The sequence below is a fragment of the Pseudomonas sp. MYb118 genome (assembly GCF_040947875.1).
Lineage (GTDB): Bacteria > Pseudomonadota > Gammaproteobacteria > Pseudomonadales > Pseudomonadaceae > Aquipseudomonas.
This window is the reverse complement of record NZ_JBFRXN010000001.1, coordinates 455,912-511,257: the sequence shown is the minus strand read 5'-3', so window position 1 is coordinate 511,257 and position 55,346 is coordinate 455,912. Positions and strand designations below refer to the sequence as shown.

58 protein-coding genes, 5 tRNA genes and 1 pseudogene (2 of these 64 running past the window's edge) are annotated in these 55,346 nt (G+C 60.8%); 14 read left to right on the top strand and 50 right to left on the bottom strand.

Annotated elements, in window-relative coordinates; translation table 11 throughout:
- A protein-coding gene (locus ABVN20_RS02430) for a hypothetical protein (protein ID WP_368553782.1) crosses the window boundary here: on the top strand, positions 1–249 show its 3' portion. The gene continues 165 nt to the left of window position 1, outside the view; 249 of the gene's 414 nt are visible here — the last part of the coding sequence; its start codon lies beyond the left edge, outside the window; it ends in the stop codon at positions 247–249.
- Between the two features lie 27 nt (positions 250–276).
- Here ABVN20_RS02430 and ABVN20_RS02425 read toward each other — a convergent pair whose 3' ends face one another.
- Positions 277–1,149: a hypothetical protein gene (locus tag ABVN20_RS02425; protein ID WP_368553780.1), complete on the bottom strand. Its 873-nt coding sequence runs from the start codon at positions 1,147–1,149 to the stop codon at positions 277–279.
- A gap of 102 nt (positions 1,150–1,251) precedes the next feature.
- Here ABVN20_RS02425 and ABVN20_RS02420 point away from each other — a divergent pair, with 102 nt between their 5' ends.
- Positions 1,252–1,593 (top strand): DUF4406 domain-containing protein, encoded by a 342-nt coding sequence (locus tag ABVN20_RS02420; RefSeq protein ID WP_368553778.1) that lies wholly within the window; start codon positions 1,252–1,254, stop codon positions 1,591–1,593.
- On the opposite strand, the gene ABVN20_RS02415 is transcribed toward ABVN20_RS02420, so the two are convergent.
- Complete coding sequence (locus tag ABVN20_RS02415) at positions 1,547–1,987, bottom strand: hypothetical protein (protein ID WP_368553776.1); 441 nt, start codon at positions 1,985–1,987, stop codon at positions 1,547–1,549. The genes ABVN20_RS02420 and ABVN20_RS02415 overlap by 47 nt on opposite strands.
- Before the next feature lie 190 nt (positions 1,988–2,177).
- Entirely contained in the window at positions 2,178–2,684 is a 507-nt protein-coding gene (locus tag ABVN20_RS02410) for a hypothetical protein (RefSeq protein WP_368553775.1), read from the bottom strand.
- Positions 2,685–2,806: 122 nt separating this feature from the next.
- Here ABVN20_RS02410 and ABVN20_RS02405 point away from each other — a divergent pair, with 122 nt between their 5' ends.
- From ABVN20_RS02405 to ABVN20_RS02395, 3 genes and pseudogenes are all read left to right on the top strand, one after another.
- Positions 2,807–3,091 carry a hypothetical protein gene (locus ABVN20_RS02405; protein WP_368553773.1) on the top strand — a complete coding sequence of 95 codons (285 nt, stop codon included), beginning with the start codon at positions 2,807–2,809 and terminating at the stop codon, positions 3,089–3,091.
- A 36-nt stretch (positions 3,092–3,127) separates the two neighbouring features.
- A complete protein-coding gene (locus ABVN20_RS02400; protein WP_368553771.1) occupies positions 3,128–3,340 on the top strand; it encodes a hypothetical protein in 213 nt (70 codons plus the stop codon).
- Positions 3,340–4,451, top strand: a pseudogene (locus ABVN20_RS02395) (tyrosine-type recombinase/integrase). The gene ABVN20_RS02400 and the pseudogene ABVN20_RS02395 overlap by 1 nt, the downstream one beginning before the upstream one ends.
- Positions 4,452–4,540: 89 nt before the next feature.
- On the opposite strand, the gene ABVN20_RS02390 reads toward ABVN20_RS02395, so the two are convergent.
- The 9 genes from ABVN20_RS02390 to thrS form a co-directional block, all read right to left on the bottom strand.
- A tRNA-Pro gene (locus tag ABVN20_RS02390) sits at positions 4,541–4,617 on the bottom strand.
- A gap of 88 nt (positions 4,618–4,705) precedes the next feature.
- The gene (locus ABVN20_RS02385) at positions 4,706–5,062 is read right to left on the bottom strand and encodes a MerR family transcriptional regulator (RefSeq protein ID WP_003179985.1); all 357 of its coding nucleotides are present in this window, start codon (positions 5,060–5,062) and stop codon (positions 4,706–4,708) included.
- A complete protein-coding gene (ihfA, locus tag ABVN20_RS02380; RefSeq protein ID WP_002553164.1) occupies positions 5,043–5,345 on the bottom strand; it encodes an integration host factor subunit alpha in 303 nt (100 codons plus the stop codon). The genes ABVN20_RS02385 and ihfA overlap by 20 nt, the downstream gene beginning before the upstream one ends.
- A 3-nt stretch (positions 5,346–5,348) precedes the next feature.
- Positions 5,349–7,730, bottom strand: coding sequence for a phenylalanine--tRNA ligase subunit beta (pheT, locus tag ABVN20_RS02375; RefSeq protein ID WP_368553769.1), 2,382 nt, complete (start codon positions 7,728–7,730; stop codon positions 5,349–5,351).
- A gap of 26 nt (positions 7,731–7,756) precedes the next feature.
- Complete coding sequence (gene pheS / locus ABVN20_RS02370; RefSeq protein ID WP_368553768.1) at positions 7,757–8,773, bottom strand: phenylalanine--tRNA ligase subunit alpha; 1,017 nt, start codon at positions 8,771–8,773, stop codon at positions 7,757–7,759.
- A 109-nt stretch (positions 8,774–8,882) separates the two neighbouring features.
- Complete coding sequence (gene rplT, locus ABVN20_RS02365) at positions 8,883–9,239, bottom strand: 50S ribosomal protein L20 (protein ID WP_007905879.1); 357 nt, start codon at positions 9,237–9,239, stop codon at positions 8,883–8,885.
- A 28-nt stretch (positions 9,240–9,267) separates the two neighbouring features.
- Positions 9,268–9,462, bottom strand: coding sequence for a 50S ribosomal protein L35 (rpmI, locus tag ABVN20_RS02360; RefSeq protein WP_002553160.1), 195 nt, complete (start codon positions 9,460–9,462; stop codon positions 9,268–9,270).
- 60 nt (positions 9,463–9,522) lie between these two features.
- Positions 9,523–10,074 carry a translation initiation factor IF-3 gene (gene infC / locus ABVN20_RS02355; RefSeq protein WP_368554550.1) on the bottom strand — a complete coding sequence of 184 codons (552 nt, stop codon included), beginning with the start codon at positions 10,072–10,074 and terminating at the stop codon, positions 9,523–9,525.
- Positions 10,074–11,996: a threonine--tRNA ligase gene (gene thrS / locus ABVN20_RS02350; RefSeq protein WP_368553765.1), complete on the bottom strand. Its 1,923-nt coding sequence runs from the start codon at positions 11,994–11,996 to the stop codon at positions 10,074–10,076. Before thrS ends, infC begins: the two co-directional genes overlap by 1 nt.
- Positions 11,997–12,369: 373 nt before the next feature.
- On the opposite strand from thrS, the gene ABVN20_RS02345 reads away from it, so the two are divergent.
- Both ABVN20_RS02345 and ABVN20_RS02340 read left to right on the top strand, forming a co-directional pair.
- Complete coding sequence (locus tag ABVN20_RS02345; RefSeq protein ID WP_368553763.1) at positions 12,370–12,672, top strand: hypothetical protein; 303 nt, start codon at positions 12,370–12,372, stop codon at positions 12,670–12,672.
- A gap of 291 nt (positions 12,673–12,963) precedes the next feature.
- A complete protein-coding gene (locus ABVN20_RS02340) occupies positions 12,964–13,176 on the top strand; it encodes a cold-shock protein (protein WP_003179963.1) in 213 nt (70 codons plus the stop codon).
- Between the two features lie 72 nt (positions 13,177–13,248).
- On the opposite strand, the gene ABVN20_RS02335 is transcribed toward ABVN20_RS02340, so the two are convergent.
- Positions 13,249–13,569 (bottom strand): I78 family peptidase inhibitor, encoded by a 321-nt coding sequence (locus ABVN20_RS02335; RefSeq protein WP_368553761.1) that lies wholly within the window; start codon positions 13,567–13,569, stop codon positions 13,249–13,251.
- Between the two features lie 162 nt (positions 13,570–13,731).
- Positions 13,732–14,037, bottom strand: a complete 306-nt coding sequence (locus tag ABVN20_RS02330) for a hypothetical protein (protein WP_368553759.1) — start codon at positions 14,035–14,037, stop codon at positions 13,732–13,734.
- Between the two features lie 131 nt (positions 14,038–14,168).
- Here ABVN20_RS02330 and ABVN20_RS02325 point away from each other — a divergent pair, with 131 nt between their 5' ends.
- The gene (locus ABVN20_RS02325; RefSeq protein ID WP_368553757.1) at positions 14,169–14,381 is read left to right on the top strand and encodes a hypothetical protein; all 213 of its coding nucleotides are present in this window, start codon (positions 14,169–14,171) and stop codon (positions 14,379–14,381) included.
- A gap of 33 nt (positions 14,382–14,414) precedes the next feature.
- On the opposite strand, the gene ABVN20_RS02320 is transcribed toward ABVN20_RS02325, so the two are convergent.
- From ABVN20_RS02320 to ABVN20_RS02285, 8 genes are all read right to left on the bottom strand, one after another.
- Complete coding sequence (locus tag ABVN20_RS02320) at positions 14,415–15,443, bottom strand: nucleoside hydrolase (RefSeq protein ID WP_368553755.1); 1,029 nt, start codon at positions 15,441–15,443, stop codon at positions 14,415–14,417.
- A 38-nt stretch (positions 15,444–15,481) separates the two neighbouring features.
- Positions 15,482–15,886 (bottom strand): D-ribose pyranase, encoded by a 405-nt coding sequence (gene rbsD, locus ABVN20_RS02315; RefSeq protein WP_368553754.1) that lies wholly within the window; start codon positions 15,884–15,886, stop codon positions 15,482–15,484.
- A complete protein-coding gene (rbsK, locus tag ABVN20_RS02310) occupies positions 15,883–16,800 on the bottom strand; it encodes a ribokinase (RefSeq protein ID WP_368553753.1) in 918 nt (305 codons plus the stop codon). Before rbsK ends, rbsD begins: the two co-directional genes overlap by 4 nt.
- Positions 16,801–16,818: 18 nt before the next feature.
- A complete protein-coding gene (locus ABVN20_RS02305; protein ID WP_368553751.1) occupies positions 16,819–17,838 on the bottom strand; it encodes a LacI family DNA-binding transcriptional regulator in 1,020 nt (339 codons plus the stop codon).
- 3 nt (positions 17,839–17,841) lie between these two features.
- Positions 17,842–18,819: an ABC transporter permease gene (locus ABVN20_RS02300; RefSeq protein ID WP_368553749.1), complete on the bottom strand. Its 978-nt coding sequence runs from the start codon at positions 18,817–18,819 to the stop codon at positions 17,842–17,844.
- The gene (locus ABVN20_RS02295; protein ID WP_368553748.1) at positions 18,816–20,369 is read right to left on the bottom strand and encodes a sugar ABC transporter ATP-binding protein; all 1,554 of its coding nucleotides are present in this window, start codon (positions 20,367–20,369) and stop codon (positions 18,816–18,818) included. Before ABVN20_RS02295 ends, ABVN20_RS02300 begins: the two co-directional genes overlap by 4 nt.
- 55 nt (positions 20,370–20,424) lie before the next feature.
- Positions 20,425–21,381, bottom strand: a complete 957-nt coding sequence (locus tag ABVN20_RS02290) for a sugar ABC transporter substrate-binding protein (RefSeq protein ID WP_368553746.1) — start codon at positions 21,379–21,381, stop codon at positions 20,425–20,427.
- 297 nt (positions 21,382–21,678) lie between these two features.
- Positions 21,679–22,134 carry a hypothetical protein gene (locus tag ABVN20_RS02285; protein WP_368553744.1) on the bottom strand — a complete coding sequence of 152 codons (456 nt, stop codon included), beginning with the start codon at positions 22,132–22,134 and terminating at the stop codon, positions 21,679–21,681.
- A 153-nt stretch (positions 22,135–22,287) separates the two neighbouring features.
- Between ABVN20_RS02285 and ABVN20_RS02280 the strand changes: the two genes are divergently transcribed.
- Together ABVN20_RS02280 and ABVN20_RS02275 are read left to right on the top strand one after the other, a co-directional pair.
- Positions 22,288–22,578 (top strand): DUF1654 domain-containing protein, encoded by a 291-nt coding sequence (locus ABVN20_RS02280; protein ID WP_368553743.1) that lies wholly within the window; start codon positions 22,288–22,290, stop codon positions 22,576–22,578.
- 4 nt (positions 22,579–22,582) lie between these two features.
- Positions 22,583–23,272, top strand: a complete 690-nt coding sequence (locus ABVN20_RS02275; protein ID WP_368553741.1) for an endonuclease — start codon at positions 22,583–22,585, stop codon at positions 23,270–23,272.
- 84 nt (positions 23,273–23,356) lie between these two features.
- Here ABVN20_RS02275 and ABVN20_RS02270 read toward each other — a convergent pair whose 3' ends face one another.
- Positions 23,357–23,722: an SPOR domain-containing protein gene (locus ABVN20_RS02270; protein WP_368553739.1), complete on the bottom strand. Its 366-nt coding sequence runs from the start codon at positions 23,720–23,722 to the stop codon at positions 23,357–23,359.
- Positions 23,723–23,972: 250 nt separating this feature from the next.
- Here ABVN20_RS02270 and csrA point away from each other — a divergent pair, with 250 nt between their 5' ends.
- Positions 23,973–24,164, top strand: a complete 192-nt coding sequence (gene csrA / locus ABVN20_RS02265; RefSeq protein ID WP_008028241.1) for a carbon storage regulator CsrA — start codon at positions 23,973–23,975, stop codon at positions 24,162–24,164.
- Between the two features lie 99 nt (positions 24,165–24,263).
- On the opposite strand, the gene ABVN20_RS02260 is transcribed toward csrA, so the two are convergent.
- Positions 24,264–24,719, bottom strand: coding sequence for a DUF2214 family protein (locus tag ABVN20_RS02260; RefSeq protein WP_368553737.1), 456 nt, complete (start codon positions 24,717–24,719; stop codon positions 24,264–24,266).
- A 171-nt stretch (positions 24,720–24,890) separates the two neighbouring features.
- Here ABVN20_RS02260 and ABVN20_RS02255 point away from each other — a divergent pair, with 171 nt between their 5' ends.
- Together ABVN20_RS02255 and ABVN20_RS02250 are read left to right on the top strand one after the other, a co-directional pair.
- The gene (locus ABVN20_RS02255; RefSeq protein ID WP_368553735.1) at positions 24,891–25,175 is read left to right on the top strand and encodes a hypothetical protein; all 285 of its coding nucleotides are present in this window, start codon (positions 24,891–24,893) and stop codon (positions 25,173–25,175) included.
- Positions 25,176–25,380: 205 nt separating this feature from the next.
- The gene (locus ABVN20_RS02250; RefSeq protein WP_368553734.1) at positions 25,381–25,734 is read left to right on the top strand and encodes a hypothetical protein; all 354 of its coding nucleotides are present in this window, start codon (positions 25,381–25,383) and stop codon (positions 25,732–25,734) included.
- A gap of 197 nt (positions 25,735–25,931) precedes the next feature.
- On the opposite strand, the gene ABVN20_RS02245 is transcribed toward ABVN20_RS02250, so the two are convergent.
- Positions 25,932–26,008 (bottom strand) — tRNA-Val (locus tag ABVN20_RS02245).
- A gap of 183 nt (positions 26,009–26,191) precedes the next feature.
- Between ABVN20_RS02245 and ABVN20_RS02240 the strand changes: the two genes are divergently transcribed.
- Positions 26,192–27,475, top strand: coding sequence for an NAD(P)/FAD-dependent oxidoreductase (locus ABVN20_RS02240; RefSeq protein ID WP_368553732.1), 1,284 nt, complete (start codon positions 26,192–26,194; stop codon positions 27,473–27,475).
- 142 nt (positions 27,476–27,617) lie between these two features.
- On the opposite strand, the gene ABVN20_RS02235 is transcribed toward ABVN20_RS02240, so the two are convergent.
- From ABVN20_RS02235 to leuD, 25 genes are all read right to left on the bottom strand, one after another.
- Positions 27,618–28,589 carry an XdhC family protein gene (locus ABVN20_RS02235; protein WP_368553730.1) on the bottom strand — a complete coding sequence of 324 codons (972 nt, stop codon included), beginning with the start codon at positions 28,587–28,589 and terminating at the stop codon, positions 27,618–27,620.
- A 1-nt stretch (position 28,590) separates the two neighbouring features.
- Positions 28,591–29,826, bottom strand: a complete 1,236-nt coding sequence (locus tag ABVN20_RS02230; protein ID WP_368553729.1) for a cytochrome c — start codon at positions 29,824–29,826, stop codon at positions 28,591–28,593.
- Positions 29,827–29,828: 2 nt separating this feature from the next.
- Entirely contained in the window at positions 29,829–30,368 is a 540-nt protein-coding gene (locus ABVN20_RS02225) for a (2Fe-2S)-binding protein (RefSeq protein WP_368553728.1), read from the bottom strand.
- Positions 30,361–33,192 (bottom strand): xanthine dehydrogenase family protein molybdopterin-binding subunit, encoded by a 2,832-nt coding sequence (locus ABVN20_RS02220; protein ID WP_368553726.1) that lies wholly within the window; start codon positions 33,190–33,192, stop codon positions 30,361–30,363. Before ABVN20_RS02220 ends, ABVN20_RS02225 begins: the two co-directional genes overlap by 8 nt.
- Positions 33,193–33,522: 330 nt before the next feature.
- Entirely contained in the window at positions 33,523–35,940 is a 2,418-nt protein-coding gene (locus ABVN20_RS02215) for a TonB-dependent siderophore receptor (protein WP_368553724.1), read from the bottom strand.
- 66 nt (positions 35,941–36,006) lie between these two features.
- The gene (locus ABVN20_RS02210) at positions 36,007–36,951 is read right to left on the bottom strand and encodes a FecR domain-containing protein (protein ID WP_368553722.1); all 945 of its coding nucleotides are present in this window, start codon (positions 36,949–36,951) and stop codon (positions 36,007–36,009) included.
- On the bottom strand, positions 36,948–37,457 hold the full coding sequence (locus ABVN20_RS02205) for a sigma-70 family RNA polymerase sigma factor (protein ID WP_368553721.1): 510 nt from the start codon (positions 37,455–37,457) through the stop codon (positions 36,948–36,950). Before ABVN20_RS02205 ends, ABVN20_RS02210 begins: the two co-directional genes overlap by 4 nt.
- A gap of 249 nt (positions 37,458–37,706) precedes the next feature.
- Positions 37,707–37,783 (bottom strand) — tRNA-Asp (locus ABVN20_RS02200).
- Positions 37,784–37,875: 92 nt separating this feature from the next.
- Positions 37,876–37,952, bottom strand: a tRNA-Asp gene (locus tag ABVN20_RS02195).
- Between the two features lie 53 nt (positions 37,953–38,005).
- A tRNA-Val gene (locus ABVN20_RS02190) sits at positions 38,006–38,081 on the bottom strand.
- A gap of 268 nt (positions 38,082–38,349) precedes the next feature.
- Positions 38,350–39,126 carry an SDR family oxidoreductase gene (locus ABVN20_RS02185; protein WP_368553719.1) on the bottom strand — a complete coding sequence of 259 codons (777 nt, stop codon included), beginning with the start codon at positions 39,124–39,126 and terminating at the stop codon, positions 38,350–38,352.
- Complete coding sequence (locus ABVN20_RS02180) at positions 39,123–40,334, bottom strand: O-succinylhomoserine sulfhydrylase (RefSeq protein WP_368553717.1); 1,212 nt, start codon at positions 40,332–40,334, stop codon at positions 39,123–39,125. Before ABVN20_RS02180 ends, ABVN20_RS02185 begins: the two co-directional genes overlap by 4 nt.
- Positions 40,335–40,397: 63 nt before the next feature.
- Complete coding sequence (purF, locus tag ABVN20_RS02175) at positions 40,398–41,903, bottom strand: amidophosphoribosyltransferase (RefSeq protein WP_368553716.1); 1,506 nt, start codon at positions 41,901–41,903, stop codon at positions 40,398–40,400.
- Positions 41,904–41,944: 41 nt separating this feature from the next.
- A complete protein-coding gene (locus ABVN20_RS02170) occupies positions 41,945–42,505 on the bottom strand; it encodes a CvpA family protein (RefSeq protein WP_017337640.1) in 561 nt (186 codons plus the stop codon).
- Between the two features lie 99 nt (positions 42,506–42,604).
- On the bottom strand, positions 42,605–43,297 hold the full coding sequence (locus ABVN20_RS02165) for an SPOR domain-containing protein (RefSeq protein ID WP_368553714.1): 693 nt from the start codon (positions 43,295–43,297) through the stop codon (positions 42,605–42,607).
- A complete protein-coding gene (gene folC, locus ABVN20_RS02160; RefSeq protein WP_368553713.1) occupies positions 43,281–44,588 on the bottom strand; it encodes a bifunctional tetrahydrofolate synthase/dihydrofolate synthase in 1,308 nt (435 codons plus the stop codon). The genes ABVN20_RS02165 and folC overlap by 17 nt, the downstream gene beginning before the upstream one ends.
- Positions 44,585–45,505, bottom strand: a complete 921-nt coding sequence (gene accD / locus ABVN20_RS02155; RefSeq protein ID WP_368553711.1) for an acetyl-CoA carboxylase, carboxyltransferase subunit beta — start codon at positions 45,503–45,505, stop codon at positions 44,585–44,587. The genes folC and accD overlap by 4 nt, the downstream gene beginning before the upstream one ends.
- Before the next feature lie 220 nt (positions 45,506–45,725).
- Entirely contained in the window at positions 45,726–46,349 is a 624-nt protein-coding gene (locus tag ABVN20_RS02150; protein ID WP_368553709.1) for a phosphoribosylanthranilate isomerase, read from the bottom strand.
- 63 nt (positions 46,350–46,412) lie between these two features.
- Positions 46,413–47,237, bottom strand: coding sequence for a tRNA pseudouridine(38-40) synthase TruA (truA, locus tag ABVN20_RS02145; RefSeq protein ID WP_368554549.1), 825 nt, complete (start codon positions 47,235–47,237; stop codon positions 46,413–46,415).
- A 308-nt stretch (positions 47,238–47,545) separates the two neighbouring features.
- Complete coding sequence (locus tag ABVN20_RS02140; RefSeq protein ID WP_368553707.1) at positions 47,546–50,278, bottom strand: FimV/HubP family polar landmark protein; 2,733 nt, start codon at positions 50,276–50,278, stop codon at positions 47,546–47,548.
- 207 nt (positions 50,279–50,485) lie between these two features.
- Positions 50,486–51,496, bottom strand: coding sequence for an aspartate-semialdehyde dehydrogenase (locus tag ABVN20_RS02135; RefSeq protein ID WP_368553705.1), 1,011 nt, complete (start codon positions 51,494–51,496; stop codon positions 50,486–50,488).
- 236 nt (positions 51,497–51,732) lie between these two features.
- A complete protein-coding gene (asd, locus tag ABVN20_RS02130) occupies positions 51,733–52,845 on the bottom strand; it encodes an aspartate-semialdehyde dehydrogenase (protein ID WP_368553704.1) in 1,113 nt (370 codons plus the stop codon).
- Positions 52,846–52,914: 69 nt separating this feature from the next.
- A complete protein-coding gene (gene leuB / locus ABVN20_RS02125; RefSeq protein WP_368553702.1) occupies positions 52,915–53,997 on the bottom strand; it encodes a 3-isopropylmalate dehydrogenase in 1,083 nt (360 codons plus the stop codon).
- Between the two features lie 51 nt (positions 53,998–54,048).
- On the bottom strand, positions 54,049–54,816 hold the full coding sequence (locus ABVN20_RS02120) for a class I SAM-dependent methyltransferase (RefSeq protein ID WP_368553700.1): 768 nt from the start codon (positions 54,814–54,816) through the stop codon (positions 54,049–54,051).
- 134 nt (positions 54,817–54,950) lie between these two features.
- A protein-coding gene (leuD, locus tag ABVN20_RS02115) for a 3-isopropylmalate dehydratase small subunit (protein ID WP_368553699.1) crosses the window boundary here: on the bottom strand, positions 54,951–55,346 show its 3' portion. 249 nt of this gene lie beyond the right edge of the window; only the last 396 of its 645 coding nucleotides appear in the window; its start codon lies beyond the right edge, outside the window; the stop codon is at positions 54,951–54,953.

Sequence of the window (55,346 nt, the reverse complement as noted above, 5' to 3'; positions counted from 1 at the left end):
GTTGAGGTGCAGATTGCCAAGATCATGGCCGGCAAAAAGTGCGTGCGCCTGTCGCCGATGTTCGACGCCCCCCAGTACGCCCAGCAGTTCATGGAGATGGCCAGGGCCAGCATCGTCTGTCGTGACCTGAAGATCAGGACAAAGGCCGTCATGGTCGACGCCAAGAAAAAGCCGATCCTGAACGCCAAGACCGGAGCGCCCAAGGTTGGGTTTGCTGATTGGACGCCTGAAAAGTCATTCGCCGCATGACTGGCTTAGAGATTCCAGTGCCTCCACCTACGCGTGCACAGTATTAACTGGGTAGCCATTCTTGGGAGTTACTGAAACATCCCACGAACCACGGGTATTAATGAGATCGAAGGCAACCACAAACCTCCTCATCTTAAATTGCTCCAAACCATTTAGGTATCGAATGACGATTGTCGCGGAAGAGATAACGTTATAGTCACTGAAATTCACTCTGACAACAGTCTTATTAAGAGTTGCAAGCACGTCGATCTTGTGCAGCACGGATCCATTAAACGCAACCTCAACACAGGTAATCGTGTGCCCGCCATTAGCTATAACAATATCGAAATCGATCCCTTGATTGCCCTGCCCTGTATACCTGCCAGACAAAGAAAACTTAGGCTCTAGTGAGGAGGCCAATCTTTCATGCTCTAAATCGGTATTCGCTTTTTGCAAGGCGAACTGCTCTCTTGAAACCCCGAGAGACTCCTTCTGCTGATCAACTGAAGAACGCAACTCCCCTGCCTGAAGCAACAGCGCAGCCGTTCCCTGGCGAAGCTCTATTCCCTGCTGAAAGAATCCCAACACTAGCCAGAGAATAGCTACCGGACCAAAGGCGCCAGCCAGAAAATCGCCAACTGCATTAAGCTCCATGCACCGAAGAGTTTGAATCCGATCACCAACTAGCCACCAAGCAAAAAATGCATAAAGGACAGTCAACAAAATCCCTGTTATTGCAAGCACCCTTCCCATAAAACACCTTTTCTTTAGAGTTGCTTCTGAGTCTACCGCGATGAAGCCTTTAGGTATCCCCATGCCCACAGAAAACATCCGCACCATCGTCACCGAATCGCTGATTGGGATGATCGCCACCGTGACGCAGCTGGTTTCTCCCGCGCACGAGCCGCCACCGCCGTTCATCCAAGGCCCGATTGACCGCGCGGTAGACCGGATCAAGGCCGTGGTTGTCCCGGGCGTGACCCTCCACGCCGCCGCGCCCACCGCCTGTACCTCGCCGGCCCCATGACCGGCTTCGAGGATTTCAACTTCCCCGCCTTCAACAAGATGGCCGCCGACCTGCGCGCCCGGGGCTACCTGATCGAGAACCCCGCAGAGCATGGCGTGGTCGCCAGCGCCGAGTGGGCCGACTACGTGGCCTACGACCTCACCCGCCTGGGCCTGTGCGGCCAGGTCGCGGTGCTGCCCGGCTGGGAAAACTCCAAAGGCGCCCGGCTCGAAGTTCATATCGCCCGTGAGCTCGGCATGCCGGTAGTGAATGCCCATGATCTGGTATCGACGGAGCTGAAACTGGGGAGTGCTACGCAAAATCAATCTCAGGGAAGCGTTTTACCCAGCCTTCTATGACTGGGCGTAGCGCCCCAGAGATAGCGAGACTTTCCAACTTCACCGTCTCACACAAGCGCAATAGCTCAAACCGGTGCTCATCTGATGCGGGGCCCGGCCACGGAAACTCATCAACCAACCTATGGACTACCCGGTGCCGGTCTTCAACAAGTTGAGTCACACGGTCTTCAACACTCTCTATTTCGACCGATCCAGAAATCTGTTTTAGGAGGGCCATGGTGGGCTGCTTGAAAGCCTTCGCGGCTTCTACCGTTTTGATGTCGGTGAAATTGGTAACGTTCGCCTGCATCACTGCGAATCTGACCGTTACGACAAAAAACCTTTCAAATAACTGGGAGCTGACTACAGCCTCTCCTATCGCCCTGTAAAGAGCTTCATCTGACAAGTCTTCCATTTGGTCTCCACATGCTCGAATCGTTCATGGGTCAAAACCACGACGCATAAGATTTAGGAACACTACTACTAACTCCCTCCCCTTTCAAAGTCAGCCGCTACAGCGGCAAGGACGAGTGCGCCAAAAAGCGATCATTCAAAAATTAAAGAGCCGTCGATAGATGCTTGTCGTGCGGGAAAAATGAGATAAATTAGTCTGTTTTCCTCTCCGCACAACTATCTGCGGCTAAGTGCTCAAACCAAATAGAATGTTTATCAGACGGGGTCTTTAGAAAAATCTTTAAGGAAATAGCTTCAACTAACAGATTCAGAAATACGGTGAACAACATAAGCCAGAAGACCCAAGAACCACCCAAATCAAAAATCCAGATCACAGCGATAATCGTATACATATTTAATGCATTTCCAGCCCCATGCTTTAGATACCAGTCCGTCGGCGTTCCCCATAAATAGCGTTTATCTGGCATATCCCTCGCAATCAGAGTGGCAAACAAGGCTGTGAAAACCATAGGAAAAATAAATGTTGGAGACGAGATAGCTACCGCCAAAATGATCAACTTAGAAACGTCGATAGATAAAAATTTCTCAGGCTCATATTTATAAAAAATCAAAAATCCGGGAGCGACAAACGAAAAAAAGAAAATCGCTAAATTCGCTGATAATGAGACATTTAACTTTTTTAGATCACCGATTTCCATCTGGTAAACCCTCCTTTTTAAAAGTAATCAAGCCTAGCAAAGCTCGGAGCGAAATAGAACCAACACTGCTATCCCCTACCCCACACAAGAGCCTACCGGTGTACGGCGGGCGAGGAATCATCATGCCCGAAAAACCAGTTACTCCTGGCCCTTGGGGTGTCCATCGCCGGATGAAGGATTGCGTAACCTTCAACGGTAGGCACGGCGAGGAAAACCTGTTCCTCCAAAACGTCGACGGCTACTTCGCCTGCCAGAGCCACGCCGATGCGCGGCTGATTTCCGCGGCGCCTGAACTACTTGCTGCGGCCATTGAGGCGTTGGCGGTGATCAACCGTATCAAGCCGGCAGGCAACGGGAACGGCACCCAGGTAAGGCTGGCAGAAGCCATCGCCAAAGCCACCCAGTAATCACCTTCTGCCGCCACGCGCAGCATGGAGCATCACATGAAAAAAGAGCTGATCAAGATCAGTGAGTTCCAGCGCCGACGCTGGGGCGAGAACGGCACGCCGCAGTGCCCCCAGGCGATCCGCAACCACATCCGCAACGGCCAGGTGCCGGGCGAGCAGATCGGGAAACTCTGGTACGTTGACTGGACGGCGTTCAGCAAGTCGGAAGGCAACGACCTGGTGGCAATGGTGTTGAAAGGAGCTGCATGATGGTCCCACGGCCGCGCAACAAGGCGAACAAGAATCTCCCGCAGAACCTGTACTTCGATTCGTGGCGTTCGAGCTATCGCTACCGGCGGCCCACCGACGGTAAGTGGTTTCCGTTCGGCACCGACCGCATCAAGGCCATCGACGCGGCGAAGCAGTTGAACCTGGAGTTCATGCGCGGGGCCGACCTGATCAGCGCCGTGCTGGGCAACGCGACAGAGTCTTTTGCGGCTTTCCTCGACACGTACGAATGGATGTCCTCCCGCCGCGGGAGCTTGCCAAGGGCATCCTTGGCCTCTACGCCGTCCACTTCCCGCGCTTTCGAAAGCAGTTCGAAGGCCAGGCCGTGGACCAGATCACCAACCGCATGATTGCGGAAATGCTGGACGCGCTCACCCCGCGCACCGCCAACCATTGCCGGGCCCTGCTGATCGACATCTTCAACCACGCGGCAGCCAAAGGCCTCTGCCCGGACAACCCGGCAGCCAGCACCATCAACCGGATCGAGAAGAAACAGCGCAAGCGACACACCGTCGAGGGCCTGAAGTCCATCCGCGAGAAGGCGCCAGCCTGGCTGCAGAACGCAATCGACCTGGCACTGATCACCGCGCAGCGCCGCACCGACATCCTCAACATGCGTTTCGACGGGGTTCGGGAAGGGTTTCTGTATGTGGTGCAGCAGAAGACGGCCAAGGCCACGGACGCTGCCTGGATCAGGTTCAAAGTGACCGATGAGCTCCAGGCTGTGATCAGCCGGTGCCGGAATGACATCGTTTCCCCGTACCTGGTCCACCGCCGGCCTGATCGCAAGAAGCAGAAGCAGGCGCAGACGAAGGATCACTGGACACAGGTCGAAGAGCGATATTTGACTCGTGCCTTCAAAGAGGCGCGGGAGGCGGCGGGTTGTTACAAAGGATGGAAGGAAGAGGAAATGCCGGGCTTCCACGAAGTGCGAGCGCTGTCGCTGCACCTGTACCAGAAAGCCGGAAAGGATGGGCAGAAGATCGCCGGCCACGCCAGCGAGAGCATGACGAAAAACTACCAGCGAGACCACGCAGAAATCGTCTGGTCCGAGGCAATTCCGGACCTGAATATCAGCGAAATCACCGGATAGTTTTGCGCCAGTTTTGCGCGGGTTTTCCGCAGGCACAAAAAAGCCGATCTAACTGATCGGCTTAACTGTCTGATTTAACTCAGGAATAATGGTCGGGACGGAGTGATTCGAACACTCGACCCCTAGCACCCCATGCTAGTGCGCTACCGGACTGCGCTACGCCCCGACTAGGCGTGAAACTTGTTCTTCACCTCGAAGAACGCTCAAGAATGTATCGCAAGCGTTTGAAAAATGGAAGTATTCAAACCAATTTTTTATTTCTTGAGGACCACCAGCACGTCTTCCAACTCGGCAATCATCTGCCGGATCATCTGTTTGTACTGGGTGGTGTCATCTTTGGCTTCGTCGCCGGACAGGCGCAGGCGTGCGCCGCCGATGGTGAAGCCCTGATCGTAAAGAAGCGCGCGGATCTGCCGGATCATCAGCACGTCCTGGCGCTGATAATATCGGCGGTTTCCGCGTCGTTTGACGGGGTTGAGTTGAGGAAACTCCTGCTCCCAATAGCGCAGCACGTGCGGTTTTACGGCGCACAGCTCGCTGACTTCACCAATGGTGAAGTAGCGTTTGCCTGGGATGACGGGTAGCTCGTCGTTATGACTTGGTTCCAGCATAAGCCTCAACTCGGGCCTTCAACTTCTGCCCTGGACGAAAGGTGACCACACGGCGAGCCGTGATCGGGATTTCTTCACCCGTTTTCGGATTGCGGCCAGGCCGCTGGCGTTTGTCCCGAAGGTCGAAATTGCCGAAACCGGACAATTTGACTTGTTCGTTGTCTTCGAGCGCGTGCCTGATTTCTTCGAAAAACAGTTCGACCAATTCCTTGGCTTCACGTTTGTTCAGGCCCAGCTCTTCATACAGACGTTCCGCCATCTCAGCTTTCGTCAAAGCCCCCATACGTCACTTCCTTAACGTGGCGTTCAACCTTTGTTCGAGCGAGGTGAGGATGTTTTGCGTTGCGGTATTCACCTCATCGTCATTAAGAGTGCGCGATGGATGCTGCCAGGTCAAGCCAACTGCAAGGCTTTTTCTATGCGGATCAATACCTTTACCCTGATACACGTCAAATAGCCTGAGGTCCGTCAGCCATTCGCCTGCATTTTCACGGATTACGTCCAGTACGGCACTGGCCGCAACACCGGTATCCGCCAGCAGCGCCAGGTCACGACGCACTTCAGGAAAGCGCGACAACTCCTGGAATTTAGGCATTTTACCCAGTGCCACTTCTGCCAGAACCAGCTCGAAGACGAACACCGGACGATCAAGCCCCAGGGCTTTCGACAGTTCAGGGTGAATCGCACCGACAAAACCGACCAGGCGACCTTCACGCTCGATGCGCGCGGTCTGGCCCGGATGCAACGCGGGGTGCTTGCCCGGCACGAAGGTGAACGAATCCAGCGCCCCGGCAAAACCCAGTACCGCTTCTACATCGGCCTTGACGTCGAAGAAGTCCACGACATCGCGACCTTGTGCCCAGCCTTCCGGCAAGCGGCTGCCGCACACTACACCGGCCAGCATCGGCTCTTGTTTCAAGCCTTCCAGTTGCCCAACAAAACGCAGGCCGCTTTCGAACAGGCGCACGCGGTCCTGTTGACGGTTCAGGTTGTGCTGAAGCGCCTTGACCAGGCCCGGCCACAGGGACGAGCGCATGGCCGCCATGTCGTTGGAAATCGGGTTGGCCAGCAACAGCGGCTCTACGCCCGGATTAAACAACTCGAATTGTTTCGGATCAATGAAGCTGTAGGTGATCGCTTCCTGATAACCGCGAGCCACCAGCAGGCGACGCAGTTCAGGCAGGTCGCTACGCGCTTCAGCCTTGGCTTGCGGGGCCAGGCGGGCTTGCGGGTAACGAACCGGCAGGCGGTTGTAGCCGTAGAGGCGTGCCAGCTCTTCGATCAGGTCGACTTCCAGGCTGATGTCGAAGCGATGGCTTGGCACGTCCACGCGCCACTGCCCTGCCCCTTCAGCGGTGACGGTCAGGCCCAGGCCGCCGAGCAGGCTTTCGACTTCGGCCGAAGCCATTTCCATGCCGAGCATCTGGGTGATGCGCTGGGCACGCAGGGTGACCGGTGCGATCGACGGCAGGTGCTGTTCGCTGACGGTCTCGATGATCGGACCCGCTTCGCCGCCAGTGATCTCCAGCAGCAGGCCGGTGGCGCGCTCCATGGCTTCACGGGCCAGTTTCCAGTCCACGCCACGCTCGTAACGGTGCGAGGCATCGGTGTGCAGGCCGTAGGAACGGGCCTTGCCAGCCACGGCGATCTGATCGAAGAACGCACTTTCCAGGAAGATGTCGCGGGTGGTCGCGGTGTTGACGCCGCTGTGCTCGCCACCCATGACGCCGGCGATGGCCAGGGCGCGGGAGTGGTCGGCAATCACCAGCGTATCGCTACGCAGGCTGACTTCCTGGCCGTCGAGCAGGACCAGTTTCTCGCCTTTTTCGGCCATGCGTACGCGGATGCCGCCATTGATTTCGGCGAGATCGAACGCGTGCAGCGGCTGGCCCAGTTCGAGCATCACGTAGTTGGTGATGTCGACGGCGGCGTCGATGCTGCGCACGTCGGCGCGACGCAGGCGCTCGACCATCCACAGCGGCGTTGGCTTGGACAGATCGACATTACGGATGACGCGCCCCAAGTAACGCGGGCAAGCGGCAGGCGCGAGCACTTCAACCGAACGCACCTCGTCGTGGGCAGCCGGAACGCTGGCTACCACAGGACGGCTGACCTTGGCCCCGTACAAAGCGCCCACTTCACGGGCCAGACCGGCCAGGGACAGGCAGTCGCCACGGTTCGGGGTCAGGTCGACCTCGATGCTGGCGTCGTCCAGGTTCAGGTACTCACGAATGTCCTGGCCCACCGGTGCATCGACCGGCAGTTCCATCAGGCCATCGTTGCCCTCACCGACCTGCAGCTCGGCCTGGGAGCACAGCATGCCGTTGGACTCGACGCCGCGCAGCTTGGCTTTCTTGATCTTGAAGTCGCCCGGCAGCTCGGCACCGATCATGGCGAACGGAATCTTCAGGCCCGGGCGCACGTTTGGTGCACCGCAGACAACCTGGAACGTCTCGGCGCCATTGCTGACCTGGCAGACACGCAATTTGTCGGCGTCAGGGTGCTGCTCGGTGCTCAGCACCTCGCCCACGACCACGCCACTGAATTCACCGGCGGCCGGGGTCACGCTGTCGACCTCCAGACCTGCCATCGACAGACGAGCCACCAGCTCGTCGCGACTTACCTGCGGGCTAACCCAGCCGCGCAGCCATTGTTCACTGAATTTCATCCTGCTCTCCTAAGAATTCGTTACGACTAGCGAAATTGCGCGAGGAACCGCAAGTCGTTGTCGAAGAACAGACGCAAGTCGTTCACGCCGTAACGCAGCATGGCCAGACGCTCGACGCCCATGCCGAAGGCAAAACCGGAAAACTCTTCCGGGTCGATGCCGGACATGCGCAGCACGTTCGGGTGAACCATGCCGCAGCCCATGACTTCCAGCCAGCCGGTCTGCTTGCAGACACGGCAGCCTTTGCCACTGCACATCACGCATTCCATGTCGACTTCAGCCGATGGCTCGGTGAACGGGAAATACGAAGGACGGAAACGCACGGCCAGTTCTTTTTCGAAGAACACGCGCAGGAACTCTTCGATGGTGCCCTTGAGGTCGGCGAAGTTGATATCACGGTCAACCAGCAGGCCTTCGACCTGGTGGAACATCGGCGAGTGGGTGATATCGGAGTCGCTGCGATACACGCGGCCTGGGCAGACGATGCGGATCGGCGGCTGTTTCGATTCCATGGTGCGCACCTGTACCGGCGAGGTGTGGGTACGCAGCAACATGTTGGCATTGAAATAGAAGGTGTCATGCATCGACCGGGCCGGGTGGTGGCCTGGGATGTTGAGCGCTTCGAAGTTGTGGTAATCGTCTTCCACCTCGGGACCTTCGGCGATGCCGTAGCCGATGTGGGTGAAGAATTGTTCGATACGTTCCAGAGTGCGAGTCACCGGATGCAGGCCACCCGAGGTCTGGCCACGGCCAGGCAGGGTCACATCAATGGACTCGGCGGACAGTTTGGCGGCCAGCTCGGCCTCTTCAAACTGTGCCTTGCGGGCATTGAGAACCTCTGTAACACGCTCCTTGGCCACGTTGATCAGGGCGCCGACCTGCGGACGCTCCTCTGGCGGCAGATTGCCCAGGGTCTTCATCACCTGAGTCAATTCACCCTTCTTGCCAAGGTAGTGAACCCGGATTTGCTCCAGGGCATTGATGTCTTCCGCGCTTTGCACAGCCTCTAGAGCTTGCGAGACGAGCGCATCCAGGTTTTCCATGTACAGACTCCAGATACAAAATAGGGGAAGAGCTTGAAGGCTCTTCCCCTATTTATGACGTTTAACACCTGGCCCCACAGAGGTGAGGCCGGGTGACTGTCGGGGGTACTTAAGCCAAGGTGGCTTTAGCTTTCTCGACAATCGCAGCAAACGCCGCTTTTTCGTTCACTGCCAGATCAGCCAGAACCTTACGGTCGATCTCGATGGACGCTTTTTTCAGGCCGGCGATGAAACGGCTGTAGGACAGACCGTTGATACGAGCACCAGCGTTGATACGAGCGATCCACAGAGCGCGGAACTGACGTTTTTTCTGACGACGGTCACGGTAGGCGTATTGGCCTGCCTTGATTACCGCTTGCTTGGCAACGCGGAATACGCGGGAGCGTGCGCCATAGTAGCCTTTAGCAAGTTTCAGAATTTTTTTGTGACGTTTACGGGCAATGACGCCACGCTTTACACGAGCCATGAGTTACTTCCTCTATTCTTGACTAAAATTAACGAAGGCGCAGCATGCGCTCGACTTTTGCCACGTCAGACGGATGCAGCAAGCTGCTACCGCGCAGTTGACGCTTACGCTTGGTCGACATTTTGGTCAGGATGTGGCTCTTGAAAGCGTGTTTGTGCTTGATGCCGTTAGCAGTTTTCAGAAACCGCTTGGCAGCACCACTTTTGGTTTTCATTTTTGGCATGTTCGGATACTCCGCATTCAGTTGATAAACATAATCAGAAGGCCTGCCGTGCCCTGTTGATTATTTCTTCTTTTTCGGGGCGATGACCATGATCAGCTGGCGTCCTTCCATCTTCGGATGCTGTTCGACCGAACCGTACTCGAGCAAGTCAGCTTCAACTCGCTTGAGGAGTTCCATCCCCAGCTCCTGGTGGGCCATCTCACGGCCGCGGAATCGCAAGGATACCTTGGCCCTGTCCCCGTCACTCAGGAAACGTACCAGGTTGCGTAGTTTTACCTGGTAATCCCCTTCCTCCGTCCCTGGACGAAACTTGATTTCTTTAACCTGAATCTGCTTCTGGTTCTTCTTCGCCGCTGCAACCTGCTTCTTCTTTTCGAAGATCGACTTGCCGTAGTCCATCACCCGGCAAACAGGCGGGACTGCGTCAGCGGAAATTTCTACCAGATCAAGCTTGGCTTCATCAGCAATACGAAGCGCTTCATCAATCGAGACGATGCCAATCTGCTCGCCGTCAGCGCCAATTAACCGAACCTCGCGTGCCGAGATATTCTCGTTGATCGGGGCTTTCGGTGCAGTTCGTTTATCTTGTCTCATATCACGCTTAATAATAATTACTCCGAATCTTGGCGACCACGCCGGGAAACCGCTTGTGCGAGAAACTCGGAGAACTGGGCGACGGGCATCGAGCCCAGGTCAGCGCCTTCACGAGTGCGCACAGCGACAGTCTGCGTCTCGACTTCCTTATCTCCAATAACCAGGAGGTATGGAACCTTGAGCAAGGTATGCTCGCGGATTTTAAAGCCGATTTTTTCATTTCTCAAGTCAGACTTGGCACGAAACCCGCTTTCGTTGAGAGTTTTTTCCACTTGGGCGACGAAATCTGCTTGTTTATCAGTGATGTTCATCACCACAGCCTGAGTCGGCGCCAGCCACGCAGGGAATGCCCCTTCGTAGTGCTCGATCAGAATTCCGACGAAACGCTCGAACGAGCCGAGGATCGCACGGTGCAGCATCACTGGATGCTTGCGGCTGTTGTCTTCGGAGACGAATTCGGCGCCCAGACGGACAGGCAGGTTAAAATCGAGCTGCAGGGTACCACACTGCCAGACACGGCCAAGGCAATCTTTCAGCGAGAATTCAATCTTCGGTCCGTAGAAGGCACCCTCTCCTGGCTGCAGATCGTACGGCAGGCCCGCACTGTCTAGCGCTGCGGCCAGTGCCGCTTCGGCGCGATCCCAAAGCTCGTCGGAACCGACGCGTTTTTCCGGACGAGTGGACAGCTTCATCTCGATGTCCTTGAAGCCGAAATCGGCGTAGACATCCATGGTCAGCTTGATGAACGCAGCGGATTCGGCCTGCATCTGCTCTTCGGTGCAGAAGATGTGGGCGTCGTCCTGGGTGAACGCACGCACACGCATGATGCCGTGCAGCGCACCCGATGGCTCGTTACGGTGGCAGGCACCGAACTCGGCCAGGCGCAGCGGCAGCTCGCGGTAGCTCTTCAGGCCCTGGTTGAACACTTGCACGTGGCAAGGGCAGTTCATTGGCTTGATGGCGTAGTCGCGGCTTTCCGACTCGGTGGTGAACATGTTGTCGGCGTAGTTCGCCCAGTGCCCGGATTTCTCCCACAGGCTGCGGTCGACGACCTGCGGAGTCTTGATCTCCAGGTAACCGTTTTCACGCTGAACCTTGCGCATGTACTGCTCGAGCACCTGGTACAGGGTCCAGCCGTTCGGGTGCCAGAACACCATGCCCGGCGCTTCTTCCTGGGTGTGGAACAGGCCCAGGCGCTTGCCGATCTTGCGGTGATCGCGCTTTTCAGCTTCTTCGATGCGCTGGATGTAGGCAGCCAGCTGCTTCTTGTCCGCCCACGCGGTGCCATAGACGCGCTGCAATTGCTCGTTCTTGGCATCGCCACGCCAGTAGGCGCCGGACAGCTTGGTCAGCTTGAAGGATTTGAGGAAACGGGTGTTCGGCACGTGCGGACCGCGGCACATGTCGACGTATTCTTCGTGATAGTACAGGCCCATGGCCTGTTCGTTCGGCATGTCCTCGACCAGGCGCAGCTTGTAGTCTTCGCCGCGGGCCTTGAACACTTCGATCACTTCGGCGCGCGGAGTGACTTTCTTGATCACGTCGTAATCTTTTTCGATCAGCTGCTGCATGCGGTGTTCAATGGCGGCCATGTCGTCCGGGGTGAAAGGACGTTCGAAGGCGATGTCGTAATAGAAGCCTTCGTCGATGACCGGCCCGATGACCATCTTGGCAGTCGGGTACAGCTGCTTGACCGCATGGCCAACCAGGTGCGCGCAAGAGTGGCGAATGATCTCCAGCCCCTCTTCATCCTTTGGCGTGATGATTTGCAGTGTGGCATCGCTGTCGATGATGTCGCTGGCGTCAACCAGCTTGCCATTGACCTTGCCGGCCAGGGTGGCCTTGGCCAGGCCTGCACCGATGGATGCGGCGACCTCGGCTACGGAAACCGGGTGGTCGAATGAACGTTGACTGCCGTCGGGAAGAGTAATAGTTGGCATGGCGCCTCCTCTCCTAGTGGTGACCCCTACCAAAGGTCACGTGGGTTGGGATGAGCCAGTACAAGATCCAGTCCAGGCCATTCAATGACGAACGCCTGCCTTACAGCGGCAGGAGCCTTGCGGCCAACCGGAAAACCGAACCAGAGTGACTGGGATTCAAATCAGGGTTATTCGGACATCTGCCGCCGCCGGGACTGAAGGTCGCTCGTGACTTGCAAATATCCAAGCGAGGCATGCTAGCACAGATGAACGGTCGTGGCGGCGCCAAGGTTTTGCATCGAGGCAAATCGGCCATTTTGTGCCAGAGTGCTGAACTAGAAAGCCCTTTCACCCCTCAGATAAAAAGACATTGACCCACAAGGAGCATCTCAGCATGCGTCTGAATCGTTTGTTCGCCGTCGCCGCCCCTCTCGTTCTCCTGCTGCCGCTGACTGCCCACGCGGAATGGCCCAAGGGTGAACGCGAGAAGTACATGGCTCAGTGCACCCAGGCGGCCAGCCAGCAGATCGGCGCCGCAGCCGCCAAAGCGCATTGCGCATGTGGCGCCGATGCGATCAAGTCATACCCCGCCGCTGACCTTCAGGCCCTGATGGACAACAAGGCCAGCGAAGCATTGCAGCAAAAGGCACTGAGCCAAATCGCCTCATGCAAGGCCGATAACAAGGCCAAGAAGTAACGCCAAAAAGGCGCAATGAGGGGTCCGATCACCGTTGAACCCCCGCGAAAAGCGCCTTTTTCAACAATTTATGCAGGTTTTACAGCTTTTTTTATCGTCTTTACTTTCGCCTGAAAGCCTTTTAAATCGGGGCTTCCAGACGCATCGAGCAACAAAGAGCGTGTGCGTACGGGGCAAACAGTGCCTGCGGGGGGCTCCCAAATCGAACATTTCGACTATGATACCCCGGTGTGCCCAGTTGGCCTGAGCAACACAGTACTACTGAAAATATATGTTTCTTGGAGATACACCATGTCTAATCGCCAAACCGGCACCGTTAAATGGTTCAACGATGAAAAAGGCTTCGGCTTCATCACTCCTCAAGGTGGCGGTGACGACCTGTTCGTACACTTCAAAGCTATCGAAAGCGACGGTTTCAAAAGCCTGAAAGAAGGCCAAACCGTATCCTTCGTGGCTGAGAAAGGCCAAAAGGGTATGCAAGCTGCACAAGTTCGCCCAGAGTAATTTCCCGGCGCACTAAAAAAACCCCGTCCATGTGACGGGGTTTTTTATGGGTGATGCAAAAGCCTGACGCTATCAGCCGCAGTTGACGCGGGTGATCATCAGGTTCGCATCGGTGTTCAGGTTCAGGCGATCGGAACGGTATTCCAGCGTTACCATGTCGTCAGGCTTGAGGATTCGGGCATTTTGCGCACCGGCACGAACACGCGCCTGCTCCAGCAGCTCGGGCGAAGCCTTTTTGCCAAGGGCGAATTCGGCAGCCTTCGCTTCACAACGACTGTGACCGGAGTCCGTCGTTGCAACAGGGTCTGCGGCCGAGTCGGTGGATGTATTACTGCAACCTGCCAGCAGGCTAGCGGCCAGCAAAGTACCCAATGACGCGAGCTTCCAAGGCATGAAGCCTCCTTTTCCAATAGTTGAGCTTAAATCGTGCGACCGCCAATTTGGCGTTTGGTTTCCCGAGGCAGTGCTAGCACCTTGCCCTGGATCCGGGCTGGCGAGTTTGCCTGACCCTCTCCCGTCGTTCATCCCGCAATCGTGACTGAATATGAACGACACTCAGTAAACATCAATGTAGTCGTAGGGTGGCTTGGGCCAGTTGTCTTTCAGCGCATTGAAAATCTGCATGACCCAGACCTCGTCACTGGCGGCCACCCGGCCTACGTAGCCAGACCCCTTGGCCCAGGTTTCCAGGCGAAACAGCAGGTCGTCTATGTCGGTACCGCCCACGACGCCCGATGAGATATAGGCAATGCCGCCCTTGGTCACCCGCAATTGCGTGTGCACATCATCACTGGCACTGGCCAGCAGTTGGCGCACAGCCTCGATGGTCAGGCCGTCAGGAGCGTTCAAGTCGATCTGCACAGCACGTTCCTTGAAGAATCATCAATGCCCCAGTGTCGCACAGCCCTGCCCTCATGCCTAAGTCGGAGTGTCAAACCCGCGGCAAAATGATTAACTCACAGGCAGACTTCATCCCACTTCAGAGCGCCATCATGACCACCGTAAGCATCGACGCCGATATCAAGGCCAAATGGCCACAGGGCCATAGCTCCTACAGCCCGGGCAGCCCGGAGGAACTGGCAATCATCAGCGTCGATCTGTTGGTCAAGGAGCTGGGAACCGAAGCCGCGCAATCCTTCTTCGCACAGGTATTCGAGAAATACCCCGCCGACTACACAGGGGCCGAGGACAACGCCAGGGAGTGAACCCGCAGGCCGGCACCTGCGGGTGTGAGGTTTTTACTTCAGGCGTGCCAGGCGCTCGGTCAGCAGGTCGAAGAACCCCTGGGCGTCGCCACTCTCGACCCAGAAAGCGTTCTTCGGCGCTTTCAGGCCGTCATACCAGTCGACGATGGTCTGGCCGAATGTCGGCCCTTCTCGACTATCAATCACCACATTGACCGAGCGGCCACTGAACAGCTGCGGCTTGAGCAGGTAGGCAATGACGGTGGCGTCATGCACCGGGCCGCCAGGCAGCCCGTAATGCTCCATGTCGCCCTTGATGTACTCATTGAGGATATCGCCCACCAGCTTGCTGGCATTGTTGTTCAAGGCCGCAATCTGCTTCAGGCGCGCTTCACTGGTCAGGACCTTGTGCGTCACGTCCAGTGGCAGGTAGGTCAGCTTGACGCCGCTTTTGAGCACGACCTCGGCGGCCTGCGGATCGGCGAACAGGTTGAATTCGGCCACGGGGGTAATGTTGCCGCCGTTGAAGTGCGCACCACCCATGATCACCACTTCCTTGATGCCCTGGACGATCTCGGGCTCCTGCATCAACGCCAGCGCCAGGTTGGTCTGCGGCCCCAGCATGGCGATGGTGATGCTATGGGGTTTCGCGGTTTTCAGCGTGTCGATCAGGTAAGTGACTGCATTACCTTCGGCCAGGCCCTTTTTCGGTTCATGCACGGTGACGCCAGACATGCCTTCCTTGCCATGAATGTTGTCGGCATAAATCGGCGTGCGCATCAGCGGCTTCGATGCACCGGCGTACACCGGCACCTCCTCGCGCCCCGCCCACTCTCGCGCCAGCCGCGCGTTGCGCGAGGTCTTGTCCAGGCGCACGTTGCCAGCCACGGTGGTCAAGGCACGGATGTTCAGCTCCTGCGGTGATGCCAGGGCGAAAAGCAGGGCGACCACATCGTCGGCGCCCGGATCGGTGTCGATGATCAGGTCGATCTTTTGCGCCGCCTGGGCGCTCGTTGCGGTCATCAGGGACACAAGCAGCAGACTCCCGATCAGGTGGTGCAGTTTCTGGGCATAGCGGTACATGGCGCACTCCTTGTGCAAGGGGGAAACGGTCAATCAATTCAAAAGGTGACACCGGCAGCCAGGACGATGTTGCAATACGGCTGGCATTCGCCGGTGCGCACGATCGCCCTCGCCTGCCGACTGAGGATCTTGAACTGCTCATGGTCGACCAACTGGCGCTGACCCAAAGCACCTTCGGCATGCAGTTTGTCCAGGGCGACCAGCGCCGTCGGCTGTTTATCCAGGATTTCGCTGGCCAGCACGTGACGCTCGACCTGCATTTCGCTGAGGACGACGTTCAATGTGCTGATGAAATCCGGAATGCCCTGGGTCAGGGCCAGGTCGATCAACTCGACGCCTGGCGGAACCGGCAGGCCGGCATCGCCGATCACGACCAGGTCGCCATGCCCCAGGGAGGCGATCAGTCGCGACAAGGCGACGTTGAGCAGAGGTGTTTTCTTCATGGTGCGGTAAAGGCCTGTACATCGGATAAATCGGGAATCGAGGGCTGCGCGCCCGCGCGGGTGACCGACAGTGCAGCGGCAACCTGGCCAAAGCGGATGGCTTCGCTTTCACTTTTGCCCGCGGCCAGTGCCGCGGCGAAACCACCGACGAAGGTGTCCCCCGCCGCCGTGGTATCCACCGCTTTCACCTTCGGCGCTGCGCAGTGTTCGAAGGATTGGCCATTGGCAAACAGCGAACCTTGCGCGCCCAAGGTAACGATGACCTTGCCCGCGCCCATGGCGATCAGGCGCGTGGCTGCGGCTTCGGCGGTCGCCAGCGAATCCACGGGCAGCCCGGTCAGGGCCGACGCTTCGCTCTCGTTGGGGATGAGGTAGTCGATGGCGGCATACCAATCGGCGGGCAGCGGACGACTGGCGGGGGCCGGGTTGAGGATCACGGTCTTGCCCAGCTCCCGGCCACGCTTGAGCGCATGCCCCACGGTGGCATCCGGCACCTCCAACTGACAGATGATCACATCCGCCGCCTGCAACACGGCATCGAACCGATCAATCGACGCCGGCGTCAGTGCACCATTGGCACCGGCCACGATGACGATCGCGTTCTGGCTGTCGTCATCGACCACAATCAGCGCCACCCCACTGGAGCCGTCGACCGTGCTGACCGCCTGACAGTCGATACCGTCGGCCAGCAATGCCCCACGCAATGCTTCACCGTAGGCATCGCTGCCGACGCAACCGACCATCGAGACCTGCGCGCCCAACCGCGCCGCGGCAACGGCCTGGTTGGCGCCCTTGCCGCCCGATACCGTGGTGAACGACTCACCGATCAGCGTCTCGCCACCACGGGGCAGGCGCGGAGCGCGGGTCACCAGATCCATGTTCAGGCTGCCTATCACCACTACTTTTGCTGACATACATCGCTACTCGCTGATTCAACGCAATTGCGCGAACAGACCGGCCAGGGGCGCAGTCGATTCACGCAGGACAATACTGGGCGTCACGATCCGCTGATCGATGGCCGTATCCGGCTTGGCGATCCTGCGCAGCAGTACGCCCGCGGCCATTTCCCCCAGTTGCAGGATCGACTGCCCCACGGTGGTCAGCGCCGGATAGACGTAGCGACTCATCTGGATATCGTCGAAGCCGATCACCGACAGCTCGCTCGGCACACGAATGTTGCGCTCGGCGGCCGCCCGCAGCACACCGATGCCGATCATGTCGTTACCGGCGAAAATCGCGCTGGGTGGGTTCTTTTCCAGCAGGATGGCAGCGGCGCTGTAACCTCCCGTGCTGGTGAAATCGCTGCCCAGCATGCGCTCGGGCGATGCGCCGACGCCGGCTTCCTGCAAGGCGCGGCAATACCCCGCCAGACGCATCTGCGCGACACTGGTATCGGCAGGCCCGCCAATCATGGCGATGTCCCGATGCCCCAGTTCCAGAAGGTGCCGGGTCGCCAGGTAGGCGCCGTATTCATGGTCGATGCGCACCAGGTCGGCATTCACGCCTTGCAGCCCCCGGTCGACAATGACCATCGGCGTACGCACTCCTGCCAACCCTTCCGCCAGCCCGGCGTCACCACCGGCCGAGGCCACGATCAGCCCATCAATGCGTTTTTCCAGCAACACTCGCAGGTAGCTGCGCTGCTTGTCCGGGTCGTCATCGGAGTTGCACAGGATCACGCAATAACCATTGCGCTCGCAGTGATCTTCGATGCCGCGCGCCAGCTCGGCGAAATACGGGTTGAGGCTGTTGGGCACCAGCAGGCCGATGGTCGCCGTGGTCTTGGCTTTCAACGAGCGCGCGACCGCGCTGGGCACGTAGTCGAGGCTTTTGATCGCCGCCTCGACCTTGACCCGCACTTCTTCACTGACCGGGCGGGTCTTGTTCACCACATGGGAGACCGTGGTGTAGGAAATCCCCGCGAGTGCGGCCACATCTTTGATGGTTGCCATGATTCAGCTCCGCCGGCTTGCGCGCTGACTGCGATAGGTGTCCAGCACCACCGCCACCACGATGACCGCGCCGGTGATGATGCGCTTGGTCGGCTCGGTCGCACCGATCTGCGCCAGGCCGGCCGCCAGAACCGAGATGATCAGGACGCCGAAAAAGGTACTGATCACCGAACCGCGCCCGCCCATCAGGCTGGTGCCACCGATGACCACCGCGGCAATCACCTGCAGCTCCAGGCCGGAGCCGGCATTCGGGTCGGCTGCTTCCAGGCGCGAAATCTGGAACAGCGCCGCGATACCGGCCAGCAACCCCATCAGACTGAACACCAGGATCTTGTAGGGCTTGGGGTTGATCCCCGCCAGACGCACCGCTTCTTCGTTGGTACCGATACCGATCAGGTAACGCCCGAACACCGTACGCGTCAATACAGCCTGGGCCACGAAAATAATCAGCAGAGCAATGATGAACGACGGCGAAATGCCGAAGGCGATCGGATTGGACAGCCAGGCAAAGGCATCACCGATATAGGCGGTGCGCGAACCGGTCATCTGATACGCCACGCCCCGGGCCATTTCCAGCACACCGAGGGACACGATAAAGGACGGAATTCGCCAGGCCACGGTGATCGAGCCGGTGATGGTGCCAGCCAGTGCCGCAGCCGCCATGCCCAGCAGCGCGGCGGGCAACACGCTCCAGCCCCAGCCGAGAATCGCCACGCTGACCGTGGACGCCGCGAGCGCCAGCACCGAGCCCACCGACAGGTCGATGCCGCCGATGATCAGCACGAAGGTCATGCCGACCGCCAGCACCATCAGATCGGGAATCTGGTTGGCCAGGGTGCTGAAGGTGTCGTAGGACAGAAAGTGGCTGCTCAGGATCGAGAACAGGACAATCATCGCCAGCAAGGCACCGGCCAGGCCCAGGTAAGTGCCGAGGCCGTAGAAGTTGCCGCTACGTTTACCGGCAGGCGTTGCAGTTTTCATGGGAGATCCCTAGGCGCTGCCTCATTAAGCAACGCATCACGTTTTTGGTAGCCGGCAAAAGCGGCGGCAAGCAAGTCATCCTGGGTCCAGCTGTCGCGCTCGAATGTCTCGATCAGGCGACCCGCCGACAGCACGCCAATGCGGTCGCAGATCAGCATCAATTCGCGCAGGTCGCTGGACACCACCACCAGCGCCTTGCCCTGACGGGTCAACTCACCGAGCAGTGCATAAATATCGAATTTGGCACCGACGTCGATCCCGCGCGTGGGCTCGTCGAACAGCAGCACCGCACAATCACGCTCCAGCCAGCGGCCGATCACCACTTTCTGCTGGTTGCCACCGGACAGCTCGGAGACCAGTTGCGTCGGGCTGGAACTGCGAATGCGCATGGCGTCGATCTGACGCTGGGCCAGGGACAGTTCATCAACGTTGTTGACGACCCCGGCACTGGAAATTTCCTTCATGTTGCCCAGGGCGATGTTGGCGCTGATCGACTGGGTCAGCAGCAAGCCTTCCCCTTTGCGGTCTTCGGTAATCAAGGCGATCCCGTGCGCGACGGCATCCGCTGGCGAGCGAATATTCGCCACCTGCGCCGGCGAACCCAGCGCCACGGTGCCGCTGTCCGCCACATCGGCGCCGAAAATCAGCCGCAACAGCTCCGTGCGCCCTGCCCCGATCAGCCCGGAAATGCCGAAAATCTCGCCGGCACGCACTTCGAAGGACACGTCACGAACCTTGTCGGTATGGGTCAGGCCCTTGACCGTCAGCGCCGGCGTGCCGATTTTGCGGGGCCCCATGTCGATGTGTTCGCCCAGCTCACGACCCACCATCAGGGTCACCAACTGTTCGCTGTTGTAATTGGCCATCGGCTCGACGCACACCAGGTTGCCGTCACGCAGCACCGCAATGCGCTGGGCCACCCGGGCCAGTTCTTCGAGGCGATGGGAGATGTAGATGATCGACACCCCGCGAGCTTGCAGGCGGGTGATCTGCTCGAAGAGCATTTCCACTTCGCGAGCCGTCAGCATGGCGGTCGGCTCGTCGAGGATCAGTACGTGGCAATCGCCAATCAGGTTGCGGGCGATCTCGACCATTTGCTGGTGACCGATGCCCAGTTCGCCGACCAGGGTGTCCGGGTCGATGGCATCGAGCCCGACCTGGGCCATGGCCTCGATCGCCGCCTTGCGCAGTTGCTTGCGGCTGATCCAGCCCGCGTTACTGGGCAGATTGTCGAGAAACAGGTTTTCCGCGACAGACAGGGTCGGCAGCAGATTGAGTTCCTGCATGACCATGCGGATGCCCAGCTCTTCCGCCTGGGTGCGGCTGCCGGGGCGGTAATCCTGCCCCTGGAATTGCATCTGGCCGGTGGTCGGCGTGACCAGGCCACCGATGATCTTCGACAGCGTGCTTTTGCCGGCACCGTTCTCGCCGGTCAACGCCAGCACTTCCCCACGCATCAGCGTCAGGTCGATACCGGTGAGGACAGGTTGCGCATACGTCTTGCCGATACCGCTGACCGAGAGGACAGCGTTCGGAGCGGAAACTGACATAAGAATCTCCATGCGCTCGCCCGGACGGGCGAGCACCGTTGTGTCGCCAGAAGAACTACTTGGTCACCAGCTCGACTGGAGTTTCAATGACGCCATTGGCGCCGCTGTCGAGCTTCTCGCCCTTGATGATCTTCAGCGCCGTCTCGATGCCGAACACGGCTTGCTTGGCGGCGTACTGGTCGGCGGTGGCGAGGACGCGGCCATCCTTGAGCATCGGCTTGATCGCATTGATGTTGTCGTAGCCGACCACTTGCACCTTGCCCGCCTTGCCGGCGGCGCGCACCGCCGACACCGCACCGACCGCCATGCTGTCGTTGCCGGCCAGCAGGGCCTTGATGTTCGGGTATTCGCTGAGCATGGACGAGGCAACCTGGTTGCCCTTGTTGATTTCCCAGTCACCGGATTGCAGCGACACGACCTTGATCTGCGCCGCTTCCATCGCATCCTTGAAGCCTGCGGTGCGGGCCTGGGCGTTGGTGGTGGTGGACACGCCTTCGATGATGCCGACTTCGTCACCGGCCTTGAGCTGCTTGGCCAGGTATTCGCCCACCAGGCGCGCACCCTTGCGGTTGTCCGGGCCTACGAACGGTACGCTGATGTTTTTGCTCTTGAGCACCGCGGGATCGAGTTGGTTGTCGATGTTGACCACGGTGATGCCCGCGTCCACCGCTTTCTTGATCACCGGCACCATGGCTTTCGAATCAGCCGGGGCGATGACCAGCGCATTGACCTTGGAGACGATCATTTGCTCGACGATGCGAATCTGGTTGGCGGTGTCGGTTTCGTCCTTGATGCCGTTGGAGATCAGGTCGAAGTCTGCGGAGTGGTCTTTCTGGTAGGCCTTGGCGCCGTCTTCCATGGTCAGGAAGAATTCGTTGGCCAGGGATTTCATGACCAGCGCGACTTTAGGTTTTTCAGGGGTTTCGGCAAAAGCCGAGGAGACAGGCAGCGCGGCGGATGCGGCAGCCAGCATAGCGACAGCGAGAAGACGTCCAGCAAATGGCAGCTTCATGGATTCACTCCGATCTTATGATTATTCTGAGCAACGCTTGCGCTAGAGTAAGCACAGCACCCTTCAAAAATAAGACCTTCGGGGCCACGCAAACGTTTGCGAAGACCGAACTATGCGAATCCTGCGTTCATTTGTCAACGACCGCAGAGCTACTGGGTATTACTGAAGCATTCGTTTACGTTGGCTACTTCCCAAACCAGATTGGCGGTGACCGTTGATGTCGGCAATCTACGTATGCGAATCCTGCGGTCATTTGCCAACGACCGCAGAGCTACCTGGCATTACTGAAGCATTCATTTACGCCGTAGTGCTGACAATGTTCCCTGTGCTGGAACCCTTGGCCATTTCCCGGACCAGATTGGCGGTGACCTGAGCCAGCGCGGCGCTGGTGTCGGCAATCTGCCCCTGGATCGCCATGACGGCCGCCTCTTTCGCTTCCGGGGTCGCGTAAGACGCTGCCTCGGCAGCTGCCAACTGCTCCTGTTGTTCGCGCAATTGTTGTTGCAGTTCGCGCATGCGCTTGAGCAACGTCTTCACCGCCACGCTCTGACCGCTGTCGCTGGCGCTTTCCGACTTGGTCTCGGTCATGGGACCGCCACCGGTGCGAACCTGGGTGCCGTCACCCTCTTCCTCAGTACCCAACGCCAGCCCAGCCGCCCCGGAGGTCGATTCGCTCAACGCGTCGACTGTCGCCGTGGATTTGCCGCCGATGGTGATTGCACTCGGATTGGGGAAGCCAATCGAAATGGACATGCTGACTCCTGAAAAAAAATCCTTTGAAGAGCATCGACCTCACTACGGATTTCTTTAGCGACGCTCATGGGCCGATAAAAACTTCCTTCTTCCTACACCAAACGGAAAAAACAGCTGTCAGAGGATTTTCTTGAATTTTAAGCAGTTGCGAAAATGCTTACGGTTAAATACTGTATGCACGTACAGCTTAATAAGGATAATTCCGTGGCCGACACCTCCGCTTCTCCCGACGCCTATCAACGCATGGGCATGCGCGTTCAGAAAATCATCAACTCCCCCACCGCCCAGAAAGCCAAGGCAGCCCTGATCTTTCGCCTGCCCGACGAACCCGTGGATGAATGGGAGCAGTTGCTCGAAGAAATCGACGAGAACGACAACGTCACCCTCGCCTACCGCGACGATGGCGGCGTGCAGATTTTCTGGGTTGTGCCGAAGGAAGACTGAGTCGATGAGTGTTCGCTGGTTTGTTTTGCTGTTGGTTTTTTTCGCGGTGGGTGCTCAGGCGGATGCCCCGCGCACCTTCAGCGAAGCCAAGAAAGTCGCCTGGAAGCTGTATGCCCCGCAATCCACCGAGTTCTACTGCGGGTGCAAATACACCGGTAACAAAGTGAATCTCTCGGCCTGCGGTTACGTACCGCGCAAAAATGCCAAGCGCGCGGCGCGCATCGAATGGGAGCACATCGTCCCGGCCTGGCAGATTGGCCACCAACGCCAGTGCTGGCAGGAAGGCGGGCGCAAGAACTGCACGCGATACGACCCCACGTATCAAAAGGCCGAAGCCGATTTGCATAACCTGGTGCCAAGCATCGGCGAGGTGAACGGCGACCGCAGCAATTTCAGTTTTGGCTGGCTGCCGGAGCAATCGGGCCAATATGGCTCATGCCTGACTCAAGTCGATTTCAAGGCGAAGAAGGTCATGCCGCGCCCCTCCATTCGCGGGATGATCGCCCGAACCTACTTCTACATGAGCAAGCAATACGGCCTGCGCCTGTCCAAACAGGATCGGCAGCTGTACGAGGCCTGGAACAAAACCTACCCGGTGCAGGCCTGGGAGCGGCAACGCAACCAGAGCGTGGCGTGTGTCATGGGACGCGGCAACGAATTCGTCGGGCCGGTGGACATGAAGGCCTGCGGTTAAACACGACCGAAAAAACAAAGGCCTCGGGTTGAACGCCCGTGGCCTTTTTGTTTATCACTGCGATTGACCGCTACAGGTCAACGTTCACTGCGCCGCCGGGCGCTCGATCACCAGCAACTCGATGTTCTGTTTTTTCGCACGAGTCAGCGCCGCGCGCACTTCTTCCTGCTTCGCCTCGGCCTCGGCTTTCGAGTTGTAGGGGCCCATCAGAATGCGCGTCTTGCCGTTCTCCTTGATCACGTTGGCAATGAAACTGTGCTCGATCAACCAGCCACTGAGGTCGCTGACCGCCTGGGTTATCTCCCCCCGGACCTCCAGATCCCATTGAGGAACCGACGCCGCTGCCGGCGCAACAGTCGCTGACGGCTGCGGTTTTGGCGCGTCAACGCGCTTGCCTTCGCCACATCCCGCCATTGCCAGTACTGCGATTACCAGGGCCACTTTGCGCACAACGCTTACCTCTGAATACTGAAAGCGAGGATTTTAACACCGCTGAATACTTGCGCAGGCCTGCAAATTGGGCTGAAAACAGCGAGAATGATGGATGCGGCCTCTGTATAGTTACGCCTTGGGAATTAATGCAGCATCTGCGCGTCAGAAAGAGGCACCCAAACCGTGAGACTTCGCACTAATCTATACATACCACCGACCTCTGCACTGTCCGAATCAGGTGCCCCACGTAGCAATCAAGGAGAAGACCATGCTGATACTCACCCGCAAAGTCGGTGAAAGCATAAACATTGGCGATGACATTACGATCACCATTCTGGGCGTAAGCGGCCAGCAAGTCAGAATCGGCATCAACGCCCCGAAAGACGTTGCAGTGCACCGCGAAGAGATTTATCAGCGCATTCAAGCCGGCCTGACCGCGCCGGACAAACCACAGTCCTGAATCCTGCTGCAGTCAGTAGCCAGCCCGTTACCCATCACGACGGCTGGCTAAAGATTCGCTACTTGTCCCCCTCCCCGCCAGAAGCTTGCCGCGCGCCTACTAACCAAACATGACGCCACGCGCCATGCCCGTCGCCGCAATCACCATCAACAACATCAGCAAACCTTCGATATGGCTGATCCGTGCGAACAACGTCGCGCGCGCGGTATCGACAGCCGCGCCACGACCCAGGGCAATCCGCCACTTGATCAGGCTCACCATTGGCGCAAGTTCAAGCAGCAGAATCAGCACAAAAAATGTCATTTTGAGATGGAACAGCGGCTGCTGCAGGTAATAGTCCGTACCTTTTTCGTAGCCGCCGAAAGCCCGCATCCCGCCAGTCACCAGGAGAATGAGGGCGCAAATCCCCCAGACGTTGTCGGCAATCAACACACTGCGAACCTCGCCCACGCCCTTGGCCAGGCGGCGCAAATTCGTGCCCCGCGTCAGCACCGCCCAGAACCCCAGGCCAAACGCCAACAAGTGAAGTGCCGCAAGCAGCCAGTGAGTCAGCATCGAGTAACTCCCGTCAGGACGATCATGATTAAACCTGTCAGTAGTAGCTCATCGTTCACGGCCTTGCATCCATGCGACACCAAAACGATTTTCACTGGAATCCGCCCGCCTCTTCACTCGCCACAAATGATAATATTTCTCAAGACGAGATGAGGTAAGGACGCGGGGTCAATGAGGGAACGTTACGAGATCCACTTTGTGGCAGATGGTTTCAAGCAGGCCATCATCGTCGAACGATCCGGCATGAGCGACCTTGAAGCCTGGAAAGCCGCCCTGCTTCACCACGGGGAATGCGCAGGCACGACCTTCAACATTCGACGGGTCCTGGAAGCCATTGACAGGGCCAAGGACCTGGGCATAGAAAAAGTGCGCTGGAACAAGGCCAGCCACACCATCGCCTGGAGTGAGCGGGCGAAACTGGCGCGCAGTCTCGTGGGACTTAAGGTGGTGGAGTAGCACGTCTTCCCGCACCAGAGGTAATGACAGAATCGAAGGCGCCCTGAAGACACCGGACAAAACGAAGATTTCATCAAATTGGCGCTCGCGGTGCTGAACGCGCCAAATGACCGAATATCGCCTGGCGGCTAAATTTTTATCAGGATGGCGGAAAGTGACCTAGGCTCCTTCTCGCAACGCCCATCAGATCCAGGGACGGTGAATAATGAAGGCTCTCTTTATTATCACGACGGCGCTTTTTTGCCTTTCGTGCAATGCGGATGAAGTAGCAATCGCGTACCCGAGCGACCCTCAGGCGGGTTACTCGATCGTCTCGGTTGAAGGAGTGTGGCCTCGCCGAATCTCTGTCCTGAAAATTGCGAGAGAAGAATTCACCACCTACGTCAAAAGGGAGTTTGACTGCTTGAACTCTAGAGTTCGCTACCTTGGATCAAGCAACAATCCTGAGCTTTTCAGCCAAAATCAGGAGGATAAATATTCCTCCCCTGCCAACATCACTCTCCTCACCTCGATCCTTTTCTCTAAAACCTGCAAAGGATTTGTTGCGGCCTCCAGATGACGGTCGCGACCTCTGACGACACTCGACAATCCTTGCAAGACCGAGACTGGGTGGCTGTGAACAGATTCGTATGAGCCATGAGATAGCGGTGCTCGTTTGCCCAGGAATTTCCCGAAGCTTGCCCAAACCCAAGACAACAAAAAAGGGCTCACCTTTCGGTGAGCCCTTTCAGACCGCCCAGCAGAGCGGATTTTGTTTGGTAGGCGCGATTGGACTCGAACCAACGACCCCCACCATGTCAAGGTGGTGCTCTAACCAACTGAGCTACGTGCCTGCTGTGAGGCGGCATTCTACGGAATTCCGGAGGGGTGTCAACACCTTTTTTCGCGCTAACCCTATGAATATGCAAAATTTTTAATTTCGCGGCTGCAAAGAAGCTTTTGCGGTGGCTGGCGGTGGATTTTCAACTCGGGTAGGATCGCCGTGTACGTTAAATTTATTAAACAGAGGCTGCAGGATGGCGAACACCCCTTACCCAGAGTCCTATTACGCCGCATCGGCCAACGCGGCGCCTGCGCGCCCGGCTTTGCAGGGTGAAGTCGAGACTGATGTCTGTGTGATCGGCGCCGGTTACACCGGGCTGTCCTCTGCCCTGTTCCTATTGGAGAGTGGTTTCAAGGTCACGGTACTGGAAGCGGCCAAGGTCGGCTTTGGTGCCTCGGGCCGCAATGGTGGCCAGATCGTTAACAGCTACAGTCGCGACATTGATGTGATCGAGCGCTCGGTGGGTCCCAAGCAGGCGCAGTTGCTGGGGCAGATGGCGTTCGAGGGTGGGCGGATCATTCGTGAGCGGGTGGCCAAATACGACATTCAATGCGATTTGAAGGACGGCGGTGTGTTTGCCGCGATGACCGCCAAGCAGATGGGCCATCTGGAGTCGCAGAAACGCCTGTGGGAGCGTTTCGGCCATACGCAGCTCGAGCTGATGGATCAGGCCCGCATTCGTGAGGTGGTGAATTGCGAGCAGTATGTGGGCGGCATGCTCGACATGAGTGGCGGCCACATCCATCCGTTGAACCTGGCTTTGGGTGAAGCGGTGGCTGTCGAGTCTCTGGGCGGTACGATCTATGAGCAATCGCCGGCCGTGCGTATCGAGCGCGGCGCCAATCCGGTGGTGCACACGCCACAGGGCAAGGTGCGGGCCAAATTCATTATCATTGCGGGTAACGCCTATCTGGGCAACCTGGTGCCGGAGCTGGCGGCCAAGTCGATGCCTTGCGGCACCCAGGTGATCACTACCGAGCCGTTGAGCGACGAGCTGGCGAACAGCTTGTTGCCCCAGGACTACTGCGTCGAGGACTGCAACTACCTGCTCGACTACTACCGGTTGAGCGGCGACAAGCGCCTGATTTTCGGGGGTGGCGTGGTGTATGGCGCGCGGGATCCGGCGAACATCGAGGCGATCATCCGGCCGAAGATGCTCAAGGCGTTTCCGCAGCTCAAGGATGTGAAGATCGACTACGCCTGGACGGGTAATTTCCTGCTGACCTTGTCGCGTCTGCCACAGGTGGGGCGACTGAGTGACAACATCTATTACTCCCAGGGCTGCAGCGGCCACGGCGTGACCTACACGCACCTGGCGGGCAAGGTGCTGGCCGAAGCGCTGCGCGGGCAGGCTGAGCGTTTCGATGCGTTTGCCGACCTGCCGCACTATCCGTTCCCGGGCGGGCAATTGCTGCGCACGCCGTTTGCGGCGTTGGGGGCGTGGTATTACGGGTTGCGGGATAAATTCGGCTATTAACCAACCCCGCCCCCTGTAGGAGCGAGCTTGCTCGCGATGGAGGAACAGACGACGCGGGCATTCAGGCAGCGAGCGTTATCGTTGACGCCCATCGCGAGCAGGCTCGCTCCCACAGGGATCACACCGTACCGCCCCACAGGAATCAGAGGCGATCGCGTGGGATACCGCTGCGTATCCGCAGAATATCGGCCAGCACCGCTAGGGCGATTTCTGCCGGGGTCTTGCTGCCCAGGTTCAAGCCGATCGGCGCGTGGATGCGCGCCAGTTCGGTTTCTCCCAGCCCGCCGATCCGGCGCAAGCGTTCGAAGCGTTTCTGCGAGGTTTGCAGCGAGCCCATGACGCCGATGTAAAACGCTTCGGTGCGCACCGCTTCCATCATCGCCAGGTCGTCGATTTTCGGATCATGCGTCAGCGCGACCACCGCCGTGTCGCGATGGCAGCCGCCGTCGGCGATGAACACCGATGGCAACTGGCGGCGAATCTCGACACTGTCCAGCACCACGCCTTCAAGCACTTCATCGCGCGGGTCACACAGGATCACCTCGAAGCCCAGCCCCACGGCGAACTCCGCACAGGCCTGCGCCACGCTGGAATACCCCGCCAGCAACAAACGCTGGGCAGCGCCGATGCGCAAGCGCACGCGGTCGATTTCCCGCTCGACACGCACGCCCTGCTCGCGATCATCGAACAGGCTGCGGGCACCGCTGGCCAGGTCGACCTCGCGGATCAACCGGCGTCGGCCCAACAGCGCCGACTCCAGTTCACGCAGGTGCGCCTGCACTTCGCAATCGGGTTCCAGCTTCTCGACGAGCACGTCCAACACGCCGCCACAGGGCAGGCTGACCCGCGAGCGCGGGTCGTCACCTTCGCCATAGCGCACGACACTGACCGCCTGCTCGAAGGCGCCTTCGGCCACGCGTTCGAGGAAGTCCTCTTCGACGCAGCCGCCCGACAACGAACCGATCCACTGCCCGGCGGCGTTCACCGCCAGCAACGAGCCCGGCGCGCGTGGCGCCGAACCGTAGGTGGCGAGCACCGTGCACAGCCACAGGCGCTGGCCGGCCGCCGACCACGCCAGCGCCCGGCGTACCACTTGCAGATCCAGATGCTGCATGTCAGTTGGCCTTGTGCTCGAGCGGTGGCGCGTCGGCGCGCAGCTTCTGCACATCGCTCACGGCCAGGTCAGTCGTCTGCCCGCCCCAACTCTGGCGCAGGTAGTTGAGCAGATCGGTGAGCTGCTCGTGGCTGAGCTTTTCCGCGAACCCAGGCATCGGCTGCATGTGTTCGAAACCGGAAAACTTCTGCTCACCGATACCGTCGTCGATCACCCGCACCAGGTTGCGCGCATCGTCCAGGCGCAGCGTGGTGTTGCCACGCATGGCCACGGCGATGTGCGGCTTGCCCTCGCCCTCGGGCGCATGGCAACCGGCGCAGACGTTCAAATATTCCTGACGGCCGCGCTGGGCGCTTGCACCGAGCTTGTCCAGCGGCACATCGGTGAGCACTTTGGCCGCCGGTGCCGGGTCACCCAACAGGAAGGTGGCCATGGCCGCCAGATCCGTATCGCTGAGGCCCTGGGTGCTGTTGTGGAACACCGGGAACATCTCGTTGAACATCGTGCCCTGGGCACTCATACCGTGCTTGAGGAACGTGCTCAGGTCCTGATGATTCCAGCCACGCGCCGCCAGGTCAGTGGCCAGCAGGCTCGGCGCCAGGTAGCCGTTGAGTACGCCGCCGGTCAGGCGCTTGTCCTGCTGCATGGCACCGGGCAAGCCCCGCGGGGTGTGGCATTCGCCGCAGTGACCGAGCACGTCGACCATGTACTGGCCGCGCTTGAAGGCTTCGCTCTTGCCTTCGACCGGCGACAGCTTCACGTCCTTGCCGTACATCAGGTTCCAGGCGATCAGGCCCGGGCGCACGTTGAACGGAAAGCTCAGGCTGGTGACCGGCGCAGCACGCTCGATCGGCTCGATGGTTTTCAGGTAGGCGTGGATCGCGTCCGAATCTTCCCGAGGCATCAGGTGATACGAGGTGTAGGGCATCGCCGGATACAGGTTCGCCCCGTCACGCCGCTTGCCTTCGGTGACCGCGGCGAAGAACTCATCATCGCTGTACAGGCCGATGCCGTGTTCCTTGCTCGGGGTGATGTTGGTGCCGTAGATCGTGCCGAACGGCGAAACAATCGGCAAGCCGCCGGCATACGGCGCGCCACCGGGCGCGGTATGGCAGGCCATGCAGTCCGCAGCGCGGGCCAGGTACTCGCCGCGCTTGACCTGATCGTCCGCCTGCGCCAGCAACACAGGCGCAGCCAGGCCGACCGCCAGTGCCAGGCGGGTCAGTAAATGCTTCATGCTTAGCCCTCCTTGACCAGGCCGAGATCGGTCAACACGTTGCGCGTGGCGTTGTAGTAACGCACGTAGCCGGTGCAACGGCAGATGTGATGGCCGAGGCTGTCCTCGATGACCTTTTCCAGCTGGCTCTTGACCGTCGGCTGGCGCTGCAGTTTTTCCACCAGCACAGTGGCGGCGTTGACGAAACCTGGCGCGCAGTAGCTGCACTGGAAGGCGAATTCGTCGACGAAACGTTGCTGGATCGGGTTCAGTTCGGTGACCTTGCCCTGCTCGTCGCGGCTGGCGTGGCCTTCGATGGTGCGTACCTTCTTGCCTTCGAAGTAATGCGCGCCGGTGATGCAGGTACGCACTTCCTCGCTGGTACCGTCGGGGTTGTCGACGATCACCACACAGGCGTGGCAGATGCCCTGGCCGCAGCCCAGACGCGAGCCGGTGAGGTTCTTGTACTCGTGCAGGTAGTCGATCATCGGCAGGTCATCAGGGATGTCCACCGGGCCGACGGATTGACCGTTGAGGGTCAGTTGAAGCGGACGGTTAGCCATTGAGGGCCTCCTTGATGCGCGCAGAAGTGATAGGCAGGTCGCGGACACGTTTGCCGATGGCATGGGCCACGGCGTTACCGATGGCGCCGACCACCGGGATCATCACCACCTCGGCAATGCCCTTGGACGGGTCGCTCGGCGACAGCGGCGGGAGAATTTCCGACGTCTGTTTCCACACCGCGACGTGGCGCGCCATGGGCAGGCGATAACGGTTGAAGTTCCAGTCACCCTCCCCCGGCCCACCTTCGTACAGCGGCATTTCCTCCATCAGCGCGTGGCCGATACCCATGGCCGTGCCGCCTTCGATCTGGCCCTTGACCAGTTCCGGCACCAGCACCCGACCGCACTCGACCCACGAGTGATGGTTGAGCACTTCGACTTCTGCCGAGCCTTTGTTCACCTTCAGTTCCACCAGGGTCGCGACCGGGCTGTAGTAGGTCACGGCCGCGTTGTTCAGTTGCGTGTCCGGGTAATGCACGTTCTGGCGGTCGAGCAGATGGAAACCGGCGCTGTTCATCTGCGCCTTCTTCGCCGCCGGCGCACCGTCACCGTATTTGACCGCCATGCCGTCGAGCGGCAGACGCTCGCGCACGCCGTCGATGCTGAATTCGGCCTCGGCCCAGCTCCAGCGGTTGAAACCGTGCACCGTGGCAGCGGTCACCAGCCCGCGCTCGTGGGCGCGCTTGGCCAGCACCGCGAACGGCAAGGGCTCCATGCCGTTGGCGGTGAGTTTGCCGTCAACCCAATGGGCGTCTTCGCGGCGCACCACATAAGGGTTGGCCTGGCCGCCGTAAGGGCCTTGCCGCCAGATCTCCAGCGCCGCCGGCCACAAGCCGTGGTTGAACAGCACGCGCGCCGCTTCACGGGTGGCGTGGCTGAAGTAGTAGGCCGAGTTGGTCGCCGACGAGGCCGACGCGAGCTTGCCGACCCAACGCGGATTGCGCAGGAAGCCATCCTGCTCGGCCTGGCTCATGATGTACGGATTGCCGCCGGTGATCAGCTGCATTTCCTGCCATTCGGTCTCGCCGGTCTTCACCTCGTGCGCCGGGCTGCCGAGGAAATCGGCGACCACCATGGCCTGCGAAGTGGACATGCCGGTGCCGATCTCGATGCCGATGTGGCGCAGGCTGATGCGACCTTCGGCGGTGAATTCGATGCTGGCCATCGGCGCTTCGGAACCGGTGCCGAAGTCTTTCTGGCAGATGGCAAAACCGACGCCGTACCAGTTGTCCGGGTCGGCGGCTTCGCGGCGTTGCTTGATCGCGTCGCGGTTTTTCCAGACTTCGTGGGCGGCGGCCTTGTCGAGGATTTCGTGCAGGCGCAAGGCCCCTGCCGGCACCGCGCCCTGGGTGTTCTTCATGCCCGAGCGCAGGACGTTCTTGCGCCGCAGCTCGATGGCGTCGATGCCGAGGCGGCCGGCGATTTCATCGACCATCATCTCGGTGGACGCCATGCTCTGCAGAGTGCCGTAGCCACGCATCGACCCGGCTTCGACCGCGCGGGAATGGTAGGCGGTGACCTGCAGGTCGTTCTGCGGCATGTAGTAGATCGACTGCGCCGCCGTGGCGCCGACCGCCGCCACCGATGGGCTGTAGTTGATGCGTCCGCCGCCGTCGACGCTCATCTCGGCGCGGAAAATCTTGAAGCTGTGGTCGTTCTTGTCCACCGCCAGTTGATAGCGGATGTCGAACGGATGGCGCTTGATGCCGCTCTGGAACTGCTCGTAGCGGTCGTTGGCCAAACGCACCGGCACACCGGCGCCGTACAGCGCAGCGAGGGCTGCGTAGTAGACGAAAATGTTGTGGTCCTTGGAACCGTAACCCACGGTGTAGCCGGGGTGCATGTTCAGGTGGGCCAGGCCGAAACGCGACGGCGCGATCATCTTCGCGGTCTCGGTGGCGGTTTCCAGCGGGCACTGGGTGGCGACGACGAAATGCAGGGTCTTGGTGGCCGGGTCATACCAGCCGTTGCCGTTGTCCGGCTCCATCGCGGCCGGCTCGATCGACGGGGTCTTGTAGCGCTCGTCGAACACCAGCCAGTTGTCTGGCGGCGTGTCGATCTGCTGCTTCATGCGCTCGGCGTAGAACAGCCCGCGCTCGGTCAGGTTGCCGTGCAGGTTGGGCTGGGAATTCCACACCGGGCGGCGGTTGCGCAGCATCGGGAACAGGATCGAATCCTTGAGGCTGGCGAATTCGTCTTCGTCCGCCGACGTCGCCCCGCCCACGCGCACATAGCGGAAGCTGCCGTACGGATCACCTTCGTAGAACGGCACCTGGGCGCCGTAACGGATGGCCTTGTCGTTGAACTTGAGCTGGGCCTTGGCCTGGCGGAAACGCTCGAAATCATTCCAGATCAGGATCGCCACCGGATGACCGATGAACATCGGCACTTTGCCGGCCGGCAACAACGGGTCGGGAGCGTGTTCTTCCGGGAAGACGATACCGTCCTTGACCAGGTCCTCGGCGGTGACGATGCGGTCCGGTTGCAGCTCGGCGCCCAGCCAAGACAGGTCGTAACCGTCATAGATGCGGTCGGCCTTGATGGTTTTGAGCAACATGGCGTGGCCCTGCTGCTGCGGCCAGCCCGGCATGTCCTTGGCGCGGATGTCGCGGGCGAACACCTTGCTGCCGCAGACCTTGGACAACGCATCGTTACGGGCGCGCGCCTTGCCGTTGTTGCCAAGCCATTGCTCGGACGGCACGGTCACGCTGTTTTCCATCAGGGCCGCCAGCGCTTTGCTGCTGAGCGGTGTAAGCGTCACGCTCACGCCCGCCACCAGCCCGCCCTGAAGGAACGAGCGCCGGGAAATATCACGGTTGGACATGGATCATCCTCTGGGCGGTATTGGGTCCGCCCTTTTGGTTATGTTCTGGAAATCTCGAGTCGTGCAGGAGCCCTCCTGACGAAGCAGAGGGCCGATAGACAGTGCAAAGCTGACCGAAAGGTTAACTTTATAGGCTTATGCACTTTTAGAGAACAGCTTGAGCGAAAAAATCTGACCAAAGAATCAGAAATTTGCTGGAGAGGATGTTTTCAGGAGAGTGGTGAAGTTGAGGGCGCCATCGCGGGCAGGCCCGCTCCCACAGGAACGGCCTGCCCCCCCTGTAGGAGCGAGCTTGCTCGCGATGACGCCAGCTCAAACGATACAAATCAATCAGAAATCCACAGTAGCCGACAGCAAATAAGTCCGCGGCGTCGACAGGGTCAACCCCGGCTCGCTGTCATCCGAAGCCCCGGCCGAACTCCAATAGCGCTTGTCCGCAACGTTCTCGATGTTGGCCCGCAGGGTGATGTTCTTGTCCTCGACCTTGAACGCATAACGCGCGCCCACGTCGAAGCGCTCCCAGGCGTCGATTTCCTTGTCGTTGGACTGGTCCAGGTACTGCGAGCTGGAGTAGATGCCACGACTGGTCAGCGTCAGGCCTTCGACCGTCGGCACGTCCCACTCGGCGCCCAGGTTGACGTTGTACTTGGGCGTCGCCGGCGCGCGGTTGCCGTCGAAGGTGCCGTTGGTGGTGTTAGTCAGCTCACTGTCGATGTACATCACGCCGCCGAGCAGACGGAAGCCCTTGAGCGGCTCACCGAACACACTCAACTCCACCCCATCGTTCTGGCGCTTGCCGTTGGGGCCGAAGACCCGGGTGGTGGCATTGGTCTCGTAGGCCGGCTGCTTGATGCGGAACACCGCCGCGGTCACCGCGAACGGGCCGGCGTCATACTTGGCACCGACCTCGACCTGGCGGCTGATGAACGGCGGGAAGATCTGGTCTTCGTTGATCGAAGTCGACGGCGCGATCTTGCCCTGGCTCAGGCCTTCCATGTAGTTGGCGTATAGCGACAGCTTGTCGGTGGCCTTGAACAGGATGCCGCCCGACGGCGAAACCTTTTCCTCATCGTAGGCGGTGTCGCCTTTGACATCATCGGACCAGTCGTCGACCTTCACCCGCTGCCAGCGCGCACCGAGTGTCAGCAGCAGGCGGTCATCGAAAAACCCCAGGGTGTCGGACAAGGCCACGCCGCTGAAGCGGTTCTCGGTGTAGACCTTCGAGTCGATGCGGGTCGGGCGCCCGGGCGTGGGAATGGTCACCGGGTTGTAGAGGTTGCTGTTGCCCGACGCATAACGGGCGCCGCCGTTTTCGAAATCCATGTAGAAATAGCTGGCCGCCAGGTTCACCTCGTGGCTCACGGAACCGGTGCGGAACCAGTTGCGCACCCCGGCAGTGGCCGTGCGGACGTTTTCGTCACGGGTAAAGTCCCTCGGCTGCACACTGAAGTCGCCGCGGTTGTTGGTCACCGAAACGGCGTGCCGCAGGAAGTCATGGTTACTTTTGCGCGCCCCCACGGCGCCATAGAGCATGACCGAATCGCTGACATCGAACTCGCCGGTCACCGTGCCGAAGGTGTCGTTGGTGCTGGCCTTGCTCCAGGGCTGCGCGTAGTTGTGACGCACGTCGCTGGCCCGCGGCACCTGCGCATTGGCGCCGACCTGCACGCGCTCCTGCGGCGCATCGGTATCACGCTCGGTGCGGCCGATGTCCGTCGCCAGGCGCAGGCGCTCACCGCGAAAATCCAGGCCCAGCACGGCCATCTCGCGATCGACGTTCTGGTGATCCCACTCGGTGTCGCCGGACTGCTTCACGCCGTTGAAGCGCAGGCCGAACTTGTTGTCTTCGCCAAAGCGCCGCCCCACATCGACCGCACCACCGACCTGGCTGTCGGAGGCATAGTTGCCGGTGAACGAGGTGATCGGCTTGTCGGTGGCGCGCTTGGGCTCGACGTTGATCCCGCCACCGACCGCGCCACGGGGCGAAATGCCGTTGATCAGTTGGGTCGGGCCTTTGATGATATCGACGCGATCGGCCATTTCCATGTCGATCGAGTACGTCGGCAGCACGCCGTAGAGGCCGTTGTAGGCGACATCGCTGTTGAACAGGCTGAAACCGCGAATGGTGAACTGCTCGTAACGACCACCGGCCGGATTGGTGGCACGCACCGACGGATCGCTGGAGATCAGCTCGCCCAGGGTGCGCGCCTGGTTATTCTTGACCACTTCGCTGGTGTAGGTGGTCATGCTGAAGGGCGTTTCCATGAAGTCTTTCGAGCCCAGCAGCCCTTGCGCCCCTCGACGCGCTACCTGGCCACCGCTGAACACTTCGCCCGCCGCACCACCGGTAGCGCCGAGAATCGAAGTCGGCGCCAGTTGCAGGCTGCCGCCTTCCGGCACGGGCGTGAGGATGTAGGCCTGCTCGCCGACCGGTTGCAGTTGCAAGCCGGACCCTTGCAGCAGCCGGGCAAAGCCCTCCTCCACGGCGAACTCGCCGGACAGGCCGGCGCTGTTGCGCCCGCTGACCAGCGCCGGGTCCACCGACAGGTTGACGCCTGCCAGGCCGGCGAAGCGGGTCAGCGCGTCACTCAGGTTGCCGGCTGGCACCTGGTAATGGCGACGGGCGCCGTCCTCGGCCCAGCTAGGGCTCACGAGCAGCGGGCTGGCGCTAAGGCCCAGGACCAGGCTCAGGTGCAACAACGGGCGCAGACGGGTGGAAACCGGGCGCGGAACAAACACTGCAGGCATCGCAATCGCTCTCTTGATCATTCACATGCCTTGAATGACAAGCGAGTCCAAAAAAGGGGACAGGCTTTACACACTATTTTTGCGCGGCAGCAACGTGACCCAGTAGCGGGTCCGCGAATGCACCTCCAGCGGCAGGCTGGCGGCGAGCAATGCAAGGACACGATCGGTGTCGTCGAGCAGGAAGCTGCCGGTGACCCGCAGGTTTTCCAGCTCCGGCTCCCAGCGCAGGATGCCGGGGCGGTACAGGCCGAGTTCGCGCAAAAAATCCCCCAGCGGCTGGTTATTGGCCAGCAACACGCCTTCGCGCCAGCCCGGCGCAAGCGCATCGAATGGCACGATCGCCCCGGCCCCCGCCGCACCCAGGTTGACCTGCTGACCGGCGCGCAAGGCCAGCGCCGCCCCTTGCAGCGGTTGTAACTGCACGGCGCCGTGGTACATCGAGACCCGACAGCCGCGTGAATCCTGACGCACACAGACCTCGCTCTGGCTGACGATGACGTTGCCGAATCGGGTCTGGACGGTCATGGGCAGCGAACCCGGCACCTTCAGCGACATTTCGCCCTCGATCAGCTTCACGCGGCGAGCCTGAACATCGACATCGACGGCGCTGGCGGTGTTGAGCTGCAAGGTACTGCCATCGGCCAATTGGACCTTGCTGCGCTCGCCCGTGGCGGTATGCAGGTCGGCACGCCAGACGTCCAGCGGCAACTGGCGACTGATCAGCCAGGCGGCCGGCACCAATGCCACGGCGCCCAGGGCCCGTTTGAGCACCACCCGGCGCCCGGGATCGGGGCGATCCAGGCTGCTCATCGCCAGTGCAGGCGGCAAGTCGGCGAAACGCTGGCGCAGGGCCTGGGCCTTTTGCCAGGCCTGTTCGTGAGTGGCATGGGCATCGCGCCATCGTTGCAGGTTCACCCGATCCTGTTCATTGGCCCCGCCCGACTCCAGCAACGCCAGCCATTGCGCGGCCGCCCGCACGGCCTGACGCGGATCGACTGCCTGGCTGTTCACAGGTCCACCAGCAGGCAATGCTCATAGGCTTGCGCCATGTAGCGCTTGATGGTGCGCTCGGAGACCTGCAAGCGCTCGGCGATCTGCTGATAGCTCAGGCCTTCGAGCTGGCTCCACAGGAATGCCCGGCGCACCGGTCTCGGCAAGCCGTCAAGCAACTCGTCCAGCGCTTGCAGGGTTTCCAGCAGCAGCCAGCGCTGCTCGGGGGATGGCGCGCAGTCTTCGGGCAGCGTCGCGAGCGCGGCCAGGTAGGCCTGCTCCAGGCTACGGCGCTGGTAGAAATTGCTCAACAGGCGTTTGCCCACCGTCAGCAGGTAGGCGCGGGGCTCTTGCAGGTCGGCGATCCGCTGGGAGCTGGCGAGCACCCGCAGGAAGGTATCCTGGCTCAGGTCCGCCGCATCGCAGCCGTTACCCAGGCGTCGTCTCAGCCAACCTTCCAGCCAGCCGCGATGATCGCGGTACAGGTCGTGAAGGGTTTGCTCCTGCGGCATCGCTGCATCACTCATCTGAAGAAGCCCTGGGGTTTCGTAAATGAGAGTGATTCTAATTAATGTCGATGCGATCAACCAAGCCCTTTATGCAGCGAATACGCACAAAGGGGCGGACGTCAGCGGGAAGCGGCATAAAAAGCCAAATTTCAGACACAAAAAACCCCGGTCTTTCGACCAGGGTCTTTGCTATCGAATCCGAAGTAAACGCTGAAGAATCAGCGGCCTTCGTAGCTTCAAGGCGTTCAGTGGTCCTTGAGGCAGATATGGCGCAGCGGACGGGACTCGAACCCGCGACCCCCGGCGTGACAGGCCGGTATTCTAACCGACTGAACTACCGCTGCGTATCGCTGTGGACTTGCGTCCATCAAACTCGTTTGATTGAAAGCTTCGGTACTTTTCAATCGCGAACCGGATAAATCCGATTCGTAAAATATGGCGCAGCGGACGGGACTCGAACCCGCGACCCCCGGCGTGACAGGCCGGTATTCTAACCGACTGAACTACCGCTGCGCGTCGGTGGAGGCTTTTCAGCTTCCATCTTGCTTTCGCAAGACTCTCGGGAGTGGTGGGTGATGACGGGATCGAACCGCCGACATTCTGCTTGTAAGGCAGACGCTCTCCCAGCTGAGCTAATCACCCGTTTGCATCTCCGAGGCCGCGAAATTTACGCAGGTGGCGAACCTAAGTCAATAGCAGGATTGAAGTTTTTCTGAAAAAGACAAAATCGTTTCATTCCGGCCAGAGCAATTCTCTTCAGGGCCCTATCGCGAGCAGGCTCGCTCCCACACTACAAAGCAATGCGCCCCCCCTGTGGGAGCGAGCCTGCTCGCGATGACGGTGGTCCTGGCGACAAACGCCATCGCGGGCAAGCCCGCTCCTACAGGGGTCGGCGCCTCGATAAAGGAATTTACTCGCTGTAGATCATCTTCTTGCTCATCCCGCCATCCACCACGAACTCCTGCCCCGTGACGAACCCGGCGTTCTTCGACAGCAGCCAGGCCACCATCGACGCCACATCTTCCACCGTCCCTACCCTGCCCGCCGGATGCTGCGCATGGTCAGCTTCCGTCAACGGCTCGGCCCGTCGCACCGCCGCATCACGCGCGTCGATCCAGCCAGGGCTGACGGCATTGACGCGGATCTCCGGGCCCAGGCTGATGGCCAGCGCGTGGGTCAGGGCCAACAGGCCACCCTTGCTCGCCACGTAGGCTTCGGTGTCGGGCTCCGACTGCCGCGCACGGGTCGAGGCGAGGTTGACGATCGCACCGCTGTGGGCGCGCAGGTACGGTGCACAGTGTTTGGCCAACAGCATCGGCCCGCTCAGGTTCACCGCCAGCACCCGATTCCAGTAGGCCAGGTCCAGGCTTTCCAGGGTGATGTTGTGCGGGTCGGCCACCGCCGCGTTGCACACCAGCGCATCCAGGCGACCGAATTGCCCGAGCACTTCGGCAACGCCCAACGCCACCTGCGACTCATTGGAAACGTCCATGGCGATGAACCAGGCATTGTCGCCCAGCACCTTCGCCACTTTCGTCCCGCGATCGCGGTCCAGGTCCGTCAACACCACCTGCCAGCCTTCGCTGATCAGCCAGGCGGCAATCCCCAGGCCAATGCCGCGGGCAGCACCGGTAACCAGTGCCACGCGCCCCTTGGAAGCCGTGGTCAACGAGGGCAACTCGATCACAAGGCCGCCAGCCCGCGGGCCAGGTCGGCTTGCAGGTCGGCCACGTCTTCCAGGCCGACCGCAATACGGATCAGGCTGTCACGGATACCCGCCGCTTCACGTTCCTGTGGCGCCAGACGGCCATGGGAGGTGGTGCTCGGGTGAGTGATGGTGGTCTTGCTGTCACCAAGGTTGGCGGTGATCGAAATCAACCGGGTGGCGTCGATGAAGCGCCAGGCGCCCTCTTTGCCGCCCTTGACCTCGAAACTCACCACGGCGCCGAAGCCTTTCTGCTGACGTCGGGCCAGTTCGTGCTGCGGATGGCTTTTCAGACCCGCGTAATGGACTTTCTCGATGCCGTCCTGCTGTTCCAGCCACTCGGCCAGCTCCTGGGCATTGGCGCAATGCGCCTTCATACGCAGGCCCAGGGTTTCCAGACCCTTGAGGAAGATCCAGGCATTGAACGGGCTCAGCGACGGGCCGGCGGTGCGCAGGAAACCCACCACTTCCTTCATCTGCTCGCTACGACCGGCCACGACGCCGCCCATGCAACGACCCTGGCCGTCGATGAACTTGGTCGCCGAGTGCACGACGATGTCGGCGCCCAGCTTCAGCGGCTGCTGCAAGGCTGGCGTGCAGAAGCAGTTGTCGACCACCAGCATGGCGCCTTTGGCGTGGGCGACTTTCGCCAGCTCGGCGATATCCACCAGCTCCGCCAACGGGTTGGACGGCGATTCGACGAACAGCAATTTGGTGTTGGCCTTGATCGCCGCATCCCAGCCGGACAGGTCCGCCAGGGGCACGTAGTCGACTTCGATGCCAAAACGCTTGAAGTACTTCTCGAACAGGCTGATGGTCGAGCCGAACACGCTGCGCGACACCAGGACATGGTCGCCCGCGCTGCACAGGCTCATCACCACCGCCATGATTGCCGCCATGCCGGTGGACGTGGCCACGGCCTGCTCGGCGCTTTCCAGTGCGGCAATACGCTCTTCGAACGCGCGCACGGTCGGGTTGGTGTAACGCGAGTAAACGTTGCCCGGCACTTCCCCGGCAAACCGTGCAGCCGCATCGGCGGCGGTACGGAACACATAGCTGGACGTGAAGAACATCGGATCACCGTGTTCGCCTTCCGGCGTGCGGTGCTGACCGGCACGTACTGCCAGGGTATCGAACGCTACGCCTTCGAGGTCGCTGTCCAGCCGACCGGCATCCCATTCCTGACTCATGCTGTCACTCCTTGCCTTGTTCTTTGGTAGATACAAAACCGGCCCCTCAGGGCCGGTGCAAACTCAGTTGTTGTACAGGTCGATGATCGCGCTGACCGCCTGGGTCTTGACCTTGGAGGCATCGTTACGGGCCTGCTCGATCTTGTCCAGGTAAGCCTCGTCGACGTCGCCGGTGACGTACTGGCCGTCGAACACCGCGCAATCGAACTTGTCGATCTTGATCTTGCCGCCACCGACCGCTTCGATCAAGTCAGGCAGATCCTGATAGATCAGCCAGTCAGCGCCGATCAGGTCGGCCACGTCCTGGGTCGAACGGTTGTGAGCGATCAGCTCATGGGCGCTCGGCATGTCGATGCCGTAGACGTTCGGGAAGCGCACAGCCGGGGCCGCGGAGCAGAAGTAGACGTTTTTCGCACCGGCTTCACGGGCCATCTGGATGATCTGCTTGCAGGTGGTGCCGCGCACGATGGAGTCGTCCACCAGCATCACGTTCTTGCCACGGAATTCCAGCTCGATGGCGTTGAGCTTCTGGCGTACGGATTTTTTCCGCGCGGCCTGGCCCGGCATGATGAAGGTCCGGCCGATGTAGCGGTTCTTCACGAAGCCTTCGCGGAACTTCACGCCCAGGTGGTTGGCCAGCTCCAGCGCTGCGGTACGGCTGGTATCCGGGATCGGGATGACCACGTCGATGTCGTGCTCCGGACGCTCACGCAGGATCTTCTCGGCGAGCTTCTCGCCCATGCGCAGACGGGCCTTGTACACCGACACGCCGTCGATGATCGAGTCCGGACGCGCCAGGTAGACGTGTTCGAAGATGCACGGGGTCAGGGACGGGTTGGTCGCGCACTGGCGGGTGTGCAGCTTGCCGTCTTCAGTGATGTAGACCGCTTCGCCCGGAGCCAGGTCGCGGATCAGGGTGAAGCCGAGCACGTCCAGGGACACGCTTTCGGAGGCGATCATGTACTCGACGCCTTCATCGGTATGACGCTGGCCGAAGACGATCGGGCGAATGCCGTGCGGGTCGCGGAAACCGACGATACCGTAGCCGGTGATCATCGCCACGACGGCATAACCACCGACGCAACGGTTGTGCACGTCGGTCACGGCGGCGAACACGTCTTCTTCAGTCGGTTGCAACTTGCCACGCTGGGCCAGTTCGTGGGCAAACACGTTGAGCAGCACTTCCGAGTCGGAACTGGTGTTGACGTGACGCAGGTCAGATTCGTAGATCTCCTTGGCCAACTGTTCAACGTTGGTCAGGTTACCGTTGTGCGCCAGGGTGATGCCGTAAGGCGAGTTGACGTAGAACGGCTGAGCTTCGGCCGAGGTCGAGCTGCCTGCGGTCGGGTAACGCACATGGCCAATACCCATGTGGCCCACCAGACGCTGCATGTGACGCTGCTGGAACACGTCACGCACCAGGCCGTTGTCCTTGCGCAGGAATAACCGGCCGTCATGGCTGGTCACGATACCGGCAGCGTCCTGGCCGCGGTGCTGGAGCACGGTTAGCGCGTCATACAGCGCCTGATTGACGTTCGACTTACCGACGATACCGACGATGCCACACATGCGAAGCAACCCCTACTTTATGGAACTGGATTGAACACAACTCACTGAGGCGTTTTGGCCGTCGGCAAGAGGTGCTCCTTGAACGGTATTTCAGCGGGTACGCTGATACCGCTGGCAAGCCACTGACTGCTCCACCCGAGAATCAGGTTCTTGGACCAGTCTGCAACCAATAGAAATTTCGGCACGAGCTGGGACTGCTGCCACCACCCGTCCTGCTGTACCGGCCCCAGGCTCAAGAGCCCGACCGCCACGACCACCAGCAACACGCCACGCGCGGCGCCAAAGGCCATGCCGAGAAATCGGTCGGTCCCGGACAGGCCGGTCACGCGAACCAGTTCGCCGATAAGATAATTGATCATTGCGCCTACGATCAGCGTGGCGACAAACATTATTGCGCAGCCCGCGATCACGCGAGCCGAAGGTGTCTCGATGTATCCGGCGAGGTACTCGGACAATGCACCACCGAACATCCAGGCGACGACTCCTGCGATGATCCAGGTCACCAGCGATAATGCTTCCTTGACGAAGCCGCGGCTCAAACTGATCAAAGCGGAGATGGCGATAATTGCAACGATCGCCCAGTCAACCCAGGTAAATGGCACAGTGCAGCCTACAGACGGATAAGGCGGCGCATTTTAGCAGAGCCCAGGCGTGTCGGTAAGCTGCGATTGTCAGTGCATTTCAAATCGGGTCGATAGTTTTTACCCGCGTTCAGGCTGGAAGCGCACCACAAAACCCTTGAGGTTTTGCTGGCGGTTGAGCAAGTCACGCAGACGATCGGCTTCGGCACGCTCGATCAGCGGCCCGACAAACACCCGATTCTTGCCATCGGCGGTGCGGATGTAAGCGTTGTAGCCCTGGCTGCGCAGGGTCTTTTGCAGATTTTCCGCGCTGGCGCGATTCGACAAGCTGGCCAGTTGCACCGACCAGCTGACCGACAGGCCATTGGCGTCGACACGGCTTTGCGTGGTGTCCGGCTTGGCCGGGGCAGCGCCTATCGGCTGGCTCGGTGCGGTCGTCGGCTTGGTCGCCGGCACCGGGACAGGCGCAGGCACAGGCGCAGCAGGCTTGGCAGCCGGTGCAGGTGCAGGCGCTACCGGCACGGTGGCGGCCGGTGCGGTCGCGGCGATCGGCGTCGACGGCTCTTCCTGCTGGGCGATGTCGTCATCGCTGGGCACCGGTTCCTGCGGCAGGGCTTGCGGCTCCGGCACTACCACCGGCTCAACCTGCACAGGCGGGACCGAAGGCGCTTGCGGCGCGGCCGGCGCTTCGACCGTGACCTGGCGCTGCTCATCCTGACGGGAAAACAGCATCGGCAGGAAAATCACCGCCAGCGCCACCAACACCAGGGCGCCCACCATGCGCTGCTTGTACGCCTTATCCAGCAATGCCATTTGCCGCTTCCTCCGTGGCGCGCCGGGCCAACCACTCAAGGGCCTCGGCGACACAATAAAATGATCCGAACAACAGAATCTCGTCGTCGCTCGTCGCCAGCGCACACTGGCTTTCCAGGGCAGCCGCGACGCTCTCATGGGATGTTACCGAAGCGCCACGCTTGTGCAACGCTTCCTGCAAATCGACCACCGGCCGCGCGCGCGGCGAATCCAGCGGGGCGACCGCCCAGTACTGGACACTGGCGCTCAATTGGTCGACGACACCGTCCAGATCCTTGTCCGCCAGCAGCCCGAACACCGCCAGGCGCCGGCCCACCGGAGGACGAGCGGCCAGCCGCCGGGCCAGATACTCGGCGGCGTGAGGATTATGCCCCACATCCAGCAACAGGTTCAGGCGCTTGCCGTGCCAGTCAAACTCACGGCGATCCAGGCGCCCAACCACCCGCGTGGCCGTCAACGCCTGGACAATCTGCTCCGGCACCCACGGCAACCCCATCAGCAGATAGGCCTGCAACGCCAGCGCGGCGTTTTCCATCGGCAGGTCGAGCAACGGCAGGTCATGCAGTTCGACCGCCCGCCCCTGCGCATCCAGGCCACGCCATTGCCAGCCGTGATCGGTCACGCCGAGGTCAAAATCACGCCCACGCAGGAAAAACGGGCACGCCAGCTCGCGCGCTTTATCCAGCAGAGGTTGAGGAGGATTGAGGTCGCCACACAGCGCAGGCGCGCCCTGGCGGAAAATGCCGGCCTTTTCGTAGGCCACGGATTCGCGGGTGTTGCCCAGGTAATCGGCGTGATCCACGCCAATGCTGGTCACCAGCGCCATGTCGGCATCCACCACGTTGACCGTGTCCAGGCGCCCGCCCAGGCCGACTTCCAGCACCACGGCATCGAGCGCGGAACGCTGGAACAGCCAGAACGCTGCCAGGGTGCCCATTTCGAAATAGGTCAGCGAGGTGTCGCCACGGCCCGCCTCCACTGCTGCGAAGGCTTCGCACAGCGCGGCGTCTGTGGCTTCGACGCCGTTGACCTGCACCCGCTCGTTGTAACGCAGCAGGTGCGGAGAATTGTAGACACCAACGTTCAGGCCCTGCGCCCGCAGCAGCGAAGCCACGAAAGCGCAGGTGGAGCCCTTGCCGTTGGTGCCGGTGACCGTGATCACCCGAGGCGCCGGCTTGCCCAGTCCCATGCGGGACGCTACCTGTTGCGAGCGCTCAAGGCCCATGTCGATGGCCGAAGGGTGCAACTGCTCGAGGTAGGCGAGCCACTCGCCAAGGGTACGTTGGGTCATAGGTTTGCTGGCACCGGCGGAACGACGATCGGCTCGACCGGCGCGGCGACGAATTTCGGCGTCGGCTTGCCGGTCAGTTGCGCCAGCAGGTTACCCAGGCGCGGACGCAGCTCCTGACGGTGAACGATCAGGTCGATGGCGCCGTGCTCCAACAGGAATTCGCTGCGCTGGAAGCCTTCCGGCAGTTTTTCGCGCACGGTCTGCTCGATCACGCGCGGGCCGGCGAAGCCGATCAGGGCTTTCGGCTCGCCGACGATCACGTCGCCAAGCATCGCCAGGCTGGCGGAAACGCCACCGTAGACCGGGTCGGTCAGTACGGAGATGAACGGGATGCCCTCTTCACGCAGACGCGCCAGGACCGCGGAGGTCTTGGCCATTTGCATCAGGGAGATCAGCGCTTCCTGCATCCGCGCACCACCGGAGGCGGAGAAGCAGACCATCGGGCATTTGTTTTCCAGGGCGTAGTTGGCAGCACGGACAAAGCGCTCACCAACGATGGCACCCATCGAACCACCCATGAAGGAGAATTCGAACGCCGACACCACGATCGGCATGCCCAGCAGGGTCCCGCTCATGGAAACCAGTGCGTCTTTCTCGCCCGTCTGCTTCTGTGCAGCGGTCAGGCGGTCCTTGTACTTCTTGCCGTCGCGGAATTTCAGGCGATCGACCGGCTCCAGGTCTGCCCCCAGCTCGTTACGGCCTTCGGCGTCGAGAAAAATGTCGATACGGGCGCGAGCGCCGATACGCATGTGGTGGTTGCACTTGGGGCAAACATCCAGGGTCTTTTCCAGCTCCGGACGGTACAGCACCGCCTCGCAAGATGGGCACTTGTGCCACAGACCTTCAGGCACCGAGCTCTTCTTGACCTCGGAACGCATGATCGAAGGGATCAGTTTGTCTACTAACCAGTTGCTCATGCTTTCTTTCTCCAGTACCGACGGCCCGAACGCTCTGGTTCGCGGCCCCGCGTATGCCCTTAAGCGAAATTCATATGTGTGGCGATGATTGCTGGATGGCCGGGTCAGTGAAGAGACCTGCGTACAACCCATCAATCCTCAGCCGTGCCTGCCTGTCTGCTCTATGCAGCGCGGCGCAGTGCATTTTGGGACGGCGGCAGTCTGCCAGCCGTCACATCCACTACTTGCTGCTGCGTACCGCTTCAATGAATGCCTGAATCTTTGCGTGATCCTTGATGCCCCTGCTCGCCTCGACTCCACCGCTGACGTCCACGGCATACGGCCGGACCCGGGCAATCGCCTCGGCGACATTGTCCGGCGTCAGGCCACCGGCCAGGATGATCGGCTTGTCCAGGCCCTGCGGTATCAGAGACCAGTCGAAGGCTTCGCCGGTTCCACCGGGAACACCTTCGACATAGGTGTCGAGCAAAATACCGCTGGCACTCGGGTAGGCTCGGCAGGCAGCGGCAATGTCATCACCGGCCTTGACCCGCAGCGCCTTGATGTACGGTCGATGCCAGCCTTCACACTCGTCAATGGCTTCGTCGCCATGGAACTGCAACAGGTCCAATGGCACGGCGTCGAGCAATTCACCCAGCTCGCAGCGGCTGACGTTGACGAACAAACCCACGGTGGTCACGAACGGCGGCAGCGCCCGGATGATGTCGCGTGCCTGCTGGAACGTTACCGCACGGGGGCTCTTGGGGTAGAACACGAACCCGATGGCATCCGCCCCGGCCTCCACTGCCGCCAACGCATCCTCTATGCGGGTAATCCCGCAAATCTTGCTGCGAACGGCCGACATGTCGATAAAACCTCAGGGGAAATCCGGGAAAGTCCCGGATGGTAGCAAATGCATTCGAGGGCGTCAGCCGTCAAGTTCGGTGAAACCGGTCAGGAAGTGCGGGCCGATGTAGCGCTCGGGCAACTCGAACTCGTCGCGGTACTCGACCTGCACCAGGTACAGGCCGAACGGATGGGCCGTGACCCCGCCGGTGCGGCGAATGCGGCTGTCGAGCACCTCTTTCATCCACTCCACCGGCCGCTCGCCAGCCCCGATGGTCATCAGCACGCCGGCGATGTTGCGCACCATGTGGTGCAGGAAAGCGCTGGCACGGATGTCCAGCACGATCATCTTGCCGTGACGGGTGACGCGCAGGTGGTGCAGTTCCTTGATCGGCGACTTGGCCTGGCATTGCCCGGCGCGAAACGCGCTGAAGTCGTGGGTCCCGACCAGGTATTGCGCCGCCTCGGCCATGCGCTCGACATCGAGCGGACGATGGTTCCAGGTGATCTCTTCGTTCAGGTGCGCCGGGCGGATCTGGTCGTTGTAGATCACATAGCGATAACGCCGGGCGATGGCCTTGAACCGCGCATGGAAGTGCGCCGGCATGACCTTGGCCCAGGTGACACTGACGTCATGGGGCAAGTTGATGTTGGCACCCATGACCCAGGCCTTCATCGACCGCTCGACCTGCGTGTCGAAATGCACCACCTGGCCGCACGCATGCACGCCGGCATCGGTACGCCCGGCGCAGAGCAGCGACACCGGTGAATCGGCGACTTTGGACAAGGCGTTTTCCAGGGTTTCCTGGACGGTGAGCACGCCGGAGGCCTGGCGCTGCCAGCCACGGAAGCGCGAACCCTTGTATTCAACGCCCAGGGCGATGCGGAAAAAGCCCTCGGCCGCCATTTCGGCGGCCGGGTTATCTATGTTTGCCAAGAACTCAAGCCTGTTGATGTGCGCAAAGGCGGGCATTATAAGGCGGTCGGACCGGGACGCCAGCGGCGTTTGGCGGGTTTTGTGCGGATTTGCTGGCCTGGTGGTTATGCAGTGATTGGTCTGACCCCATCGCGAGCAGGCTCGCTCCCACAAAGGGCACGCCTGGCAAATGTGGGAGCGAGCCTGCTCGCGATGGCGGTGGAACGGCTTATGTGGTGATCGGCACAAACAAAAACGGCAGCCTCAAGGGGCTGCCGTTTTTTTTACTTCGGGAGCAATCAAGCCAGTCGCGAAAGCATGTCCTTGGCTTCGCTCTTCTGGCCGTCATTACCTTCGCTCACCACCTCGTTGAGGATGTCCCGGGCGCCGTCGGCGTCGCCCATGTCGATGTAGGCCTGGGCCAGGTCGAGCTTGGTGGCGACTTCGTCGGTGCCGGAGAGGAAATCGAACTCCGGCTCGTCCGCTGCGGAAGCCAGGGCGTCCTCGGCGTTGAAGGTTGGCTCGCTGATGCTCTGGGACAAGCGATCCAGCTCGGCGTTGACGTCGTCCAGTTCCGCGGAGAACGCGTCCGGCTCGTCCATTTCATCGGCCAGCGACAGATCGAAATCAGCCGGCAGGTCCAGATCGTCCAGCGGCGCCTCGGGCGTGGTTGGTGCTTCGGCGACAGGCAGATCCTTGATGTCGTCATCCAGGCTCAGCAGGAAATCGTCCTCGGCCAGCGTGGCAGGCGTTGGCTCGGCGCCCAGATCCATGTCCAGATCGAAGTCCGACAGGTCGTCGAGGTTTTCCTGGATTTCGTTCTGCTGTTGCAGCACCGAGGCAAAGCTGAGGTCTTCTTCCGCCGGGAACTCATCCAGCTCAGCCAGGGTTTCCGGCTCTGGCTCAAGTGCGGATTCAGGCTCAGTGGCCGCAACTGGCGCAACCGGGATGTCCATGTCGTCCAGGCTCAGGTCAAACGCGCTGTCGAGGTCGTCGTCCAGCGCCAGATCCGGCTCTGGCGTCGGTTCAGGTTCAGGTTCAGGTTCAGGTTCAGGTGCCAGTTCCGGCTCCTGAGGCTCGTCCATCAACAGGTCCTTGACGTACTGCGCGTCCAGCTCGGCAGCGACGGCCGCAGCCGCCAGGCCACCAGCGGCAACCACAGCCATGGCCGGGAAGCGGCTTTTCAGCTCTTCCACACGGGCGAAGTTCTCACCGTTGGCCACCAATTGACGCTCCTGGCCCACGAACGCATCGCGATCGCCCTGCTGGCCATAGACTTCCATCAGTTTCAGGCGCAGATCACTGCGCTGAGGCTCCTGCTTGATCGCGTCTTCCAGCAGCGCCGCTGCCTGGTTCAGGCGACCGGCCGCCATGTGCGACTGCGCCTTGTCGAGTACATCGTCATCACGCTCGGCAGCGGGTGCAACCAGGGGCGCGGCAATCGGCGCAGCCATTACCACTGGCGCGACCACGGGTGCCGGTGCTGGCGCTGCAGCCGGCGCAGGTGCCGGAGCCGGAGCCGGTGGCACGGTGTTGAGCTTGACGTTCGCTGGCGGCACTTCCAGGCCTTCGAAGCTGCTGTCCGGCAGATCGTGATCGAAGGTCACGTCCTGTTCTTCAGACAGCGCCCGCGCCATGCGCAGGTGCTTTTCGGCTTCCTGCTGGGCCTTGCGGCGACGTGCCAGCAACAGCAGGAGCAGCGCCAGAATCACCGCACCACCGCCCACCAGGCCCATCAGCACCGGGTTGGTCAGCAGGTCGTTGAACGCCTGATCGTCGGAAGCGGCCGGCTTGGATTCGGCTGGCGTTTCAGCCGGTGGCGGCGTTGCTTCAGCGGCCGCCGGCGCAGGCGCTGCCGGCGCGGCAGCAGGGGCTGGTGTCGGGCTCGGCGTCAGTTCGGCGGAAATCACCGGAGCCGTCGCAATCGCGCCCGCCGGGGCCGCCGCCGGGACCGGCTCAGGCGCTGCACTGGCGGCGCCCTCCGCTTCCAGCTTGGCCAACTGGTTGTTCTTCAACTCGATCAGACGCTGCAACTTGTCCATCTGGCTTTGCAGATCGCTGATGCGGCTCTTCAGCTCGGCGTTGTCACGGCGGGTCGTGTCCAGGCTTTCCTGGGTCACGGCCAACTTGTTGCCGATGGCCTTGGCATCGCCCGCCGGGCCTTTACCGCGGGCACCTGCCTCGGCGGAGACCAGGCTCAGATTGTCCTTGGCCGCTTGCGCCGGCGCGCCATCACGGCGCCCCCGGTTGGTGGCGTCCAGTTGCTGCTGGCCGGTACCGGGCCTGGCCACATAACGGCGGCCCTGGCGCCAGGCGGCGTTCTGCGCGGCGACTTCGGCAATCGCCTGGGGTTGCGGCAGGCTGGTGCTCTGGGTCTGATCGGGCAGGCGCAGGACCTGGCCGGTTTTCAAAAGGTTGATGTTGCCGTTGATGAACGCATCCGGGTTCAGCGCCTGGATGGCCAGCATGGTTTGCTGGATCGAGCCACCATTACGCGCCTTCGCGGCGATTTCCCACAGGGTGTCGCGCGGCGTGGTGGTGTATTCGGTTGGCTTGCTGGCGCCGGTCACGGGTGCGGTGACGGACTGGGCCGGCGCAGGTTGCGCAGCCGCATCGGCGGTTTGCGGCGAGAACTTGGAAGGATCGAGCAAGACGCTGTAATCGCGCAGCAGGCGACCGTTCGGCCACATCACCTGAACCAGGAATTTCACCATCGGTTCGGTCAGAGGCTTGCTGGAGGTCACGCGCAGGACGCTCTTGCCACTGGCGTTGATGACCGGGGTGAAGCTCAGGTCATTGAGAAAGGCCTGGCGGTCGACGCCGGCCTTGGCAAAATCTTCCGGCGACGCCAGGCTCGGCACCACTTCGGCGGCGGTGAGCTCCTTGACGTCGAGCAGCTCGATCTCGGCCACCAGCGGCTGGTTCGGCGACGACTTCAGGGTCAACTCCCCGAGCCCGAGCGCATGCGCCATACCGGAGGACAGCGCCGAGGCGGCCGCTATTGCTAACACCAGTTTGCGAACTTGAACCATAGCCTCATCCTTTGTCTGAACATTCCTCGGCCAGCGAGAAGGTGTTGATTGTCGCTGCCGTAAGGCATTGCGCGCGGCGGCGAAGGTCACCGCGCGCGATCATTTCTTTCATGCCCCGGAAAGCCCCGCAGGGTGGCTCGCCTTCAGCAATCCCGTCCAGCGAGTGGCCCGACAGGAATCATTATGCAAATTGTGGCCAAGTATCTTTTACAGCTGGTCTTTTATCAACAATTCAGCCACCTGCACAGCATTGAGCGCCGCGCCTTTGCGTACGTTATCTGACGTCAGCCACATATTAAGTTCCGCCGGGTCGTCGATCCCTGCCCGCACACGACCAACGTAGACCACATCCTGGCCGACCGCGTCGCCGACCGGTGTCGGGTAATCGCCGGCTTCCACCAGCTCGATTCCCGGCGCGTCTTCCAGTACGGCGTTGACTTTTTCCAGGTCCACGGCGTTGGCTGACTGCAAGGTCACGCTAAAGCTATCGCCAAAAAACACCGGGGCTTGAATGCAAGTAACGGAAATCTTTAATAAAGGCAGCGCCATGACCTGACGCAGCTCGCGCACCAGGCGTTTTTCCAGCAGCGTGTGGCCCTGTTCATCCGGCTTGCCGACCTGTGCCAGCAGGTTGAACGCCATCTGCCGATCGAAGAATTTCGGCTCCAGCGGGCGCATGTTCAAAAGCTCAGCGGTTTGCCGGGCCAGCTCGGTGACCGCCTCGCGGCCCTGATCGGAAACCGCCAGACTGGCAGAGACGTGGACGCGTTGCAGATCGAGCAGGCCGAGCAATGGCGCCAGCACCACGGCCAGCGTGGTGGCCGACGGGCTCGGGCTGCTGACCTGGAACGGCTTTTTCAGGCCCGCCAGCACCTGCGCGTTGGCCTCCGGCACCACTTGCGGCGCCTGATCGGCCGGCAAGGCGCCAGACAGGTCGATCAACGAGCAACCGGCAGCGGCGGCCCGCGCGGCGAAACTCAGGGTGACCGCAGGGCCCGCGGCGAAAAACGCCAGTTGCACCTTGCTGAAGTCGAACTCGTCGACCTCCCGCACCCGCACGTTTTTGCTGCGGAACATCACCGAGCTGCCGGCGGACTCGCTGCTGGCCAGCAGGTGCAAGGTGCCGATGGGGAAGTCGCGCTCTTCGAGAATCTGTACCAGCGTTTCGCCGACGGTACCGGTGGCGCCGATCACGGCGATGTCTAGGGTCTGGTTCATGGTTTACCTCTGGCGAAACGGGGGGAGCGGCACTTTACCGGGTGGGTGGGATGCAGGCAATTTCTGCTGGGGCCTGTGTTGATTGTACTGGCCCCATCGCGGGCAAGCCCGCTCCTACAGGGGCACCGCTGTACCTGTAGGAGCGGGCTTGCCCGCGATGAGGCCGGTACAGAGGACCCAAAATAAAAAAACCCGCACCTCTCACAAGGCACGGGTTCTTTCACGGCATCAACCGATCAACGCTCGAGCAGGATCCGCAGCATGCGGCGCAGCGGTTCGGCCGCGCCCCACAGCAGTTGGTCGCCGACGGTGAACGCGCCGAGGAACTGCGAGCCCATGTTCAGCTTGCGCAGACGGCCCACCGGGATGTTCAGGGTGCCGGTGACCTTGTTCGGGCTCAGCTCCTGGATGCTGACATCGCGGTTGTTCGGCACCAGCTTGACCCAAGGGTTGTGCTGGCTGATCAGCCCTTCGATGTCGGCCATCGGTACGTCTTTGTTCAGCTTGATGGTCAGCGCCTGGCTGTGGCAGCGCATGGCGCCGATGCGCACGCAGATGCCGTCCACCGGGATCGGGTTCTTGAAGCGACCGAGGATCTTGTTGGTCTCGGCCTGGGCCTTCCACTCTTCGCGGCTCTGGCCGTTCGGCAGTTCCTTGTCGATCCATGGGATCAGGCTGCCCGCCAGCGGTACACCGAAGTTTTCCGTCGGGTACGCGTCGCTGCGCATGGTTTCGGCCACACGGCGGTCGATGTCGAGGATCGCGCTGGCAGGGTCGGCCAGTTGATCGGCGACGGAGGCGTGGGTCGCGCCCATCTGCTTGATCAGCTCACGCATGTTCTGCGCGCCGGCACCGGAGGCCGCCTGATAGGTCATGGCGCTCATCCACTCCACCAGACCCGCCTCGAACAGGCCGCCCAGGCCCATCAGCATCAGGCTGACGGTGCAGTTGCCGCCGATGTAGTTCTTGGTGCCCGCGTCGAGCTGCTGGTCGATGACCTTGCGGTTCACCGGGTCCAGCACGATCACCGCGTCATCCTGCATGCGCAGGCTGGAAGCGGCGTCGATCCAGTAGCCCTGCCAGCCGGCTTCGCGCAGTTTGGGGAATACTTCGCTGGTGTAGTCGCCACCCTGGCAGGTCAGAATCACGTCGAGGGTTTTCAGCTCTTCAATGCTGTAAGCGTCCTTGAGCGGAGCAATGTCCTTGCCCACGGACGGGCCTTGGCCACCGACATTGGAAGTGGTGAAAAACACCGGCTCGATAAGATCGAAATCCTGCTCTTCCAGCATCCGCTGCATGAGCACGGAACCGACCATACCGCGCCAACCGATCAGACCTACACGTTTCATCGCAACTACACCTTCTTGAAAAGTGGGCCGCTGCTTCCGGGGGTGGAAAATGGCAGCGGGCCCGAGAGATTACAGATTCCGCAGCGCGGCGACTACTGCGTCGCCCATTTGCTGCGTACCGACTTTGGTACAACCGGCCGACCAGATATCGCCGGTGCGCAGGCCCTGGTCCAGGACCAGGCTGACCGCTTGCTCGATGGCATCGGCCGCGGCCTGCTGGTTGAAGCTGTAACGCAGCATCATCGACACCGACAGGATGGTCGCCAGCGGGTTGGCAATGCCCTGCCCCGCGATATCCGGCGCCGAACCGTGGCACGGCTCGTACATGCCCTTGTTGTTGGTGTCCAGGGACGCCGACGGCAGCATGCCGATGGAACCGGTGAGCATCGAAGCCTGATCGGACAGGATGTCGCCGAACATGTTGTCGGTGACGATCACGTCGAACTGCTTGGGCGCGCGCACCAGTTGCATGGCGGCGTTGTCGACGTACATGTGGCTCAGCTCGACCTCAGGGTAATCCTTGGCCACTTGTTCGACGATTTCACGCCACAGCTGGCTGGAGGCCAGGACGTTGGCCTTGTCCACCGAGCACAGCTTCTTGTTGCGCACCATGGCCATGTCGAAGCCGACACGGGCGATACGGCGGATTTCGCTTTCGCTGTACGGCAGGGTGTCGTAGGACTGGCGCTCGCCGTTTTCCAGGGTACGGGTGCCGCGTGGCGCGCCGAAATAGATACCGCCGGTCAGTTCGCGAACGATCAGGATGTCCAGGCCCGAGACGATTTCCGGCTTCAGGCTGGAAGCCTCGGCCAGTTGCGGGTACAGGATCGCCGGACGCAGGTTGCCGAACAGGCCCAGTTGCGCACGGATTTTCAGCAGACCGCGCTCAGGGCGGATGTCACGCTCGATGGTGTCCCATTTCGGGCCGCCCACGGCGCCCAGCAGCACGGCGTCGGACGCGCGTGCACGTTCCAGGGTTTCATCGGCCAGGGGCACGCCGTGCTTGTCGATGGCGGCGCCGCCGATCACGTCGTGGCTCAGTTCGAAGCCCAGGCTGTACTTGTCGTTGGCCAGTTCCAGCACCTTGACCGCTTCGGCCATGATTTCCGGACCAATACCATCACCTGGGAGAATCAGAATCTGCTTGCTCATGCTTTCCTCATGTCATCAGTCGGTGCGCCCGCAGGCGCGCCCGGAAAAATCCTATCGTTCGGCCATCAGTACCAGGACATCGGTACTGAACGAGCCATCGGCGTCAATCTCGAAATACTCGCGCACTTCGGCGCCCATCGCCTGCTGCAACTGGCGGATCGCCGCGCGCATCACCTCGGGCGTGCGCATGCGCTCGACCCAGGAGCTGTACTCCAGGCGCAGGCGCTGGCGCGTGGTGCTGCGGGCGTGCAACCCCGCCTCACTGACCTGGCGCAACCACTCACCGGCGGAATAATCACGCACGTGGCTGGTGTCACGCAGCACTTCGACGCTCTGCAGGTAAGTGTCGAACAACGGGCTGCCCGGTGACAACACGTCGATGAACGCCGCCACGCCACCCGGCTTGAGCACCCGGCGCACTTCGCGCAGGGCCAGGCCCAGGTCGCTCCAATGGTGCGCCGAATAACGGCTGAACACGAAATCGAATTCGCCATCGGCGAACGGCAAGTGCTCAGCGGCGCCACGCACCGTGGAAATATTGCTCAGGCCACGATCCACCGCCGCTGCGGCGACCACGTCGAGCATCTGTTGCGACAGGTCGTAGGCCACCACGTCACCCGCCAGCGCAGCCACGTGAAAACTCACGTGGCCGGCGCCGCACCCCAGGTCCAGGACCCGGGCCGCGCCCTTCCCCGCCAGCTCGGCCTGTAGCAGGGCGAATTCGGTGCCTTGAGCGTGGACGGCGCTGCTCAGGTAGGCCGAGGCCTGTTCACCGAATTGTTTCTGGACTACCTGGCTGTGCTGGGGAGTGCTGGTCATGGGGGACTTCCTTTCTGGGGTGAGTCTTGGGGTGTCTGTACCGGCCTCATCGCGAGCAAGCTCGCTCCTACAGGTAAGGTGATCCCCTGTAGGAGCGGGCTTGCCCGCGATGGGGCCGGCCCTGACTACATCAATTACGCGTCACGAAACAACCAAGGCTGGCTCGCCCGGTGCTTGCCTTCGAACGCCGCGATCGCATCGCCGTCCTGCAAGGTCAGGCCGATGTCGTCCAGGCCGTTGAGCAGGCAGTGTTTGCGGAACGCGTCGATTTCGAAGTTCAGCACCTTGCCGTCCGGACGGGTCACGGTCTGGGCCTGCAGGTCGATCTGCAATTGGTAACCCGGATCGGCCTCGACCTGCTTGAACAGTTCGTCGACTTCTTCGTCGCTGAGGATGATCGGCAGCAAGCCGTTCTTGAAGCTGTTGTTGAAGAAGATGTCGGCGTAGCTCGGCGCGATGATGCTGCGGAAACCGTACTCTTCCAGCGCCCATGGCGCGTGCTCACGGCTGGAGCCGCAACCGAAGTTCTC

Bases quoted from the DNA above. Each gene is read 5' to 3' on its own strand.
- ABVN20_RS02165 (WP_368553714.1), bottom strand. From the start codon at position 43,297: ATGGCATTGCTGGATAAGGCGTACAAGCAGCGCATGGTGGGCGCCCTG.
- ABVN20_RS02320 (WP_368553755.1), bottom strand. From the start codon at position 15,443: ATGTACCGCTATGCCCAGAAACTGCACCACCTGATCGGGAGTCTGCTG.
- ABVN20_RS02220 (WP_368553726.1), bottom strand. From the start codon at position 33,192: ATGTCCAACCGTGATATTTCCCGGCGCTCGTTCCTTCAGGGCGGGCTG.
- ABVN20_RS02400 (WP_368553771.1), top strand. From the start codon at position 3,128: ATGAAAAAAGAGCTGATCAAGATCAGTGAGTTCCAGCGCCGACGCTGG.
- ABVN20_RS02230 (WP_368553729.1), bottom strand. From the start codon at position 29,826: ATGAAGCATTTACTGACCCGCCTGGCACTGGCGGTCGGCCTGGCTGCG.
- ABVN20_RS02385 (WP_003179985.1), bottom strand. From the start codon at position 5,062: ATGCTGGAACCAAGTCATAACGACGAGCTACCCGTCATCCCAGGCAAA.
- rplT (WP_007905879.1), bottom strand. From the start codon at position 9,239: ATGGCTCGTGTAAAGCGTGGCGTCATTGCCCGTAAACGTCACAAAAAA.
- thrS (WP_368553765.1), bottom strand. From the start codon at position 11,996: ATGCCAACTATTACTCTTCCCGACGGCAGTCAACGTTCATTCGACCAC.
- ihfA (WP_002553164.1), bottom strand. From the start codon at position 5,345: ATGGGGGCTTTGACGAAAGCTGAGATGGCGGAACGTCTGTATGAAGAG.
- ABVN20_RS02405 (WP_368553773.1), top strand. From the start codon at position 2,807: ATGCCCGAAAAACCAGTTACTCCTGGCCCTTGGGGTGTCCATCGCCGG.
- purF (WP_368553716.1), bottom strand. From the start codon at position 41,903: ATGTGTGGCATCGTCGGTATCGTCGGTAAGTCGAACGTCAATCAGGCG.
- ABVN20_RS02290 (WP_368553746.1), bottom strand. From the start codon at position 21,381: ATGAAGCTGCCATTTGCTGGACGTCTTCTCGCTGTCGCTATGCTGGCT.
- ABVN20_RS02415 (WP_368553776.1), bottom strand. From the start codon at position 1,987: ATGGAAGACTTGTCAGATGAAGCTCTTTACAGGGCGATAGGAGAGGCT.
- ABVN20_RS02140 (WP_368553707.1), bottom strand. From the start codon at position 50,278: ATGGTTCAAGTTCGCAAACTGGTGTTAGCAATAGCGGCCGCCTCGGCG.
- rpmI (WP_002553160.1), bottom strand. From the start codon at position 9,462: ATGCCAAAAATGAAAACCAAAAGTGGTGCTGCCAAGCGGTTTCTGAAA.
- ABVN20_RS02135 (WP_368553705.1), bottom strand. From the start codon at position 51,496: ATGAACCAGACCCTAGACATCGCCGTGATCGGCGCCACCGGTACCGTC.
- ABVN20_RS02335 (WP_368553761.1), bottom strand. From the start codon at position 13,569: ATGCCTTGGAAGCTCGCGTCATTGGGTACTTTGCTGGCCGCTAGCCTG.
- asd (WP_368553704.1), bottom strand. From the start codon at position 52,845: ATGAAACGTGTAGGTCTGATCGGTTGGCGCGGTATGGTCGGTTCCGTG.
- ABVN20_RS02205 (WP_368553721.1), bottom strand. From the start codon at position 37,457: ATGAGTGATGCAGCGATGCCGCAGGAGCAAACCCTTCACGACCTGTAC.
- ABVN20_RS02300 (WP_368553749.1), bottom strand. From the start codon at position 18,819: ATGAAAACTGCAACGCCTGCCGGTAAACGTAGCGGCAACTTCTACGGC.
- rbsD (WP_368553754.1), bottom strand. From the start codon at position 15,886: ATGAAGAAAACACCTCTGCTCAACGTCGCCTTGTCGCGACTGATCGCC.
- pheS (WP_368553768.1), bottom strand. From the start codon at position 8,773: ATGGAAAACCTGGATGCGCTCGTCTCGCAAGCTCTAGAGGCTGTGCAA.
- ABVN20_RS02410 (WP_368553775.1), bottom strand. From the start codon at position 2,684: ATGGAAATCGGTGATCTAAAAAAGTTAAATGTCTCATTATCAGCGAAT.
- leuB (WP_368553702.1), bottom strand. From the start codon at position 53,997: ATGAGCAAGCAGATTCTGATTCTCCCAGGTGATGGTATTGGTCCGGAA.
- ABVN20_RS02305 (WP_368553751.1), bottom strand. From the start codon at position 17,838: ATGGCAACCATCAAAGATGTGGCCGCACTCGCGGGGATTTCCTACACC.
- accD (WP_368553711.1), bottom strand. From the start codon at position 45,505: ATGAGCAACTGGTTAGTAGACAAACTGATCCCTTCGATCATGCGTTCC.
- ABVN20_RS02225 (WP_368553728.1), bottom strand. From the start codon at position 30,368: ATGGCTAACCGTCCGCTTCAACTGACCCTCAACGGTCAATCCGTCGGC.
- folC (WP_368553713.1), bottom strand. From the start codon at position 44,588: ATGACCCAACGTACCCTTGGCGAGTGGCTCGCCTACCTCGAGCAGTTG.
- ABVN20_RS02345 (WP_368553763.1), top strand. From the start codon at position 12,370: ATGCGTCTGAATCGTTTGTTCGCCGTCGCCGCCCCTCTCGTTCTCCTG.
- ABVN20_RS02285 (WP_368553744.1), bottom strand. From the start codon at position 22,134: ATGTCCATTTCGATTGGCTTCCCCAATCCGAGTGCAATCACCATCGGC.
- ABVN20_RS02420 (WP_368553778.1), top strand. From the start codon at position 1,252: ATGACCGGCTTCGAGGATTTCAACTTCCCCGCCTTCAACAAGATGGCC.
- truA (WP_368554549.1), bottom strand. From the start codon at position 47,237: ATGGCGGCCGAGGGCTTTTTCCGCATCGCCCTGGGCGTTGAATACAAG.
- ABVN20_RS02340 (WP_003179963.1), top strand. From the start codon at position 12,964: ATGTCTAATCGCCAAACCGGCACCGTTAAATGGTTCAACGATGAAAAA.
- ABVN20_RS02280 (WP_368553743.1), top strand. From the start codon at position 22,288: ATGCTTACGGTTAAATACTGTATGCACGTACAGCTTAATAAGGATAAT.
- ABVN20_RS02425 (WP_368553780.1), bottom strand. From the start codon at position 1,149: ATGAACGGCGGTGGCGGCTCGTGCGCGGGAGAAACCAGCTGCGTCACG.
- ABVN20_RS02120 (WP_368553700.1), bottom strand. From the start codon at position 54,816: ATGACCAGCACTCCCCAGCACAGCCAGGTAGTCCAGAAACAATTCGGT.
- csrA (WP_008028241.1), top strand. From the start codon at position 23,973: ATGCTGATACTCACCCGCAAAGTCGGTGAAAGCATAAACATTGGCGAT.
- ABVN20_RS02250 (WP_368553734.1), top strand. From the start codon at position 25,381: ATGAAGGCTCTCTTTATTATCACGACGGCGCTTTTTTGCCTTTCGTGC.
- ABVN20_RS02295 (WP_368553748.1), bottom strand. From the start codon at position 20,369: ATGTCAGTTTCCGCTCCGAACGCTGTCCTCTCGGTCAGCGGTATCGGC.
- ABVN20_RS02180 (WP_368553717.1), bottom strand. From the start codon at position 40,334: ATGAGTCAGGAATGGGATGCCGGTCGGCTGGACAGCGACCTCGAAGGC.
- ABVN20_RS02325 (WP_368553757.1), top strand. From the start codon at position 14,169: ATGACCACCGTAAGCATCGACGCCGATATCAAGGCCAAATGGCCACAG.
- ABVN20_RS02255 (WP_368553735.1), top strand. From the start codon at position 24,891: ATGAGGGAACGTTACGAGATCCACTTTGTGGCAGATGGTTTCAAGCAG.
- rbsK (WP_368553753.1), bottom strand. From the start codon at position 16,800: ATGTCAGCAAAAGTAGTGGTGATAGGCAGCCTGAACATGGATCTGGTG.
- ABVN20_RS02275 (WP_368553741.1), top strand. From the start codon at position 22,583: ATGAGTGTTCGCTGGTTTGTTTTGCTGTTGGTTTTTTTCGCGGTGGGT.
- ABVN20_RS02260 (WP_368553737.1), bottom strand. From the start codon at position 24,719: ATGCTGACTCACTGGCTGCTTGCGGCACTTCACTTGTTGGCGTTTGGC.
- ABVN20_RS02235 (WP_368553730.1), bottom strand. From the start codon at position 28,589: ATGCAGCATCTGGATCTGCAAGTGGTACGCCGGGCGCTGGCGTGGTCG.
- pheT (WP_368553769.1), bottom strand. From the start codon at position 7,730: ATGAAATTCAGTGAACAATGGCTGCGCGGCTGGGTTAGCCCGCAGGTA.
- ABVN20_RS02150 (WP_368553709.1), bottom strand. From the start codon at position 46,349: ATGTCGGCCGTTCGCAGCAAGATTTGCGGGATTACCCGCATAGAGGAT.
- ABVN20_RS02215 (WP_368553724.1), bottom strand. From the start codon at position 35,940: ATGCCTGCAGTGTTTGTTCCGCGCCCGGTTTCCACCCGTCTGCGCCCG.
- ABVN20_RS02240 (WP_368553732.1), top strand. From the start codon at position 26,192: ATGGCGAACACCCCTTACCCAGAGTCCTATTACGCCGCATCGGCCAAC.